We start from the raw sequence: 57,671 nt of genomic DNA on the forward strand, positions 1-57,671 counted from the left end.
CCTGAAAATCATGAAGGCATGGTTTATGTGGTCATGATTCGGTTGATGCTGAGGCGGTTAACAAACAACCGACGAACGAGGAACTTGAAACCTGCTTAACCAGCATTTACAAACACTTTCTTAGCTATCACTAAGTAGGTCACCCTAATTAAACGTAGGATGTGTAAAGCCTGCGGCATGGTTTCGCTAAAGGGCGTAACCGTAACGCATCAAATCCTTGAGCAGCATGGGTGACGCTATTGCTAACCCATCCTACGAAAAGCCCTGTTTACTTATGACCATTTACTTAGTAGAAGCTTAAACTGCCAGTGAGCTGACGATCGGCTCGGCATGGCATCCAACCATGCCAAAATTTCTTCATGCAAAAGCGTAATTGAAGCAATGTACGTACTTATTGGTGGTGCAGGGTTAGTTGGTTTAGGTTTGGCGCAACGATTAGTAGACCTGGGGCACACCGTAGCACTGATTGATATTGATCCGAATGCCTGCCGTTATGCCCGCGAACAGCTTGGCGTGATGGCGTTTGAAGGCAGTGCGGTTAATACAGAAGTGCTGCTCGAAGCCGGTATTCGTAAGGCAGATGCACTGGCAGCCGTACTGCGAAACGATGCTCTAAATCTGGCAATGATTATGCTGGCAAAGCACAACGGCGTGCACCACATCCTTGCCAGAATGCGGCATCGAGACTTCACAGAGCCATACCGCATTGCTGGAGCAACGCACGTTGTTAACGCGATCGACCTGGCGGTTTCAACGATGGCAAATGCGATCGAATATCCCCAGGTGGAATCAATGATGCATTTTGAGCAAGGACAGATTGAGGTGCTGAAGCTAGCCGTGCCAGAAAACTGCAATGTGGTTGATCGCAGCGTGGCCGAAATCGCGCAAGATCGGCGCTTTCCGTCCGGTTCACTGATTATCGGCTATCAACCACATCCACACATGGCACTGGCAATTCCTAACGGCAACACAGTGCTGGAAGCAGGTTCAACCATCCTGGTAGTGACTAAACCCGGCTCCATGCGCGAGATGATTGACTTCATCGAAGGTTAGTGTGGGCGATCGCAGCGCTTCTTAATTGCCGCTGCACATCCAAGTAGGAGGGCTAAATTAAGCACCACTTGGAGACCGGCTTTCGACTGCGCTCAACCCGCTCACACAAAAGGGATTGAGACTTCGGCTTGAGCTCTCGACCAGAGCGCTCAAGCCGAAGGGCGCTTAGTCGAACGTGAAGTCTCAATGCGTCTGACAAATAATTACACCTAGCTACTTATCTACAAAGAATTTATTAGAGACGGGCATGATCAGTTCAATGATGGCTTAAAGATCACCGTTGAGAGCTTACTGCTAGTGATAAAGACGCTCATCAAGCCAAACTTGCACATCCGCTTCAGATTCTAAATAAACTGTACGACCCGTCCGTGGGTCATAAACGTGCCACCAGGATTGACCCATTTTATCCAAGGTGCGCCGGATCTCTGGCTCAGAATGAGTAGAGCGGTAGGATTGGAGCTGGAGGGGTGTGTTAAGGAGGCTCCAGCACTTGCGCCATATGTTAGCGGTGGTCGTCGATCGCCCACATACTAACGTTAACCGTCGCTCTAAATATTCCACCTGATACTCATGATCAAGCTTCCTAGCACGCTGATCGAGCCACGCTCGCCAATGTCGATCGAACGCAGCCATAAGAGGCGAGTGAATCGTCTGCGGTGCTGCCACATTGTCAGGGAGCAACTCTAATTCTTTGTATTGTTGCCATTGCGTTTTCATCATGACGCTCCATGTACTCTCTAAAAGAATGAAGCGCGTTCCTTCGGGTGTTGTCCCTACTTCCGTCCCTCCCTAAACAGCGATAGCAAGTAGCCTTACAACCTTGTGCTGCTTCCACAATGATCTGGGCTGGCTATATGACCTACCTAACAATTGAATTTAAAGGGGGTATAAAGAGAGAGATGAACGATTTCTAGTAATGTTTTCTACAAAATTGTTAGGACGAACAAACAATATTTTGCTTTCCTAACATTTCGCCTTGCCTAACTGCGATCAGTATATTCAGCGACCTTGATAGTTTTCTTCAATCCACAGGCGCATTTCTGCTTCAGAATCGGCGTAAACAACTTGTCCGGTTCTTGGGTCAGAGGCAACCCACCAGCGATCGCTACCATCTACCACTTCACAGACCTGTAGGGACGCTCCACCAAAAAGTCCTTGCGTGATACGCTGCACAGTGGTTAGCCACCAGCTTTGTGGCGATGGTGCTACGTCACACGATCGTACTGGCGCAACCTGCTGTTTCTCTTGCTCCAAGAGTGCAACTAAACGGGCATTATTAGTGGCTCTTGCTACCTGCAAACGATGAGCGAGGGATGCCATGATGCTGTCTTGATGCCGATTTAAGCGACGGTCATGAGTTTGTAATACGTTAGTCATTGAAAGAGCCTCGGCAATATAAAGTTGATACGGTTTTACTCCGCATTTCTAACTATAAGATTTTTTCTGTATTGAGTGCTACAGTTTCAGCGTTTGCTGACATAGTTTGAAAGACAATAGGTCTAAACCGTAGAAAGCTTGAAGCAGAACAAACAGAAGTTTATGACCTAGCTTTTTTGTGAAAGTAATCAGTGTTTTGTCAACAATCTTTTGGGTGATTTGTAACTTTCTGGAAAGATCTCCAAAGAAACTCTGAAACAATGCCTGCTTCGTCAAAATAAAATTAGTGGGCTACTAGGCGAACGAATATAGATCTGGTACGGTTTTGAAGAAAATCTTGGAGAAGGAAACGGAATGGGGGCACTGAAAGGACGTGACTTGCTTAGTCTGGCGGACTTAACAGCAGAAGAACTACAGGACATTCTGCTTCTAGCAACTCAATTGAAAGCGGGAACCCTCAAACCAAAGTGCGAAAAAATCCTGGGGCTGCTGTTTTACAAAGCGTCTACCCGCACTCGCGTTAGCTTTTCAGCTGCCATGTACCAACTGGGCGGTCAAGTGCTGGACTTAAACCCCAATGTGACGCAGGTGGGTCGCGGTGAGCCACTGTCTGATACAGCACGGGTACTTGATCGCTACCTCGATATTCTTGCCGTCCGTACCTTTGACCAGCACGACCTGGAAGCCTTTGCCAGCTACTCCAAAATCCCCATCATTAATGCACTCACTGATCTAGAACACCCTTGTCAGGTGCTTGCCGACTTGCAGACAATGCAGGAGTCTTTCGGCTCTCTCCAAGGTTTAACACTGACTTATCTAGGCGACGGAAACAATATGGCGCATTCGCTTATGCTGGGTTGTGCGCTGACAGGTGTAAATGTGCGGGTTGCGTCACCACCAGAGTATCGTCCTCTTGATGTCGTCGTGCAAAAGGCGCAGGCGATCGCTAACGGCAAAACTGAAGTTATTGTGACAACCGATCCGATCGCGGCAGTCAAAAACGCGCAAGTGATCTACACCGATGTCTGGGCAAGTATGGGGCAAGAAGCTCTGGCAGAAACTCGCGTACCAATCTTTCAGCCCTACCAGGTTAGTGAGCAGCTTTTAAGCGATGCGGATCAGGCGGCGATCGTACTCCACTGTTTGCCTGCCCATCGTGGCGAAGAAATTACGGATGCTGTGCTTGAAGGATCGCAGTCTCGTGTCTGGGATCAAGCAGAAAACCGGATGCACGCGCAGAAAGCACTACTTGCTAGCTTGCTGGGAGTTGCATAAAGCCATGTCATTTAAAAGTAGATAAGGAACGCTTTCATACACCGCAAGAAGCTTTGAGGCATCATGATGTCATAGGCTGTATGCTAACAGTTGGTAAGAAGCGGTTACTGACTATCTGCGCGTCGTTATTTCTTACAAATGTTATCTGTAGCCACCCTGCTGCCAGTTATCCGAATGCAGACAGTTTTGTTTGTTGTCCTAGCGCTTTCAGTATTTCGCTTGAGGCAACTTGCCCTGCAAGTTAGCTCTATAAATGTACGGCAGTCACACGATTGCACAGGCTCGTACCAAAAAACATCTCATTTTGTAAAATGCTTTGCAGTTTGAGGCATTAACCGCTATCTATAGTAGAGAACCTGAGGGAATAATTCTACAGGTAGCGTTTATGGGTCTGTCAGGACGTTCGGTCAACTAGTTTGACGCTTACTTAAGCGTCATCAGTTCCGCCCATAACCTCACTCTTAGAAGCCTTCTCCAGGCGTTAAACCATTAGCCACTAAGAAAATAATGACCTACCAACATCAACTGACCCCCTGGGTCGTTCACAAGCTGCTGCCCAACTTAAAGCATCTCACGATTACGCGGTTTCGTCGTCGCCCGGACGCTGAAGCCTATCTTAAGGTTTTGAACCAGTCTCAACCCTATGCTCAGTTTACGATTACCTTTGATTCTGGAGAGAGCAACTTTGCAGCTCAAGCTGAATCGTAGCGATCGCTTCGTGCCATTTTTGGAGTGTAGTGTTGAAACAATTGAATGACTGTGAATGCTGTCTGCGGGCAACGGCTTATTTATGCTATCGCATGGCTCGCCTGTGTCAAAATAAAGACCGCTCTTGGTGGTGGTTATGGCAGCACAGTTGGATGAACAAGACAGCAACCCTGCTCTCGGCAATTTAATCGCTCGACAAATTGCCGAGAGTTCTCAACAGCGTCTTACCTTTGCCACCTATATGGATTTGGCATTGTACCACCCACAGTATGGGTACTACGCTACCAATGCTGCCGTGATCGGCGCTAAGGGCGACTTTTTCACCTCACCTCACCTCGGTGCAGACTTTGGCGAATTGCTAGCCGAGCAGTTTGTCCAGATGTGGGAAATCATGCAGCGTCCAACGCCTTTTACCTTGGTCGAAATGGGTGCTGGTCAAGGATTATTAGCTGTTGATATCCTCCGCTACTTACAGCATCGCCATCCAACTTTTGTACGATCGCTCGAATACATCATTGTTGAGCGTGCTGCCGCACTTATTGCTGAACAACAGCGGCAGGCAATGTCACTAAAAGATCTTGATGTTCAACTTCGCTGGAGCAGCCTTGAAGCGCTACCGTCCCACTCGATCGTCGGCTGCTTTTTTTCTAACGAGCTGGTCGATGCTCTCCCAGTACATCAAATCTCGTTGGTATCAGGACAGTTACAAGAGATTTACGTCACGGCGACGCAGGGCGAAAACAATACCCCTTACTTTAGCGAAGTGACTGGTGAACTATCGACACCCCGGCTAGCAGCCTACTTTGAACGTATTGGTATTGCTTTAACCGCTAAGCCGTATCCTGATTGCTATCGCAGTGAAGTTAATCTGGCAGCGCTAGACTGGCTGCAAACTGTTGCCGAGCGGCTCCAACGGGGGTACGTCCTTACAATCGATTACGGGTACACGAGCGCTCGTTACTATAGCCCTACGCGATCCCAGGGCACGCTGCAATGTTATTACCAGCACACCCACCATTCCAATCCCTACATCCATATTGGGAAGCAAGACATCACGGCGCACGTTGATTTCACTGCCCTAGAGCAGCAAGGTGCGGTCTGTGGGTTAAAACGAGTTGGCTTCACGCAGCAAAGCCTTTTTTTAATGGCATTGGGGCTAGGCGATCGTATGGCAGCGCTTAGTCAGTCTACCGCTAGCACTATGCAGGACATCCAAGCCGCGCTACGGCAACGGGATGCCTTACATCTCCTTATTAACCCAATGGGCTTAGGAAACTTTGGTGTGCTAGTGCAAGCTAAAGGGCTTACCAGTTCTGAAAGTGTCCATTCGCTTAAAGGACTAACCGTACCAGCAAGCTAAATTGAGTCAAGTAAGTGATACAGACAACGGCTGAACTCAAGCTAAGTAATTGGTGGGGTAGGGCGACAGATATGAAAGCCTAAGATAGCTATACACAAGATGTTACAGCTACTACTTCATACCAACCAAATACAATCAGAATCAACCTAGCGAATCGAGTTGAGTCGCCATATGTAGATTGCTTCTGCTAGTTTGTGGTTCGCCCTACAATTCCTACAACTGATGCGCTGCTCTAGTTGCCTGCTGTAATGGCTCTTGGAGAGTTTTCTAGGACATCAAGGCGTACTGGCGCAACACCAGATTGAATGAGTCCTAACATACGAGCAGCACCAGCCGACAGATCAATGACACGATCGCCAGAAAAAGGACCTCTGTCGTTGATTCTGACTACTACCGATTGACCGTTGTTAATATTGGTCACTACTACTTTTGTCCCAAAAGGCAACGTACGGTGTGCGGCTGTCATTGCATTTTGATTGAAACGTTCGCCACTGGCGCTAGGATTACCGTGGAAGCCTGGACCATACCACGATGCCATACCGCTCAGTTTTTGCCGAATGGCACCTACAGCAACTTGCGACCAGTTGTTTGGCTTCCCAGTCACGCTGTTTAGAGGAGAAGCATTGCCGAGCAACCGTCGGAGGCGATTAGCTGCTTGAAGTGCATCTTTCTCCAGGCTGCGGGTTGTATCTGGTAACACTGTGGTGGCATCAATCACAGCAATCAGAGTTTTGTCTGCTTTGATGACATACCGCTCGTCTGTTGCAGTCGCTTTGCTCGACTGAGCATTCCAGCTAACGGTGATGGTGCTAGCATCCACGCCATCTCGGTTGAGTTGATTGATTTTGGCGGCGATCGCGGCAGCTCTCAGCACTGGATCACTCTGGGCAACGTTGGCATTCGCCTGTATTGCTTCGCTAGATTGAGCGGCAGCTTCTGCTGTTGTGGCTGAAGATTTATCAGCACTGTTGAGAGACTTGGCAGTGGCGATCGCGTTCTCGGTAGCGTCTGTTTGTCGGCTTCCCATCTTCACTAATGGTGCTTTGACCGTTGTTGCCGACGCGCTATTAGAGCCAGTTAAGGTCAGGACGGGTATGTTGCGGACGTAGAGGGTTGCTGCTTTGCGCCCTGCTAGGTCATGTGCCTGGACTTTAGCGATCGTCTCGCGTTCAGCGCTGGCAACCGTTGATGGCTGAAGCTGTTCACCTAGCTTCACAACTGCACGTGTTGGTGTCAAATCTGGAGCCGACGTTTGGTCAGAAGCAGTTGCTTCGTCAGTTTGTTGCTCTGCTTGAGAGGGCTGTGGATCAGCTTTGACAGCAGCGTTAATTGAGGCTGGCTCAGGGGTCACAGTATGAGTGGAGGCTTGGTTAGGGTTTGCCTCAACAACTGGGTCAACCGTGCCGATTGGGTTAGCGCTGCTAGCCAGCGGGGTACCCAGCGTTGCCATAAACAGGGTGGCAGTTAGACCACTAAGAACTTTTTGATTCATACATCCGTGTGTGAAGGGCAAGATCAGACGAGATTAGAGCGAGTTGAAATATCTCTTGATTGACATGTCTTGTAGCTCGTACTCGTTTCGTAGGTACTCCTTAGGTCAGAACTGCAACAGACTATCACGAAGTTTTTGCTTTGGGGATCAGGGATCTAACAGAGACACTTGCAGCATGACGGTTGTTGTCTAGGTAAAAAAACCGTGTAGGCAAGTGTTACAGGATGTTTCGCTGTTTGACATCAATTCGAGCACTTCATCAAAACTTTACGCTAACTTCATAAACTTGTGACTTAAATCACCCGATAGCAGGATGAGGTAGCGGAAAGTGAAAGGTTTTACTCCTAGCATCCAAAGGGTTATCGTGCAAGAGGCTGCAAGAGGCAAAGCTGCTATGGTCTAAGTTACCTGTTGGGACTTGCATGTTCAGGTTGAACTGATGGCACACGCGATTGCGTCTTGGCTTACAACACGTTTCCAACGAGTAAGCCACAGTGCTTATAAAAAGGTGTAGCTTGTCCCCGAATCAGGTAGGGGGAGATGAGCGTGACTAATGCTCGTGGTGATAGTTGTAAATGTTTTTTTGCTGCTTTACTTTGTCACGTTGCATCTAGAGCTTCAGCCAGTGTGGCACTAAGTTTCCTACTGGTATCAATCTATATCGGCTAGTTTGTGTAAGCATTGCAGGCTTGTTTATGCAAGGTCGAGAAGCTATGCATCTGCCGCATCAGATTAACTAGACGATCGCCCGTATTTCTGCTGTATCGGTGATTACGCTAGTTGGCAAAGCGTGTCAGGTGTTAGGCTTTAAATGTGTTTGCAGTGACGGTGAGTTTAAGGGAGAAACCCTAGCTAGAGAAGGGTTTGCACTGCTACTGCTACCACCGTAGTTTTTCTATGACCCACCTCGATCGCACTTAACCAAAACGCCCCTATGACTGCGCTGTCTTCTGAATGGCAACATCATTTTGTTGAAACAAATCGTATTCGCCTGCACTGCGTGACCCAAGGAGAAGGTGATCTAGTAATTCTTCTACATGGGTTTCCAGAGTTTTGGTACTCCTGGCGCTTTCAAATCCCAGCGTTAGCCCGTCACTTTAAGGTTGTTGTGCCTGATCTGCGTGGTTATAACGAATCGGATAAACCAGCTAGTGGCTATGACTTAGATACTCTCAGCGCTGATATTCAAGGTTTGATCGAAGGGTTGGGGTACGCACGCGCTCATATTGTGGGACATGACTGGGGCGGCACGATCGCATGGCATCTAGCACAGAAATTTCCTCAATATCTCAACCGTTTAGCGATTTTAAGTGCTGCGCCACCTCAGCGCTTCCTGCAAGAAATGGTAAGCAATTTAGATCAACTCCGCCGCAGTTGGTACGTACTTGCGTTTCAGGTTCCTGGCGTTCCAGAGTGGCTCATTCAGCAAAATTTGAAGGAATTTTTGAGAAGCCTGCTTCAAGGGCAGGCAATTCGGAAGGGGGCTTTCTCTGACGAAGAAACGAGGCTGTATCAATCAGCCCTGGAGAAACCGGGGGCATTGTCTGCTGCGTTGAGCTACTATCGCCAGATGCTCTCGCCCTGGAATTGGTTGAAGGACGTTGGACGTACACCTGCCCTTGTGACTGCGCCTACCTTAGTTTTATGGGGGGAAGAAGATTCGCTCCTAAGCCAGAATTTAATTAAGGAACTAGACCAACTGGTTCAAGCGCCGTTTCGGCTGACGCTGGTGCCTCATTGCGGACATTGGATTCAGCAGGAAGCGCCACAAACAGTAAACCGCGAGTTGTTGACCTTTTTGCGGCAATAAGAGGCTGGACGATCAAGCCACTGCTGTTCTGTTCCAGTGTTGACAATTGTGTTGGATCGAGCGTTGGTAAGTTTGTCTCTTCGTTCCTGTTATGCCTGGATTAAGCTCTTACAGGGCTTGGGTGGGATATATGCATAACGAGGGCGGAAATTCTATAACGCAACAGCTACTCACTGTGCTGGTACAGGCAACGTCTGAATTAACTCAATCGAATCAACAGCAAAAGCAGGCGATCGAGCAAGGTTTCCATCACCAACATCAAAAAATTCGACCTGTTGACAGATTAGATTGGGCACCTGACGGAAGTGGTGACGACAAGTTTTGCTGAACTGAAGGAGTTGACGCAGCAGCAGTCTGATACAGCGAAACGGCAAGAGCAAAATATCACTCGGCTCGTGGAGATTGTCGAGACGTTGATTCAGCAGCGCGCTTGAGGGTCTCCTGGTTGTTCAATTAGTGCGACATTAAATACTTGAGCAAAGGCGATCGCCACCTGATCTCGCACTGCCTCAAATTGAATTGCTGGTCTAAATTGTGCCAGTGAGCCGACCATTTTGTCAGGAATGCCACAGGGAACAATGCGATCGAAGCCCCTCAGGTCAGGACAAATGTTGAGCGCAAAGCCATGCATAGTAATCCAGCGACTGACTTTGATGCCGATCGCTGCGACTTTGCGCTCGTCTACCCATACACCCGTCAAACCTGGTAGTCGCTCTCCTTTAAGCCCGTAGAAGGCTAAGACGTGGATGATTACCGCTTCTAGCTGACGCAGATACCAGTGCAAATCTTTCTGATAGTAAGTCAGATTGAGAATAGGGTAGCCAACCAGTTGTCCGGGACAGTGGTAGGTTACTTCGCCGCCCCGTTCTACACGATGCACATCCCACGCGGTTTGAGCAGGGTCAAACTTGAGAAAGGCAGGACTAGCACCTTGACCTAAGGTATAGGTGGGCGGATGTTCGAGCAGCAGCAGTGCATCATCAAGCTGAGAGTCGTGCCGACGATCGTCTACCAGCGATCGCTGCCATGCCCATGCCGTCGTATACGGCACAATACTCCTTTTATATAGATGACAATGGCGACGCTTAAAGGACTGCCCCGCAGAAACTATTACTGGCTCAGATTGGATCACTGGTTTAAATTCATGCAAAAAACAAGGGGGTTGTAACGTAATTTTGGCTTAAAGAACACATACCCTAATCAAGAATTATCACAGGTTGCAAAGCATTCTAACGGCTACTGTCGTGCAGAATACAAAGTGGTAGGGTGAATGGATAACCCACTTTTTCAGGGGAGGAAGCTCGTTTATGAAGCTTGTTATCCAGGGCAAAAACATCGAAATTACTGACTCATTACGTGAGTATGTAACGAACAAGATCGAAAAGGCGGTCAGCCATTATCAAAGTTTAACGACTGAAGTTGATGTCCATTTGTCAGTTGCTAAAAATCCACGGATCAACTCTAAGCAAACGGCTGAAGTCACTATCTATGTTAATGGTGCGATCGTCCGTGCTGAAGAAGGCAGCGAGAGCCTCTACGCCAGCGTCGATTTAGTTGCCGATAAGATTAGTCGCCAGCTTCGTAAATATAAGGAGAAACGTCAGGCACAGAGCCACGCCCCTGTGAAAACAGCAGAGGCTTTGAGTGATCAGCCAGTAGCGGCAGATCTGCTGCAGGATCGATCGCCAGAACTGCCGGGTCAGGTTGTGCGAACGAAATATTTTGCAATGCCTCCTATGACTCCACAGGAAGCACTAGAGCAGTTAGAGCTGGTTGATCATGACTTTTATATGTTCATGAACAGTGAAACGGGAGAAATCAACGTCATTTATGAACGAAATCATGGTGGCTACGGCGTGATTCAGCCGCGTAAGGGTAACGGGCACACGCACAATGGCAAGAATGGTAAGACAGCTCACGCTAATGATGCAGACGATGAGCAAGCACATGACTATGTGCCTCAAGCCAGCTTTATTTAGGCGTTTTGCTGCTACCTAAATAAAAACTAAGCCTTCTTTGAACCACTTAACGGTTTCTGACTGCAATTTGATCAGGATGTGATCAGGGTCAGAAGTAAGTCCGCTAAGTGGTTTCTTCATTTAGCAATGTTATATAGCACCAGGTCTACAGGTAGTGTGATCGGTCAGAAGCGACCGCCGCTCTACAGACAATCAGTTAGACTGGCTCTGACAACCAACGCTCGATCGCCATGCCGCGCTTTCTTCATGTTTCGGACATTCATCTAGGGTTTGATCGGTATGACAGCAAAGAGCGCACCAAAGATTTTTATCTAGCGTTTCAGGATGCGTTGTATCAGTATGCGATCGTACCCCAGGTTGATTTTGTCGTGCTGGCTGGCGATCTGTTTGAGCATCGACATATTCAGCCAAACATTCTTAATCAGGCACAGCTTTGCTTGCAAGAGTTGAAAGAAGCAGGCATTCCAGTGCTGGCGATCGAAGGCAACCACGACAACACACCTTATGGCACCAAAACAAGCTGGCTGCGCTACTTATCCGATTGGGGTTTGCTGGTACTGCTAGAGCCAACGACTGCAAATGGCACCGCACTGTATGAACCGTGGGACTGGGAAACGAAGCGCGGTGGCTACATTGATCTGGCTTGCGGTGTGCGAGTCTTAGGGTCTTGCTGGTATGGCGCATCGGCTCCGACGGCGATCGCCTCTCTCGCTACAGCGATCAAAGACCTTCCTCCCGCTCCAGCTCATACAGTAATGCTTTTTCACCACGGACTAGAAGGACAGATTGCTCGCTATCACGGTGCGTTGCGCTATAACGATTTGCTGCCGTTGAAAGAGGCCGGCGTTGAGTATCTTGCGCTGGGGCACATCCACAAAAACTACGTTGTGGAGGATTGGATTTTTAACCCTGGTTCTGTCGAAGCAAATAATGTGGAAGAAAGTCAGTTCGATCGTGGTGTGTATCTGGTGTCGCTAGACGCATCGGGCATTCATGCTGAGTTGAAACAAGACTACACGCAACGAACGATCGTACGGCTGAAGGTAACGGCACGCGGGCAAGAAAGCCTAGAAGAACTGGAAGAGATGGCGATCGCAACAGTGCAGCAAGCCGTGCAGTCGGGTAAAATCCGTGCTGCCGATGCGCCCATTGTCGAGTTACGCCTTGAAGGTCAGGTAGCGTTCGATCGCTTGGAACTGGATACACGCAAACTTCAGCAGCAGTTGCAGCAATTGACAGGCGCACTGATTTTTCTACTGCGGTACAACGTTGATTCGGTTGCCTACGCCTCTCACATCACTGACGAAGCCGATCGCTGCCAGGTTGAGCGTGAGGTCTTTCTCGATCTGTTGGTGGCACACAACACCTATAAAAAGCAGGCAACCGAACTGGCACAAGGCTTAATTGACCTGAAGGAGCAACAGCAGCAGGGGCAATCAGAGGCAGACCTTTATCAATTTGTACAAAGCCTTTTGCAAGAGTCAAAGAGCTAACGAGAGGCGGACGACTACACGCTTAAAATACGATCGCCTCAAGATTCTGTCGCTTCTATGTAGCCCAAATAGCGTCGCAATTCTTCGTGAACCTGATGATAGAGCGTGGGTGCTTCTCCCTTTAACCCAATCAAACTGTAAAGACGACTAGGACTATCTTCTCGTCCACGCAGCAAATGTTCCCCCACAAACACAACTTCAACGTGCTCTTGTACCCGTTGGTAGAGCGCGTCAGTGATCAAAATATCCGTCCAAAAACTTTTGGTCAGTCCTTCAACGCGGCTGGCAACATTGACCGTATCGCCAATAACGGTATATTCCAAGCGGCGGAGTGAGCCAATGTTTCCAGCAATGACTTCTCCATAGCTAATACCAATGCCGTGATAAAGCAAGGTTTTGCCCTCTTGCTGCCACTGCGATCGCAAGGCTGCTAACGCCTGTCGCATTCCCAGCGCTGCCCGAATCGCATTCATGGCATCCGTTTCTTCACCATAGGAAACTGGGGAGCCAAATTCTGCCATTACGGCATCGCCAATAAATTTGTCGATCGTGCCACTGGCAGCGGCAACTGCTTCGACCATCGCATTGAGATAAGTATTTAGCAGAGACACCAATGTCTCGGGCGGTAGCTTGTAGGACAGCGTAGTAAAGCCACGAATGTCGCAAAAAAGTACGGCAGCATTGAGCTTGCGCCCTTGCAGCAACGCCTGGAAGTCTTCCGGTTGGCTGAGAATTTCTTTCACGATCGGCTTGGCAACGTAGCGCTCTAACGTACGGCGCAGGCGTAGTTTTTCAAGCTGGTCATTGGCGGCTCCTGTACTGAGATAGAAAAGCCCACTGAGCGAGATCGCGAGGAATGGTGCCGCCACGGGAAGAATCAAGCCGCCATAGACAAAGCTGGCATAACCCACCAGCCACCAGCCACCCGCGATTACGATCGCCAGCACAAAGCGCGGCGTTGTCCGTTTTGAGACTTGACCGATCGCTAGCCCGATGCCAGCAAGGGCAAGGAACAGATAGAAACCACGCCAAGCTGGATCGGGCATAACCTCAGCGATCGCCCGATCCTCTAGCAAGGTGGCAATCGCGTTAGCATGCACTTCGATACCAGAAAGATCGCCAAAGGGGGTCGGGTGAATATCCTGTAAAAAGGCAGCCGTCGGTCCTATCAAGACAATTTTGTCTTTGAAGATTTGCTCCTGCTTCAGCCGTTCCCAGTTTTGAGGGTAGAGTACGGTCCAAAACGGAACAATTGCAAACGTATTTGAACCACCGTAGAAAAATATATAGTCACCCTTTGGTGCGTTAAACGGGAGTTTTGATGTTTGTAAGCTCGCTTCATCAAACGAGAGCAGGTCGGACTTTGACTGTCGCAAGTCGGCATCAATCTGGTTAAGGTACACACTAGCAAAGCGACGAAGCTGTCCATCTGGCTCCGGCGAGTAATTGATAAGCCCGATCGCTTTAGGGTCAACTTGAAACATGGGATCGGGATAAACCAATTGATCTAAACCACCCCCAATGCTCTCGGACGTAGCATGAATTGCTGCCAGCGTCACGCGCCCAGCATAGCGTTTTAGAGTCTGCTGGAGACGCTGATCATCAGCGGGACGTTCGCTTGGCAAATCCCACAGCACATCAACAGCAACGGATCGAGCGCCTGCTGCCATAATTTTATCGATCGCCTCTGCATAAGCAGTCCGCCTCCAAGGCCAAGAGCGAATTGACGCTAGTTCCTTCAACTCCTTAGCATCTCGCCCCCGTGTTAGTGAATCGTCGTCGATCGCCAAAATCACAAGCTCTGGTGGCGGCGCTACTTCACCCCTCAGCCGAAAAAAGAGCGCCTGAGTCTGCAACTCCAACAGCACCAGCGGTCGAAAGTTAAACCCCGTAGCGATCGCACTTGTGACTGCCCAACTAATGATGAGCACAGGCGCGATCGTGGCAGGGCTCACCCTCCATCGGCGTTTTGTTTGAGTCATTGGTGATGCGGGTAGAGAGGTAGAAAGGTGAAGGGGTGGGAGGAGTAAAGGGGTAAAGAGTGAAGGAGTGGAAGAGTTTTGAGTTGGTTGAGCAATTAGCTATAAGGTTTCAGCTTTTGCCTTCTACCTCCTACCTCCTGTCTTCTGCCTTCTGCCCTCTACCTTCTCTCCCCCCACCTCTAAAACGGTAAACGAAACGGCAAACGAATTGGCAGCCTGAGAGTAGGAAGGCTCGGTAAGCGAACAGGGAACGGCACGCCTGGAAACAACTGCTGAAAGCTTGCCTGGATTTTTGCTATGCCGGGTAGCTGATTAGTAAACCCATTAAAGAGATTGCCCGTCAGAAGGCTAGTGAAATCTCCCTGGGTCAGCTTTTCGACCAGTCCTAAGGCTCCAGTAGCGCTAATGGTAACTTTTTCACCTGCTTTCAGCACAATTTGCTTTGCTTCCGTGGGGAGAATGTCGATCGTCTCCAGAGGTTTAGGCAACGGTTTGGAAGCAGGATTTTTGGGAAAGGACGGCAGTTTTGGCAGCGCCGAAGGCAGAGAGAATTGTTTGTTGCCCGTAGTCGGTTCAGTATCATTTGGTTCTTGCCGCTGTGACACTACCACCTCTCCTTCCAAAACTTTGATGCCTGTGTCGCCACGATTCGCTTCTAGCACGTAAGTTGTGCCACGCACGCCTGCAACAACGGAGGCAGTACACCCATTCATGGCGCCGTTCACTAACAGCGCACCCTGCTGGAGACGAGCACATTGCCCAACAGTTAAGACAGAGTTTTGCGCCAAGCGCCCGATCGCGCCCGTGTTAAATGTAAGCTGTGCCCGTGCTTTGCCAGTACGAACGCGCTGCCCTCTTTTTGCAGAGTCATTAACCTTTGCTTGTCTGTTTTGGATGAACACCTGGGGGCTGTCTAGCACTTGAGTAATTCTGGCTTGATTGATTGTAGAAGCTTGAGCCGCGATCGACGATTGAGTAACTACTACAAACCACAACGTACAGACAAAGACCAGCAGAAGGCGGCTTGGTCTGCCTTCAACACCACGCAATTTAGAAATAGTCAACATAAAAGCGACTCCGGAGCACTACCTTTAACAAGTTGATCCATGAAGGTAGATTCCCCTGATGATTGATCGCTAGCAACACCATTACAGCAACGACATGAGGTGGGACATAATGCCTGCTTTCCACTACTCACCTTTTCTGTCACTTTCCCTTGCAGGAATGTCCTTGCAGAAAAGCAGTCTGGTGCTTGATCGGTTGCTTATTAAAAAGACAGCTCACGGCGAATGCGTAAAGGCACTACCTGACTCTCTCTACTGAGCCATGCAAAGCAATTCCAGAGAGTCTTGAGCTAATTCACCGCCAAAGCCTAACCTATCTTTGTAAAAACTTGTTTCGTTAACGACGGAACTACACTTGCCTATGTAGACGCACCCTATCAGCAGTTGTTCTCAAAAAAGCCCTAAATTTACCGAAAGGCTCACTCCCAAGATCAGGCTGTTAAACTCGATTGCTGGGTCAGTAGAATTGCCAAAGCTGTAGCCAACAAACATATTTAGTTGTGTATTCCGAAACGCTGTATAGGTCAGGCGAGCCGCCAACTGATGATATTCGTCGTCTCGCCTGATGGCTGTAAAGTTCGCTAGCGCAAATTGATAGTCAAGTCCGACCTGGAGGTTGGGCTGCACATTATAGCTAAGTGAAGCAATAAAGGAATTGAGTACCCGCGATCGACTGTCGGGGTCAGCGAAACTTAGCCGCAGTTGGTAAAACGTACTGAGCAAGAGTCGTTTATTGAGCTGATCGCGACGACTCAGCTCCAGCCGAACTGCATGATCGTTTAAAAAGCGTGTTCCGATCGGCAACCCTGGAATCTTGCTGCCTGCAATAAAAAGCTGCTGATTAGTCCAACCAATTTCACCAAACATGGTTGGTGACAGCCGTTGAAAAATGCCAGCCCGGAACTGTAGCTCGTTGTAATCAATTTGGGATTGCGTGTTGTACCGAATCAAATTGCCGTCAATCGCACCAATAAAGTAGGTATTGCGCCCTAATGCTGGTGCTGTAAAAAGAGTCAAACCAGGTCTGAACAAGCCATCATCGACCGGATCGATCGCCGAGAAAACGTTGCTGCTTCTAAAGTAGTCGAGGCGACCAACAAGGTAGACCAGTGGTTGCCGGGATGGGGGTGGGGGTTGCACTGTTTGTATCGGCAGACAACCAAGTTCTGGGTCTAGTGCAACTCCCGATGCACATCGTGCTGCTGTCTGTGCTTGTTGCTCTGAAGTCCCGTCTGCTGAAGTCCCAGATTGCTGAGTTTTGGGCACTTGCAAGCGCAGCACACCCAGCTCAGGATCATTGAAAACGGAAGTGGGCGGGTTGCTGTCACTTTGCGCCAAGGAGGGGCTGTTACTCTGGGCGATCACCCCAGCCAGTGCCTTCTCCATCACTGTTGTTGGCTCAGAAAAAGCGAAGGAGGTAACAGATTCAGCGGTCTCGGCTGCAAGCCTATCTTGCACAGGTTGGAGCGGCAAAAGTGCTGCGGCTCGATTACGTTGTGCGTGTGGTTGCTCCAACTGCGGTAAAGCCACTGGAGATGAAGCAGTGGCTGGCGGAAGTTGGCGAGACGAACGTGACGAGACTACCGCGATCGAGCTTTGACCCGCCCTTGGTGTAGCGTCAGTATCAGGCGTGGAGCGTATAGAAGAGGGTTGGGGCGTAGACCACTCCAACTGCGGTAAAGCCACTGGAGATGAAGCAGTGGCGGTCGGCAACTGGCGTGACGAATGTGGCGAGACGACTGCGATCGAGTCTTGAGGCGCCATTGGTACAGCGTCAGTATCGAGCGTGGGATATGTAGGGGGTTGGGGCGTAGACCAGGCTGGACTACTAAGCAAGACACTGCTCCAGATGATCAGTTGTTGCCAGGTTGCCAAGCGGGGGGGTAAACAAAGCCTCAAAATGGTCGGTGAGTGACGAGTCTGCAAATCAGGAACCGTAGAACTACTGAATCTATTTAAGCCCGGTAATAGTAACTCTTGTGCGTTTAACACTAGAGGTAGACTGAATTTTTAGAAAAAATTTTACTAACCTAAGTTATTAGGCTGTCGAAATCGCCCTTCTGCCATCGCCCGAATTGGGGATTATTCGAGCGTTAAACATATTGTTAATATAAGAAAAGTAAGCTTGTAGTCAGATCGCTTTACACTTGCTTTAATTAAGGCACGCTCGTACACTAAAAAATGTCTACGAGAAAATACGCAAATCTGTTTAAACCCCAAAAATACTCCTTTTGAGTCTGTTGAGCCTGGTGCCAAAAATGTTTTGTAGAGTAGTAACCCTTTAGACTACAGAGTTTTTTAGATCAGCAAGTTTCAGAGCCCTAGCTTTAGATTGGCTGGTTCTAGTCCTACAAATGCAGATGTTGGGTTAAGTGACTGCAAACAAAAACCACTGTATTGACCCTATATCAATGAAGGAACAGCAGCTCGAATGGTTGATTAAGTGGCTAAAGTGCCGCTGCCAGAATGCGATCGCTGAATGCTTGGAGCTATTATGTCTCGCAGATTTTCCCTGATCATCGCATTGAGCTTATTTGGTACTGGCATACTGGCTTTGCCGCCTGTTGCTAGTGCTGAAACCCCTTTGACTAGAGCTACAGTGCAGGCACTTCGCAATCAAGTGCAGATCATCCTAAAAAATCGGGTTACTCGGGCTGCTCAAAAGGCTGACACAATGACCCCCGGTGATTCTCTGGCAACGGCTCGTCGGTCTTTTGCAGAGTTACGCTTTAACGACAATTCTTTAGCACGAATTGGCGAACGGGCACTGTTTCAATTTGTCCCTCGCACCCGCAATTTTTACCTTGGCAACGGCACAGCTCTGCTGCTGATTCCCCCTGGTCAAGGACGGACAAACGTTCGTACACCGAATGCAGCGGCTGGCATACGTGGTTCGGCGCTCTTTGTTCGCTACAACGAGGATACCAACACGACGATCGTTGGAGCGCTTACCAACAGTCGTATTGAAGTGTCAAACAAACAAAACCCGCAGGCTCAAACGCTGAAAGCGGGACAAATGGCAGTCATTGTTCAAGACCAGATTGTCCAGGTTTACAACTTTGATCTGAACACTTTCTACCAGACCAGTGAGTTAGTTAAAGATCTGGATTTACCATTACGCAACGCCACACCAAGCGCTGATCCTGGTATCGCCGCAGTGCAGGCAGAAACGGCTCAAGCTGTTAGAGAACAGGCTCCCCTTATTGGTCAGGTGTCTGAAAATCCTGCTTTTATCAGCCTGAGTCCAGCCCCTAGTCTTCAAACGGCGGTAACACCAAGCCCTGCGAATCAGGTAACGCTTACTCCGTCTGGTCTTGACTTGTCTACAGCTAGACAAGCTCTCGTTGCCAATCCAGCTGCTCAAGCGTTTACATCTCCTAGTGAAGTTATCCAGTCAGGGGTAACTACGCTGCCAGCCCAACTTAGTATCCCTAACAATGCAAGCGTGAACGTAGCGGCACCCCTTTCAGTGCAGCCCGTCATCGCACTACCATTACCTAATTCAAGTGGGACTGTTGGTGGGATAGCGACTTCTGAGCCTACTATCACTCCCCCCGCTTCCCCAACGTTGCCTACACCCCCTATTCCAGCAGTACCTCCCCCAATTACGCCGCTCGAACCAGTACAGCTAGCACCTCGTCCCGACCCAGTAACGCCGCCACCTGATCCAATCGCAGCACCGCCAATTCCAGAGCGACCAGCAGCAGCACCAGTAGTGGTAACGCCACCACCCACTCCTACTCCTGTACCGCAGGCTCCAATACAGCCAACACCTCGTCCTGACCCGGTAACGCCACCACCCAGCCCGACAGCAGCACCGCCAATTCCAGAGCGACCAGCACCAGCAGCACCAGTGGTAGTAACGCCACCACCCACTCCTACTCCTGTACCGCAGGCTCCAATACAGCCAACACCTCGTCCCGACCCGGTAACGCCACCGCCCAGCCCGACAGCAGCACCGCCAATTCCAGAGCGACCAGCACCAGCAGCACCAGTGGTAGTAACGCCACCACCCACTCCTACTCCTGTACCGCAGGCTCCAATACAGCCAGCACCTCGTCCTGACCCGGTAACACCGTCACAAGCAAGTCCGGCTCCAGTTAGCGTTACCCCACCCGGTAACCCAACACCAGCACCGCAGGCTCCAATTGTAGCTCCAGCACCTCGTCCTGACCCGGTGATGCCACCAACGCCTGTAGTGCAGCCAGCCCCAACACCAATTAATCCGGTTACGGAAACACCAGCAGTTCAGACGCCGATCGTTACCCCTCCAACCTTAGTAACACCAGCACCAACAACTCTAGATATTCAGACTGGAACAACTGGAACATCAGTACCGATACAGCCAGGTCTTGGTGGCGTAGGGGCACCATTATCCAACTAAGCGGCTCTAACGAAGCCCTATCTGCGCTTATTAAAGAGAATTAAGTATCCTGGTTCTCTTCAGAGGTTTGTTGCGCGCTCCTACGCTTCAATAATTTGTTGCATTGTCCACCACCAGAGGTTACGGTTGTTTTTCTTCTGCCAGTACCAATATTCGCAACCCCATAGCATAACGGTGCCGTAGCCTAAATCAGTCAGTGAGTTCACCAACTTACTGGTGCGTATAGGTGTGCTGCTGGGGTATTCTGCTTTTGCCATCGCAACTAATTGGTTCAGCTCCCACGGTTCTGCTTGCGCTTCAGCAATCCAGTCTTCTTTTTCGTGATGAGCAAGATTTTTTTGCCATTCCTTAAGTTTTTGCCAGAAGGGTGGCTGCGGTTGCAGATAAGAGAGCGAGCCTCCGGCAGGAACTTTGGTGTAAACGTTGATTCCCACAGCATCGGCTAAGTTGATACTTTCTTGGAAGGCGCGATCGTCCTCTGCCAAGTCAGCAGCCGGCAAACTAATGGCAGTTGTCATCACGAGCTTTTGGTTCGGTGCTGCTAGGGAGCGCACCAAGGCTGTTTCGCGCTGCACAAATTCGTAGCTCAGATAGCGTCCAGCGGTAATTTCTAACCGTGTAAACGGTTCGTTCTCAATTTGCCAATAGTTCAGATTTGGCGCGTTACGGACATGGTTGACGACTGCTTGGGTGAAGTTTAGAGCGCGATCGCCGATCGCAGGATTGAGATCCACTGCTGCCTGGTTCGTTACTGTATCGTGGCGGGCATGAAGCCAATCAGGAAAGTGAAATTCGGGCCAACGTGGCGCTTTCATCCCAACAGTTAAGACAACTTCAATGCCGTGTCGATGGCTTTCGTCTAGCAACCAATCCAGCGCCGTGAAATCGAACTCATTCTCAACTGGCTCGATTTCGTGCCAGTAGCTGCACAGCCGAATGCGATTGAACCCTAGAGAGCAAATTGCACGAAATGTCTCCCGATAGTCCAACCCCATGTAGTGGCATTGAAGTTGACTGAACGTTGTACCTAAGTTTGTGGGTCGTCTGAGGCCAGTTAGCCCAAGCGACAGTTTGGAACCAGAGATTGCTTGTACGTGATCGGCGCTCAAAGACGTGAAAAACCCCAAGGCAGCCATCGTAAGCTGAGTAAACCGTCTGCGCGTCAAGGGGGTCGTCCTTTGTGATGTCATAACAGTCATATCGCTCTGAGTGCTCCCTTAGAGTGCCCGCACACGCTTATAGGGTGGCACATCATTGCGTTAAGCTCTGTTAAAGCAACGTTATCTACCGATTTCCTCTTTACACACTACCCTTTTTACATACTACAAAGTAATACCACCCCCCTCTTTACATACTGCAAATTACGCTCCCCTTGCCTATGGCTTCCCCTTTATGAGGATAGAGTTGATTCTCTAGAGGAAGGAAAGAAGCGTTGGTAGGTCATGCCTGGCTAACCGCCTGGCGATACGTGCGATCGACGGGCACGTTGTCTTCAAGTGAGTCTCATAGCAAAAGGATGAAGGATGAGGGATGAAACGGAGCCCTTGTTTAAAGGACGTTTCAAGATTTATGTTTGTCCTAACGTTCTCTTCGGCTGCTGAATGTCATGAAATATATGTCATGAAACCACGCCTACTGTAGCTAAGTCTGCAAAGGCAGACTTAGTTATACTTGCTTTAAACCGCAGAGATGGGTTTTGTTTCTATGCCAGCAGTTGCAACCACTGGGATGAAAAGACCTGTTAGTTAGATTTAGAGGGCGTTATGACAGTTGATAACGGACTAGTTATTACACTTTTTATGCTGTTTGCAACTAGTTTAGCGATCGGCTACGGCTTTGGTGTTAAAGCTCAGCGTCTCCCCTTTTCAGCCGAAATTGCCTTTAGTGAACAGCAATGGTCATTTCTAAGGTGGTGGGTCAAATTGGCTTTAGTGACCGGGGTTTTATTACCAATCGCCCTATGCTTTCAGGGCTGGAAACAACCTTCCTCATTAACGTTTTGGGGGAGTTACCTATTAGTTGTTGCTGTGCAGCTAGTCTCCGAGCGGATATTCAGTCAGTGGTTAGTCCCTAGTACCGTAGTGCCGATTGGTTTTTGTTACACCGCTTTTCGATTGTGGCAATTACTAGATGGATTCACTCGATTATCATTATCCCCGTTGGCATTAGTAGGCTTTGTTTGTGTTGTACTGTTTTGGATGGCAAACCTGGTGATGTTAATGACGATAGCAATTCCAACCGTTTACAAAGCACAGAGACTTCAAGAATAGACGTTTGCGGTGGAGCGATCATACTCCCTGCTATGCAATGCGATGAGTTATTGAGTGATGGAAAGCGGTAAGTGACCAAAGCAATTTTAGTTCGCAACTAGTTGCCATCACTAAGTAGCTTTAGGAGCAGTATCCGATATGTCTTTCGCTACAGTAAGATGGCATCGTTATTGTTGTTGAGCGGGCTAGTGTCAGCATCAGAGGCAATGCGGTTATATCGTTGCTGCTGTCTGTAACATCCTGCTAGCGGCCACAATCGCCCTTACTGTTTTCTGCTCCCCCCTCCTCCAGCCCCAACCTTTGCTTAATCCGCTTCAACTTGAGCAACAATATTCTTTGACTAAATAGTGCTTACTTAGATCGTTTTGGACGTTAAAGACCGTGAATGTAGTTCAGACTACAGATTAAACCAGGTCTTCATTGTTTAACGAGATTACATTCGTTGCAAGAGAGTTGTAATCGTGAGCGATCGCTGGAGAGGGATATTTCAACGCCGGGGCTTTTTGAGCTGGGTTTCACTAATGTTAGTGACCTGCCTGGTCATAGTATCTTGTGGTAAAGCGCCAGAAGTCAGTAATTCACCGTCTGCGGCGGGGATGTCCAGCGAAATTACCGTGGCAACTGAAGATGACTATCCACCGTTTGACTTTTTAGAGAACGGTCAGCACGTCGGTTATAACCAAGCTTTATTGGATCTGATTGCAAAAGAAAAGTCACTCAAAATCAAGCAAGAAATTTTGCCGTTTCAGGGCATTTTGGCAGGCATTGCTTCAAACAAATATACTGCCAGCAATTCAGCGATCGGGATTACAGCGAAACGGGCTGAAGTTGTTGACTTTACAATGCCAATTACAGAATTAACCAACTTCTTTCTGATCCGTAAAGGTGATACCACCATCAAAAGCACCAAAGACTTCGCTGGTAAGACGATCGCGGTACAGCAGGGGGGCATTACGGCAGCAGTGCTGAAAAGCCATGCCGAACCTGAGTTGGAAAAAATGGGTTTGAAGGTCGGCAATGTCAAAGAGTACAGTGCTTTTGCAGAAGCCTATCAAGATTTGCTCAATAAACGAGTTGATCTTGTTTTCAACAATATTGTGGCGCTTAAGCGGTTGGTAAGCGAAAAGCCCGACTTATACGAAATTGGTGGACAGGTTGGTCCTAAGGTTTATGCATCTTGGGCAGTGAAAAAAGGCAATAAAGCAATGCTGGATGTCTTGAACGATGGTTTGGCAAAGGTGAAAGCAAGTGGTGAAATGAAAGCGTTGCAGGAAAAATGGCTGAAAGTAACCTTTGATTTGCCCGATACACCCGTTATTCCACCTGCTTAAGGTTGTGGATTCAATAGCCTGGAGGCTGATACACGTTGGGTTAGAGGCTTAAACTCGACCTGATTCCCTTCAATCTCTTTAAGAGGTCTTCCACTTCCTCTTAGAAGGGGGAGGCAGGATCAATCATGTGGATGCGAAAGCAAAAGACTTCTGTGTATACGGTAGCCTTACGGTGAGCGTACGAGAAAGGGCAGATGCAAGGTACTTAATACATTGCCCTTGTTACACACTGGGGAACTCTGTAGTCAGCACGTTTTGCATTGGTATTAAACTCTTATTCCTTTGCTGTCGCCACCCTTTCCATCAACCTTCCATCGCACATCAGAGTTCCATCATGGAAAACATTCCTTATTTTTTAGGTGGAGCACTGATCACCTTCAGTTTCTCCTGCTTCGCCTGGGTCTTGGGTATGCCGTTGAGTTTAAGCATTGCGATCGTGCGAGTCAACCGGATTCCGGTTCTCGCACCCATACTTGCAGTTTATGTCAGTTTTCTGCGAAGTTTGCCGCTGCCATTGCTAGTGATGCTGTTTTACTTTGGGTTGCCCGTCACGGGTATTAATCTTGATCCACCTGTGGCTGGGGTCATTGCGCTGGCACTCAATACCTCTACGTTTAATAGCGAGATTTGGCGATCGGCAATGCTTAACTTTCCAATCGAACAGTTGGATGCAGCAAAAGCGGTTGGCATGACATCTATGCAGGCATTTTGGCGGATTACCCTGCCGCAAATTTGGCGTGCCAGCATTCCCGATCTCACTAATGAAGCGACGCTGCTTATCAAAGCGAGTCCTGCGATCGGGATTATTGGCATTGATGACTTAACCCGACGTGCAAGCAAATTAGCTGCCAGCAACTATGAACCGCTTTCCACCATTGCGATCGGTATGGGGATGTACATTCTAGTCCTGGTAGCCGTCTCTCTTCTCAGCCGTTTGCTGACACTGCGGCTGCATCAAAGCTATGAACTGGTGTAACCTGCTGCTATGAACTTACGGTTTGATGTCATTTGGGAGCAGGCTCCTGCCTTTGCAACGGGGTTATGGAATACCGTATGGATCTGCGTTGTCGGCACCGCGATCGCCTTTCTGCTGGGCATTGTGCTTGTGTTGCCGCTGGTATCCCGTGCAAAGTTTGTCCGCTTGCCAGCCAAAGCCCTGGTTGAAGGTGCGCGAGCCATCCCCTTTTTAATGCTGGCGTACCTGGTATACTACGGCTTACCCTCATTAGGGGTCACGCTAGACAGTTGGCAAACAGCCGTACTTGTTACCGCGCTTTACAACGCAGCTTATGTTGCCGAAATTTTGCGGGCAGCCTGGGTAAATCTGCCACGTGGACAGACGGAAGCGGCGCGATCGTGTGGATTTACTGGGTTTAAGCTGCTCCGTCGCATCATTTTGCCGCAGGTGCTTGTCACAGCGGCTCCGGTACTTGGTAATCAACTCATCCAACTCATTCGGGATTCGTCCTTCCTGGCTATTATCACTGTGCCAGAGTTGACCTTCACCGCGAAAGCAGTTCAGTCCGATGCCTTTGTGCCATTTGAGTCTTTCATTACAGCGGCACTATTGTACTGGGCTGTATGCTTAGTGGCTGAATCTGGCGTAAAGCGGCTTGAGTTCGCAAGGAATCTCTATGCTCGGTACTGATGCAATGATCAATACTCCAACGACGGTAGTACCAGCCGTTCAGGTTACAGGGCTAACCAAAACCTTTGGTCAGCAGCGGGTACTCAACGCGATCGACCTCACGGTCATGCCGTCTGAAATCGTTTGCTTATTGGGACCTAGCGGTTCTGGCAAATCGACACTCCTACGCTGTATCAACTGGCTAGAACGACCCGATGTGGGAACAGTGCTGCTGCACGGTACTCGCATGGGCTACCACCACCGTGGAGGACGCGATCGCCCCATGTCGGAAGCCCAATTGGCGACGCTGAGAACACAAGTAAGTATGGTGTTTCAGCACTTTAACCTGTGGTCTCACCTGACAGTGCTGCAGAATATTATCGAAGCGCCTGTGCATGTACAAAAGCGACCGAAAAATGAGGTAATTGCCGAAGCAGAGCAACTTTTGGCAAAAGTGGGGTTACTCAACAAGCGAGATGCGTACCCCTCTCGCTTGTCGGGAGGACAAAAGCAGCGGGTAGCGATCGCGCGTGCACTGGCTATGAAGTCAAACGTGATTCTGTTTGACGAACCTACCAGTTCGCTCGATCCAGAGCTGGTGGGCGAAGTGCTGGCAGTCATGCGATCGCTAGCGCAGGACGGCATGACCATGATTATTGCTACCCATGAAATGAAATTTGCGGCAGAGGTTGCCAGTCGAGTCGTCTTCTTGGATGAGGGCGAAATTGTCGAGAGCAGCGATCCAAAAATCTTCTTCAAACAACCGCAAACGCAACGCGCGCGCCAATTTTTAGATCGTTATATTCGTATTGGAGTGGTTTAACACTGTGCTGGAGTACATTACGTTACCGGATACGCTGCCCCCTGTTGCCCCGTATTCCCATGCAGTGAGGGCTGGGGACTTTTTGTTTGTCACGGGTCAATTGGCAGAAGACCCTAACACGGGCGAAGTCGTTCGAGGCTCGATCGCTGAACAAACGCAGCGGGTGATGGAGAATCTACAACTGGTGCTTCACCATGCAGGCACCGATTTCAATAAGGTTGTCATGGCTCGCATCTTCATCACAGACTTTCGAGACTATGCGGTGGTGAATGAGATTTACGCCTCCTACTGCACACCGGGGCGGCTACCCGGTCGAACAACCGTTGGCGTATTGGGGTTGGCTGGTCTAGGTGATGTGGAAATTGATTTGATTGTTTACTGTGGCGATTAAATTATGCAAGCTGAGAGGCAAGCCAAACCGTTTCGATCACAAATAGTGGGTGATGTATGGCGCACCATAGCCTGAAGGCAACAAAAGAGACCGTTCATTTTGGTGGCTTTTCGTCTGACCTCAAACCGGCTCTTACCGTTCATTCTGGAGATACGATCGCGGTTGAAACCTTTTCAGGGTTGAACATTTACGATCAGGCTCCACCAGCCTTTGTGCCGCCAGAGTTTTTAGATATTTGTCAGCATTTAGCAGCCGAGCGACGGGTTGGTGGTGGTCCTCACTTGTTAACAGGACCCATTTGGGTTGAGGGTGCTGAACCAGGAGATGTCCTCGAAGTGAAGCTTCACTCGGTCACTCCCCGCTTATCGATCGGATTCAATGCCATTCGTCCGGGCTGGGGCGCACTCACTGAGCGCTTTGGTGAGGGGCACTTGCGGTTTATTCCCCTCGATCTGGAGAACAGCACTGCCGAATTTCCAGAGGGCAGCGGCATCAAAATCCCCATTCGTCCCTTTTTTGGCATTCTGGGTGTAGCGACGGCAGGTACACGCAATTCCATTCCACCTGGTGCGTATGGGGGCAATATTGATAACCCAGAGCTGCAAGCCGGTTCACGCCTCTTCTTGCCTGTTTTTTTGCCAGGAGCCTTGTTTTCCATTGGTGATGGTCACGCCGCTCAGGGTGACGGGGAAGTTTGTGGTACCGCGATCGAGACCTCAATGAATGGCACGATCGAGTTAACCTTACGCAAAAATATGCCGCTGTCTAGCCCGATCGCCGAAACGCCTTCAGACATTCTCACTACTGGCTTTGCGGAAACGTTAGACGATGCGTTTCAAGCCGCACTGCACAGCATGGTAGACGTGCTATCAAAACTGACTGGCATTACTGAAACTGAAGCCTATTGTCTCTGTAGCCTTGCTGCTAATTTCCGTATCACTCAAGTTGTTAACAGCCCTCAAAAGGGTGTACATGGCTTATTCCCCAGAGCGCTCTTGCCACCGCAGATAAGGCTTTTAGAAATGTAGAGCTGACCCTGTTATAACGCCTGGTTCCACAAATGCAGTTCCACAAACTACAATGATTGCGGTTTTCACTGCCAGACACGTTCTAAGTTTTCCTGAAGCCATTGAACTCATTTAAGGAGCAACTCATGTCAAATACTGAAATTCCCACCATTACCGAGAAACTTTTGACAGCCAAAAAGGCTAAAGGAGTGACCTTTACTGATTTAGAACAAGCACTTGGTCGTGATGAAGTTTGGATTGCGGCTCTAATCTATCGACAGGCAAGCGCCTCTGAAGACGAGGCCAGCAAGCTACTTCAGGCGCTAGGACTGAGTAACGATTTGGTGCCTGAGTTAACTGCTTCGTCTGTGAAAGGGCTGGGTCCGATCGTTCCCACCGATCCGCTGGTCTACCGCTTCTATGAAATCATGCAGGTATATGGAATGCCCATCAAAGAAGTCATTCACGAAAAATTTGGCGATGGCATTATGAGCGCGATCGACTTCACTATGAATATTGAAAAAGAAGCTGACCCTAAGGGCGATCGGGTTGTCATCACCATGAACGGCAAGTTCTTACCCTACAAGAAATGGTAGCTTGAAGGCACACCTACGAAACGTTCCCACACGATCAAGAAGGACGAGATTGCCTCCTATCTCGTTGCACCCATACTGAGGCACGGTGGCGCAGTAATGAGAGGAGGGGCGATCGAGCGGAGATCGAACTCAGTACGTCCTCTTTAAGCTGGTTTCAACAAAGGCATGAAGCCAGCTAGTTCAAATGTTGGTTGATTGTGAGTGCTGTCTGTATTCCTATCGGTTGCATCACAATGAACGAAGAGCGACCGCCCCTCGCAACAATCCTTGTACTGCTCTCTCTTGAGACATTCCATACGAGCGTTTACAGCCTCGGAGCGAAGTTGTGAGTTTCAATTCAAACGATGACATGGCACAATCCCACTTTGTACCAATTTAACTGAAGGCGTTTATAAGCTTTTCACTGATTCTGCAAGCCTACTTAAGCCAAAAACTTTTCGCTACAATGAGGCATCGCTTCAACAAATTTTGATGACTTCAACTGCCACCAATGCATCAGAGAAGATTGTTTTAGGCTTTCATGCCCTCTCTGAACCGTTAAGAGTTAAGACGATCGAGCTGCTGCGTGAAAAAGAGTTGTGCGTCTGCGATTTGTGCGACCTTCTAGGCGTTACCCAATCAAAGCTGTCGTTTCACCTCAAGAACCTGAAAGAAGCTGGGTTGATTCGCGGACGGCAAGAAGGGCGTTGGGTTTATTACAGCCTTGATTTATCTCAATTTGTGGTGCTAGAGCAATATTTGGCAGAGTTCCGCCGCTTCAGCCCCATTTTGCCTGCGCGCGCTTGCAAGGACGATCGCTAAGCAATTCAACGGCTTCACTTTTCTTGATCGGTTGTCTTAGCAGCGATTCAACTTACCAATTCCATTTGAAGTAGTTGATCTGTAAGTGCGATCGTAACCAATGGTATTACAGGGGTAAGAAGCCCACTCGCTGCACAACCTGCTGCCCACGAGGAGAGCGTACCATGTCGATAAACTGCTTCACAGCAGGACTTGTCTGCTTCGGCACGGCTAAATACACCACTCGACCGATCGGATAAGTGCCATTTTTAATAGCAGTTTGGTCAGTGGGCAAAAGACCGTCTATCGGTACGATTCGCACCGTTCGCTGTTTCTCTACTTGCTGCACCGTGCTGTACGTAATTCCATTCTGACCCAACTGCTTTAACAAGGGTGTGGTTTCATCTTGTTTCGCAGTGGTGAAATTTGGTCCATCGGATGCAAACGCTTGCTCTAGCAAAACAACATCCTTGAAGAACGTGTAGGTGCCACTGTCAGGTGAACGATTGATCACCTTGATCGGCAACGCTGGTCCACCCACTTGTGACCAGTTGGTGATTTGTCCTTGAAAAATCTGCTTAAGCTGTTGGCTGGTTAATTCACCTTTGTAAGGGTTATCTATCCCTACAACAACGGCGAGAGCATCCTTCGCAATGGGAATGCCTTGCAACCCTGCTTGATATTCGTCTGGCTTGAGGGGACGAGAGCTAGCTGCAATCAAAGCCCTGCCCTCAATAAGATTCCGAATTCCAGTATTAGTACCGTTGGGTTTACCATCCGGCAACCCGTAGGTCGTTTGCAAAGACGGATTGACCTGCGTATAGGCAATCTGAAGTTGCTTCATCAGGGCTACCATCGTGACGCTGCCATCCATCGTTAGCACAGCCGGGTTCGGCAACGATGTATCTAGATCGGGTGCGGTCGTTGCGTCAGCAGCATTCTGCGGCGTTGCAGACGATCGCGTCGCTGGGTCTAGCGTTTCACTAGGCTTTCCACCAATTTGAGGGGAATTGCGGCTAAAGAACCAGAATCCCCCGCCTAGCAGTCCCGCAGTGACTAAAAAAGCAATGATCAGGGCGGCTGTATCGTTATTTCCTTTCGCCATGGGTCGAGCCTATCCTGGTTGGTGATTCTAGTTTAACTAACGGGTGCGCCGTCGCCTATATTTCTGTTTCTAAACGCCACCCTGACACATCAATATATTTAAATCTAATTTTCTGAAAATGCTTGACAAATCAATTTTATTTGAAATGATGGAGGCATGATTTAAATCGTCAGTGCCCAAACCGTTGTGAAGTGCAACGTGACGCATGCTCTTTTTGCATGTGTCTACAGAGTTGGCGCTTAGTACGTTCAATGTCTCTTTTAGCAACCGTTTTTACGCAGAAAACGCGATCGATCCCTGCCATAAACCTCTGTTAAAGAATGCTGGGGTTAATGGCTCATCACTTTATTCAAACTATTTTTGCTTAGAATGCATCAATATTTATGATTGCTATCACGACATTAGCAAAAGCAAAATCAAGGGTTTTCTTTGTTTTTTATCTGGAAACAATCTTTCAACTTAGCGCGAATGAAACTGAGAAAAACTAAGAGAGAGAAAAATGACAGTGCGTGTTGCAATTAACGGGTTTGGCAGAATTGGGCGACTGGCATTGCGTGCTGCCTGGGGTTGGTCGGAGTTGGAGTTTGTCCACATCAACGAACTGAAAGGGGGCGCTGAGACAGCGGCTCACCTGCTGAAATTTGATTCTGTGCATGGGCGTTGGGCACCAGAGGTTACAGCAAAGGACGATCGCGTTCACATTGACGATCGCTCTCTCAGCTTCAGTGCGTTTGCCCAACCTGGAGATGTGCCGTGGGATGAGTTAGGCGTTGACTTGGTGTTAGAATGCTCCGGCAAATTTCGCACGCCCGAAACTCTTGAGCCGTACTTCAAACGGGGCGTGCAGAAAGTTATTGTGGCAGCGCCTGTGAAGCAAGAGGCGTTGAACATTGTGATGGGTGTCAACGACCATCTTTACGAACCGGACAAGCACCATCTGCTAACTGCTGCCTCCTGCACCACCAACTGTCTCGCTCCAGTGGTGAAAGTGATTCATGAAGGGCTAGGCATCAGGCATGGTGTGATTACCACCATTCACGACAACACCAATACACAGACGATCGTTGATGCACCCCATAAAGATCTGCGTCGTGCACGGGCAACCAGCCTCTCGCTCATTCCCACCACCACAGGTTCAGCGACCGCGATCGCGCTGATCTATCCCGAACTCAAAGGCAAGCTCAATGGTTTGGCAGTGCGAGTACCGCTACTCAATGCCTCCCTCACCGATTGCGTGTTTGAAGTCGATCGACCCACCACGGTTGAAGAAGTCAATCAACTGTTGAAAACGGCAGCAGATGGTTCGCTAAACGGCATTTTGGGCTACGAAGAGCGTCCACTCGTGTCGATCGACTACAAAAATGATCCGCGTTCTTCCATCATTGATGCTCTTTCCACCATGGTTGTGGATGAAACACAGGTCAAAATCCTTGCCTGGTATGACAACGAATGGGGTTACTCCAACCGCATGGTGGAACTGGCAAGAAAAGTTGCTCTCAGCCTGTGATGAGTTTCGAGTTATTTAGCTTTCAGCTTTCAGCCTTCAGCTTTTAGCTTTTATCCCATCACCTCATTACCCTTTCACTCCATTACTTCTTCGCTCTCCACTCCCCCACTCCCTTCCCTCATGACCGCCACTGCGTCTAACACCAATTTTAAGAACTACATTCTGGTCACGCTTGCCTATTGGGGGTTCACCGTTACAGATGGAGCGTTGCGAATGTTGGTGCTGTTGTACTTCAACAACATCGGCTATACCCCCATTCAAATCGCCTCTCTGTTTCTGTTTTACGAAATCTTTGGGGTGGTTACAAACTTTCTCGGTGGCTGGATTGGTTCTCAGCTAGGGCTAAAAGTAACACTCTACAGCGGTATTGGGTTACAAGTTTTTGCACTGGTCATGTTGTCCTTCCTCAATCCTAGTTGGGCGCAGTGGGCAGCCGTGGGTTACGTGATGGTGGCTCAAGCGTTTTCAGGTGTTGCCAAAGACCTGACCAAAATGAGTTCTAAGAGCGCCATTCGGCTAGTAGTGCCGCAAGAGGCTCAGTCGTCTCTGTTCAAATGGGTAGCAGTGCTAACGGGTTCCAAAAACGCGCTGAAAGGGGTCGGCTTCTTCGTAGGTGCTGCACTTTTAGCATCGGTGGGGTTTGTTGGTGCTCTATGGATCATGGCAGCAGGCTTGTTTCTGCTTATGTTTACGGGCTTGTCGTTGCCGAAAGGGATGGGCAAAATCAAGGCGAAGGTCAAGTTTACGCAACTCTTCTCTAAAAGCCAGGAGATCAACATTCTCTCTGCTGCCCGTTTCTTTCTCTTCGGTTCCAGGGATGTTTGGTTTGTCGTCGGCTTGCCCGTCTTTCTAAGAAGTGTTTTAGGCTGGTCGTTCTACCAGGTGGGTGGGTTTCTCGCGTGCTGGGTCATCGGTTATGGCATTGTGCAATTTTCTGCGCCAGCAATCCTACAACGGTTCGGCTCTGGGCAGCCTCCTCAAGCTAAGACCATTCAGTTTTGGACATTCACTCTGACCATAGTGCCAGCGGCGATCGCGATCGCGCTTCAAAGTGGCGCCCCCCCAAACATTGTGATCGTGGTTGGTTTGACGGTGTTTGGTTTGGTTTTTGCGTTTAACTCAGCCGTGCATTCCTATCTGGTGCTAGCCTTTACCGCTGATGATGATGTGGCGCTAAATGTTGGCTTTTATTACATGGCAAACTCTGGCGGTCGCTTGGCTGGCACGGTGCTTTCGGGGCTCGTCTATCAATTCTTTGGGTTGGTGGGTTGCCTATGGGTCTCCACGGCACTAGTGTTAGCTGCTGGTGCCATTTCCATCAAACTGCCCGATCCACAGCCTAGCAAAACCATCGCTTGGAAAGCAGGAGATGGAGACTAGCGATCGTGGCTTCTAAGCTTTTACAAATCTCTATGCGTAAACGGTTTAGCATTTGTGCCCGCGTACGTTGCCACAATTTGCCCATTGCCAACTAACTGATATTTATAAGTGACTAAACCATCTAGCCCAACAGGGCCACGTGGTGGCATTTTTTGGGTGCTGATGCCTACTTCGGCACCAAACCCATAGCGAAAACCATCGGCAAAGCGAGTCGAGCAATTGTGGAAGACTCCTGCTGCATCGACTTGCGCCATAAAGGTTGCGGCTGTTTCGGCATTTTCAGTGGCGATCGCTTCTGTATGACGCGAACCGTAGGTATTGATATGGGCGATCGCCTCGTCTAGCGTATTCACAATTTTGATTGCCAAAATCAGATCGCTGTATTCGGTAGACCAATCAGCTTCGGTAGCAGTAGTAATGTTGAGAATATCGAGGGTGCGATCGTCACCGCGCAGTTCCACATTGCGGAGCTGAAGGGCAACCACCGCTTCAAGCAAAAATTCAGAGGCGATCGCTTGATGCACCAAAAGAGTCTCAATCGCATTACAGGCAGCAGGATATTGGGTTTTGGCATCGACCGCGATCGCAATGGCTTTTTGCACGTCAGCAGCTTTATCCACGTAGAGATGACAGATGCCCTCGGCGTGTCCTAATACGGGAATGCGGGTGTTGTCTTGGACAAAGCGCACAAAGGAGTTGGAACCTCTAGGGATAATGAGATCCACGTATTGATCCAGCTTCAGCAGTGCTAGCGTTTCTTCCCGCGTCGTCAGCAGTTGCACAACGGTTGGTGCAATATCGGTTTGAGCCAGTCCGCGATGGATCGCAGCTACTAACGCCTCGCATGATCGCACCGCTTCCTGCCCACCTTTAAGGATGACTCCATTCCCCGACTTGATCGCCAGACTGGCAATCTGCATGACTGCATCGGGACGAGCCTCAAAAATTACGCCCACGACACCTAGAGGGCAGGCAAGGCGCGTTAGCACTAGCCCCTGATCAAGCTCACGATGAAGCTGCACCGCTCCGATCGGATCAGGCAGTCTTGCAACATCCCGAATGCCCGCGATCGCTCCTTTCAGCTTTGTCTCATCTAGCTTCAACCGAGCAAAGAGCGCTGCTGACAGTCCGGCTGCGGTTGCAGCTTCACAGTCTGCCTGGTTCGCTGCCAAAATGTCGGCGCTAGCTGCTTCTAACGCCTGGGCGATCGATTCTAGCGCCTGGTCCCTTACTGCGGTAGGCTGCGTTGCCAGGTTTCGGGCGCTGTCGCGAGTTTGCTGGGCGATCGCTGGGAGGGAAGAAGCCGCCGTCGCGGGAGAGGAAGTAGGCATGACAACAATCGGTCGAAGGTGAACTGCACTGAGTCAATGCTTCCTTAGTGTAATTCTTTCGGTCTCTAAAGTGGATGCCTCACCAGAGGCTATAGCAGTCGAAGAGAACGTTAGGACAGACATAAACCTTGAAACTTCTTTTGAGCAAGGGCTTCGATTCATCCCTCACCCTTCATCCTTTTGCTATGGAACAAGTGTCAATGCGTGTGTGCGATCGGGGAACGCTAACAAAAGGCAGATTAAGTAAAGTCAGCTTGCTTATGTAGGGTGCAGCTTGCCTTAACGTAGCCAGGCAGGAAGCTATTACCCTTACAGATTGTGAGGCTGGCAGGTTATTTAAGGCTCGATCTCAAAGTATGAGCGCTACGTTTTGATTGTGAAAAGGGCACGTTGAATCCATGAGTCGGACAACTCAGACTGAACTTGTTGATGCTGACGATTTTGTTGATGCTGAAGGCATCCTTCAGCGCGGTTTGACCTTGAGCCAGCAGGGTGATTACGATGCGGCGATCGTGCATTTTGATCATGTGATTCGCTTTCAGCCTGATCACAGCAACGCCTGGTATGAAAAGGGTAGTGCTTTGCTCAGCCTTGTTCGCTATGCAGAGGCAATAACAAGTTTTGAGCAGGCGCTTGTTTATGAGCCTGCGTCGCCACACACACACTACAGCCTGGGCTGGGCAGCTTCGATGCTGGGGCAGCATGAGCGTGCGATCGCCAGTTTTGAGCAGGTGCTGGCACTTCAGGCAGACTTCCCCAACGCCCACTACAGTCTGGGACTAGCGCTTTATATGACCGGGCAATACCAGGCGGCGATCACAAACCTGCATCATGTGCTGAAGCAGCAGCCAGACTTTACCGATGCCTGGTACAGCCAGGGACTGGCGCTATATGCTGCCAAGCACTATGAAAGCGCCATCAAACATTTTAACCAAGCCTTGCACCTTCAGCCCGACTATCAAGCCGCGTTGAGCAGCCGGGGTGCGGCATTAATGGGGTTGGGTGATTATGCAGCGGCGATCGCCAGCTATGACAAAGCGTTGGGACTTAACCCTGAAGATGCCGAAGCCTGGTATCAGTGGGCAATGTGCCTCAAGCATTTGGGTCGACACAAGGATGCGGTTTTAGGGTATAGCAAAGCAATCGCGCTACAACCCCATCATGGCGCAGTCTATGGTTATGGTTGTTGTCTATTGAAATTGGGTGATTATAACGGCGCAATCGCTAGCTACGATCGTGCCCTGGAGTATCAACCCGACCACTACGAAAGCTGGTTCAACCGTGGCGTAGCGCTCAAACAGTTAGAGCGTTTTGAAGAGTCGGTTGACAGCTATGAGCACGCCCTCGCCCTCCGTCCTGATGATGCTAGAGCACGCAACAACTTAGGGGGTGTCTTGCTCAGCCTGGGACGTTTTGAAGCGGCGATCGGCTGCTACGACAAAGTGCTAGCACTTCATCCTGATGATGCTCTGGCGCAGCAGAATCGTCGCGTGGCAATGCGGCGATTGCAGTCCAGTAAGGGATAATAAGACTTTGTCCTCAGGAGTAAAGATTGGATGGGACAATACGAACGCTTGATCCTCATGGCAGAGGATGAACTGACGCAATACAGCACCGATGCTCGCAAGCTAGAAAAACTGCGACAAAAGATTGGTTTATCAGTGCCACCTGGTGAACAGCGACAGGTGAAAGAAACACTCTTGGCAGAGATGCCCACTGATCTCATTAGTCAACTAGTAGAGAATCAACGCCAAGCTGTAGCGCTACCGTTTTGGGGGATTGCTGGGTTGGGGCTGTTGTTTGGGATTTCGTTTATGCAGCCTGTAGATTTGATTGCAACGTTTGTGGGTAGCGCGATCGCCTTTAACATTCAGAAGTGGGGCTGGAAGTTACAGGCAAAACGCCTGGTTTTGCAAACGTTAGAAGATATTGAAGCTAAAACCCGCAAACCTGTTGAAAAAGCAACCGAGTAAAGGACACGCGCTGTGGTACGTCTACCAGGCTTGCTCGATCGTTGAAAACCTCACGGCTGTTGCTTTTTCAAGGGACGATTCGGTGTCAAAGCTGTTTATTTCAGCCTCGAAGCGAGGAATCGGTAAAACGGCTGCAACTGCACCAATGAGAGTGAAAACGGCAGCTAGCTTAAGCAACATGGCACGATCGAAAAGTGGTGTGTTCATAGTGAATGCAAGTCCTTACCGTTTGTTCTTCACCTAAACTTCAAGCCATCCGGGTGATTACATGTGCCTTTAAGACTGTTGATTCACCGTTAAGGGTTCAACTTTTGCAATTTTTGAGCAACTGCACCCGTACTGCATCGGCACCAACTAACGCCACTAAAACCACAACCACTTAAGAAGAAAAAGTTGATCTCATGGGCGCTTCAATTTCGGTCAATCAGGAAACATTCGCCACTGAAGTAATTGAGAAATCTCATCAGAAACCTGTACTGGTAGACTTCTTCGCGCAATGGTGTGGTCCTTGCCAGATGCTCAAGCCCCTGCTTGAAAAGCTAGCGCAGGAGTATGACTTTGTGCTGGCAAAAGTGGACATTGACCAAAGTCCCGACTTGGCACAGACCTATGGCGTTGGGGGTGTTCCTGATGTCAAAGTGGCGATCGATGGCACGTTAACGGATGGATTTATTGGTATGTTGCCAGAGCCAAAACTCCGCGAGTTTTTGGCACAACTACAGATCACCTCCCTGCTTGATACAGCGCTAGAGTCAATCTATGCCGATGCTGCGATCGGTAATGTCGAGCAAGCCGAAGCCCGACTCAGTAGGCTTCTAGAGCAACACCCTGACAATCGTGGGTTAACGCTGGAAGCCGCTAACTTTTACATCGAAGCCGATCGTCTTGATAAAGCTGAAAATCTGCTGGCAACGATTCAGGAGTATGACAAAGAGCATTTTCCTCACACCAAAACATTGAGGGCGATCGTCCAGTTCAAACAAATTGCTTTACAGCCAAAAGAAGGCACTAACCTCGATCATGCCTTTCGACAAGCGGCAAACTTGGTACTAGACGAAAACTATGCTGCTGCACTGGAGCAATTTTTGACTATTGTCACCAGTGATCGACGGTTTCGAGATGACGGTGCTCGCAAAGCTATGCTGGCAATCTTTGATCTGCTTGGCGACGACCATCCCTTAACGAAAGACTATCGCAAACAGCTTGTGATGGCACTGTATTAAGCTGTTCAACTACTGAAGTCCTGAACAATGTCGCTTTTGAGGGTTTCATTGTTTAGAAAGTGCCATATTACTTTATTGCTAATCTTCAGGTTCAGCTAATAGGTCGTCACGCAACTCTTCTACTTGATCGAGCGTTTGAGGTGCAACCGCTGGATTCCCAACAATATCTCTTGGATTGCCTGTGTAACCACCTTTAGAAACAAGATCTTGAGGATTAAACATCCCCTCTTCCTTAAGCCTTTCAGCTTTTAATTTTTCGTTAGCTGGAAGTTTTTCTGTGGAGTCGTTCATTTGGGATACCTGAGAACAGTACTCCCAACTTAGAATGAGGGTCCTTAGCTAGTGACTACCTCAAGGACGAACTTAGCATTCTTAAAGACTCTACTTTGGAAGCAGGTGGTTTCTCTACTTTCTTCTACTTCAGGTTGCTGGCTACAGTAGTGACAAGTTTATTATGATCCTTAACAGAATAGATGTTTTGCCTCAGTAAACTTAGTCATTAAGGCAAGTTTTTTAACTCAACTGGTTTTGATTATTTTATGCAAATGCAACAACTGCTTTTGGAAGTAATCGATAGGCATAATAGAAGGGCGACACTTTTATCAGTTGCTCAGAAATTAGCGTATCTAATTTATTAAAGCTTAATGATAAGCCTTTAGATTTGTAGAGACTACTTTTGAGTGATGAAAAGCCCTGTGAGTTGGGTACTCTGCGCTGAATCGTGCGTGATTTTGGACGTTTTATCTAAAGTAAGACATTAAGGTTAAAGCAATGTATGTCATTCAAGTAAATGAACAAGATTGGCTAGTTGGTTTGTGGAGAGGCTGGTTGACACTATCGCTTCATCCGTCTGGTGCGCTGGTTTATCGATCGCTCTCTGCTGCCGAAAAAGCGGTAAGTTACTACAACGAAGTTGCTCCAGGACGGGACTATGCTGTGAAGCCAGCACCAGTGGCAGCTGTGCTTACAACCTAAGGAGCGAGTCGGAATCAAGGGTCAGGAAAAGAAAGTCGATCGTGATTTGTCCATAGACAACCAGCGTGATAGGGGACTAAACGCCTCAACAGTCACACTTGTCGCCAGATTTTCACAGTGGCATCCCAACTGCCGCTGACTATCAAGCCCTTGTGAGTGTCGCTTACTGCTGACCGAGGCAGTGCACTAATGGCAACGGACCAAACCCAGTTGCTATGACCTGTCAGAGAATGAAGAAGCATTCCGGTTTCTAACGACCAGAGCTTAATCGTAGTATCCTGGCTACCACTAACAAGGGTAGTACCATCAGCACTAATTGCCAGCGTATTAACCGCGCCCTCATGTTGTGTCAGTACTTGCTTGAGTTTGCCGGTAGCCAACGACCATAGGCGAATGGTGTGATCGTCACTAGCACTGGCAAGGATGCGTCCATTGGGGCTAATGGCGATCGCGTTCACGGCATCTTGGTGTCCTTCTAGCACCCGGATTAGCGCTCCTGTTTTGGTATGCCACAGCCGGAGCGTTTTGTCTCGGCTACTACTCACGATCGTTTGACCATCGGGGCTAAAGGCAACGGCAATAACCCAATGGGTATGTCCAGCCAGCACATGCGTCGTTTTGCCCGTCGAAAGATGCCATAGCCGGATTGTTTTGTCCTGACTGCCGCTCGCAAGATACTGCCCATAGGGGCTAAAGCAGACAGCACGTGCCCAATCAGAATGTCCATCCAGCGTTTGCAGGCGATCGCCCGTCTCCCAGTGCCACAGCACTACTTGTCGATCGTTATTACAACTGGCAAGCGTTTGACCATCTGGGCTAACGGCGATTGCACGTACCCAACCTGCTTTGGCTGCCAGTGTTTGTAACACGGTGCCCGTCGTCAGATCCCAGATCTTAATTGTGCGATCGCCGCTGCCACTAGCAACTGTCTTGCCGTCAGGATGGATGGCGACTGACCGCACCCAACTGGTGTGCCCAGCTAGTGTTTGAGTACAGACCCAGTTCGGACTCGGTGTAGAGTTGGATGAAAGTTGAGTAACGGGTTTCTCTGTTTCCAGTTTCGTTGGCTGTTGCCATGAGGGGGGAGGTAATCGCTCTTTAAGGGGCGCTCGTCCGGCTATGTTTAATGGTTGAGCTGTTGACGCAGATAAGGGATCACCCTCAGCCGAGCGGTAAAGTGACTCCACAACCGCTTGCGAGTTGAGGTCATGCAAAACAGCGTCTGCCGATTGGTAGCGCCGTTTCACCGCACCTTGCAGCAGCTTGTCTATAATACTGCCCAAAGCTGGACTCACCGGACGCTTGAGGTGTTGCTGCCATTGCCAAGTGCCCTCTTCAGTATCAAATAAGTCTGCTGGACGTACTTGAGTAAGCAAGTAAATACAGGTGACACCCAGGCTAAAAAGGTCGCTAGCAAACGTTGCTTTGCCAAGTGCTTGCTCTGGTGCGGCAAAGACAGGGCTACCGATACTTGTGCCAGTCTGCAACACATCAGTACTGCTCATGGTCTTTGCTGCACCAAAATCAACCAGCACTAATTGCTGGGTTGCGGCACGACGAATAATGTTCTGCGGTTTAATATCGCGGTGAATGACATGATGGCTATGAACAAAGGCGATCACAGGTAGCAGGTCGTTTAGCAAATGCCAGACCTGCTCTTCGCTAAACGCACCCCTCTTAGAGCTTTCTTGCAAAAGGTTAGAACCATCAATAAACTCTTGCACCAGATACTGATAGTCTGCCTGCTCAAAATGCGCCAGCAGCTCTGGAATTTGCGGGTGTTCTCCTAATAACTCTAGCTGTACCGCTTCACGCCGAAATAATTCTCGAGCGTGTTCTGGGTCATGCACGCTGTAGATTTGCGGAAAAAATTGCTTAATCACGCAGCTTGGTTGCGACGGCTTGTACTCGTCTACTGCCAGAAACGTTCTGCCAAAGCCACCACGAGCGAGCGGCTGTAGCGCTCGATAGCGATCGCCCAGCAGCAGCTTAAACCCACATGTTGAGCAGAACTTAGCCACATCAGGGTTTTGCGGTGAGCGGCAGTAAGGGTTCAGGCAATAGCTCATACAAGGAGCAAAAAAGCTTTATTGTTTATCGTAGATGCTCTACAGCCATCCCTACTTACTTGAATGCTTGAGATGGTTGCCGCAACTATCTCACTAAAAGAGTAATGAATGCCAGTGGCGATCGACTATCGTTTTGGTCGATCGCTATCCGACTGACGCTCTAATTACAAAGCCAAAAAAAGGCAGACTGTGTGTCTGCCTTTACAAAAACGTCTTCATCTCGTGCCTGACAGAACGCTGTAGCTATCTAAAACCAACGGCTGCCTGCCAAACAAACGCTAGCAGCAGAAAAAAGACTGGAATCACTGGTAGAACGTTCACCAGGGGATCAAAAATTGCATATGCCTCAGGCAATTTTGCTAAAAGCAGCGCTGCTTCCATATAACGAATGACCTCTCCAGCAAGAATTTTGGGATTAGCTCCAATTTTACCACGGGACGGATCGTGCTGAAGTTTGAATGTAGGACAGGGATCAAAAGACGTGTGAAGGAGTAAGAGGGTAAAGAATTTAAGCAATAGGAGCGTGAAGGCGTTAGGCATGTAATGCCTTTGCGTTTCTTCGCCCTATCAAGCACGTTACCCATCTAAAGCTAATCATGTCTGTAGCGTGTTAGTCGCCCTACACACTGCTAAGTTTCACTGTCTGTTAGCCAGTGTCCAAATTCTGCTTTAAACGTGCCATTAAGGATAGCGCGGCGAATCGTTTGGGTGAACTGCACTAGCTCAGTAATGTTGTGAATCGAAAGCAGCGTGTAGGCAAGCAACTCTTGCGATCGCAACAAGTGGCTAAGATACGCACGGCTAAAGGTCTTGCACGTGTAGCAGGGACAGGAGGCATCCAGGGCTGTAAAATCTTCACGAAATCTAGCGTTGCGTAAGTTCCATCGATCGCCCTGCACCAGTGCATTGCCATGCCGTGCTAACCGCGTTGGAATCACACAGTCAAAGAGATCAACGCCAGTCGCGATCGCCTGCACCATTTCTCGGTACGTACCAACTCCCATCAAGTAACGTGGCTTGTCAGGAGGTAGTAAAGGAGTTGTCGCCTGCACAATTGCTTGGATCAGGTTCGCTGGTTCCCCAACACTTACGCCACCGATCGCGTATCCCGGTAAATCAAGCTGCGCCAGTTGCTCTGCTGCCAGCCGACGCAAATCAGGATATACTCCCCCTTGCACAATGCCAAACAGCGCTTGATCAGTACGTTCGTGCGCTGCAATACACCGTTTGAGCCAGCGGTAGGTACGATCTGTTGAGTCCATCACAGCATCGTAGCTAGCTGGGTAAGGCGGACATTCGTCAAACGCCATGATGACATCTGCCCCAAGCGCATTTTGAATGGCGATCGAACGCTCTGGTGTCAGGTAAATCATTTGTCCATCGCGTGGCGATCGAAACGTTACGCCAGCTTCAGCGATCGTTCGCATTTCGCTCAAGCTAAACACCTGAAAGCCGCCAGAGTCTGTCAGAATGGGACCATCCCATGCCATAAAGCGATGCAACCCACCCGCCTGAGCTACAATGCTTTCTCCTGGCTGGAGGTGCAGATGGTAGGTGTTTGCCAGCACAAGCTGCGCTCCAGTTGCCCGAAGCTGGTCAGGCGTTACTGTTTTGACATTTGCCAGCGTACCAACCGGCATAAAGCGTGGCGTTTCTACCAATCCGTGTGGCGTGGCAAAGATTCCGGCGCGTGCCTTCGTATCGCAGCACAGTGCTTGGCACGTAAATGTAAAACCAGTAGTCAAGAGTTAGCGATGTAAAAGGATTGCAAGCAGAGTAAAGAAAGTCGGCGTGTGAAGAACGTAAGGTCGGTACAAGTTAGCGGCTAGCTAGCTGGGTTAACAGCAGAGTATCGGTAATGATGCCATTGGGTAATGACTCAACTCTATGCTTTCTAACCTTGTTCTAGGTATCCACTATACGTTCCCAGCATCAAAAAGAAAAATGCTCTTCATCATCAATCTGAACATCCCAATTTGCAGACAGCACCTCTGCAACTACGGCTTCTAGTGCCGCAACGTTAAGGCGATGATGGTTCTGCTCTACCATTGGGTTAGAAAGGGGGATGAGACGGAGTTGACGACCCTCTTGGATAAGGTCAAACCAGGGTTCTTGCTCAGGTGATTTCCCCAGTTCTAAATAGTCAAAACTATGCACGTTCAGGTAAAGTGCATGATTGGCGATGAGGGTTGATCGCTGCGGGTGGGAAAAAACTTCCAACACATGCCCCTCTCCTTCGCCAGTCAGCACGCCATCTTGCCGATGGATGTAGCGAACGCGGCTCAGATCTGCCAGCAGTCGCTGCATATCCTGTTTGTTAACCACTGTGCCTGCGTCGATAATACAAGGTGCTGGTAACGGTTCACTACGAGAAAATTGATCGTGACTCATAAAGAGAACGCCTCTGGTCTAGGTAAGCCGATGGCTCAGGTCGCGAATGTGCAACAACGGAACGACAAATGTCTGAGAAGGTGCAAGACTAAGTTGACTAAATTAAGGGGCTAAGAATTTAGAGTACAGTCAGGAACGCAACTCAGTTAAAGAAAAATGCAACCTGGAGTGGGTGCTAGATAGCCTTAGCGGGTTGTAAAAGAGACAGATTGGCATCAGCTAGTCGCTTCAGTACAGGTGCTTAACGGGCACTAGGCGTTGTCGAGAAATAGTCAGGATGTTTAGTAGTGTACGAAACAATTCTATCCTAAGTTTTTCAACACGCTCCCGCCGGAATTTACTGAATTGACGCGGGACATCTGTTGTTAAAGCACGTTAAAGCGAACAAGCTCCTTAATTATGTCCATAAATGACGAGCGATCGCGTCCGTCCGACCACAGAAAACATCAAGATTTCATCACACGAGTGCTTGGTAAGCAGTGCTTCAATAATTACTGACTTAATCTGGAAGCCAAGTCGTTACGGCTTAGAACGCTCGTTTTGACCAGGGTTGATGCAACTTTCTGTTAACCAACAATCGACTGACAATGCCATCAACCTAGCAGTGCCGCTAGTGTCAACCAGACGACTGAGAATGCTCAAGCAACTTTCGACCTTTCTAGGCGCGATCGCTTTTTATACCTGTCTCCCCGTTCCTCAACAGTGGCTACTTACGTTCAACGGCATTGCACGATGGGCACCGCTCGTTGGGTTGGCGATCGGCAGCCTTATGGGACTGCTTGACTATGGGCTGTCTTATCTGGGAATGCCGCTTCTAACTCGCAGCGCGATCGTTGTAGCAGGCTGGGTTGCGATCACAGGCGGGCTGCATCTAGATGGTGCAATGGATACTGCTGATGGATTAGCAGTCCTAGATCCTCAGCGTCGCCTTCAGGTGATGGCAGACAGCCACACAGGTGCCTTTGGCGCAATGGCAGCAGTGATTATTCTCTTGCTTAAGGTGGCAGCGCTAGCTGATATAGCAACTCATCGCTGGCTTGTGCTGGCGTTAGTGGCGGGTTGGGGACGCTGGGGACAAGTGGTGGCGATCGTCCGTTACCCCTACCTTAAACTCGAAGGTAAGGGTGCTTTTCATAAAGCAGCGTTGCGATCGCACTGGGAAACCGTTCCAACTCTAGTGCTGCTGCTGGCTTTGAGTGCTGTGAAAGGGGCTTTTAGTTCGGTTCCGTGGTTGGCAGTGGGGGTAACAAGTTTGGGTGGAAGTGCGATCGCAATTATGACTGGAATGTGGTTTAACCGCCAGCTTGGTGGGCATACGGGTGATACCTACGGCGCTGTTGTGGAGTGGACAGAGGCACTGTTGTTGTGTTTGCTGACGATCGCTTGAGACACGGTAGAGGATGCAGAAGGAGTGAGAGAGTGAAGGGGTGAAGGAGTGAGAGAGTGAAGGGGTGATAGCTAAATCAACTCAAAGCTCAAAACTCTCCCTATCTTTTCATCCTTGCCAAATCTTTTCGTCCTGACCAACGGTTTCTCTTCTGACTGCCATCCGGTTTAGAATACCTACAGTCACCTTATATAGGCAGTTCAAGCAATGACAGGGCAGCTTCCGATCCCAGTTTTAGTAAATGGTGCAGCGGGCAAAATGGGTCGTGAAGTTGTCAAGGCGATCGCCCAAACGACAGACCTAACCTTGATTGGCGCGGTTGATCGCAGTCCTGAATACCAGGGATTAGATATCGGAGAACTGGCAGGCTGTGGGGAGCTTGAGGTGCCTGTAACCGATCAGTTTGAGCCAATGCTGGCAATGCTGGCTCAAGAAAAGGAACTCGGTGTGATGGTGGATTTTACCCATCCCGACTCGGTATACAGCAATATCCGTTCAGCGATTGCCTATGGTATTCGTCCAGTAGTCGGCACGACAGGCTTGAGCGCCAAGCAACTGCAAGAGCTAGCCGAGTTTGCCGATAAAGCGAGCACGGGTTGTCTAGTCATTCCTAACTTCTCGATCGGCATGGTGTTGCTGCAACAGGCTGCAATTCAGGCATCCCAGCATTTTGAGCATGTCGAAATCATTGAACTGCATCATAATCAGAAGGCGGATGCGCCTAGCGGCACTGCACTACAAACGGCGCAAATGTTAGCGGAATTTGGTAAGACGTTTAACCCGCCTACCGTGCAAGAAACTGAAAAACTTCCGGGCGCACGCGGCAGTGTTGCGGATGCTGAAATTCGGATTCACAGTATTCGTTTACCAGGCTTGATTGCCCATCAGGAAGTGATCTTTGGTGCACCAGGACAGGTGTACACGCTGCGTCATGATACGAGCGATCGAGCGTGCTATATGCCCGGAGTACTGCTGGCGATCCGTAAGGTCATTCAGCTTAAGACACTGGTTTATGGCTTAGAAAAGCTCCTGTAAGACAAGCATTGGTCTTACGCACGGTAATCTTCGTCTGCTTCTTCAGCCTCAGCCTTGGCTTCGCTCACACCTTCTTTGAAGCCACGTAGCGTTTTACCAAGTGCGCTGCCCAGTTCTGGAATCTTCTTAGGGCCAAAGACCAGCACTGCTGCGATGAGAATAATGACAACTTCGGGCCACCCAAGACCAAACATACCTGTCTCCTCTAAGCTAATTGTGAGATGGGGAAATAATGCAATAGGTTCGGCACTATAACCGTGACGTTGCTGTATCCCCTTCATCACTATAGATGGGTAGAGAACACAGAGGGCTAGACAATCTAAAAGGGCAAGGAGTGGCTACGATCGCTGCCTCACCAAAACCCAACCCCTTCTCCCCAATGTTTTCATACAGAGAAGGGGATAAAAGCGAACAACTAGCAGCGATTTAGCTTTCCTTCACCACTTTTAGCTTCTTCCGTTCTGGTGGCAGTGTTACAGAAAACTGACCGGCAAGTTTGACATCCCGCTGCCCTGTCTGAGTTGATGTCATGGGTGCGTTACGGGCAGGCGACTGTGCCTGAATAGCTTGACTAATAGGGTGGTGCAACAGGGTAAGCAAACACGAACAACCTGTGAGCAGCAGCAAGTCCAATTCTTTGCTTAATAGCCGCCGCTGGGCTTTGCGAAAGGGCTGTCCGGGAATGGTTTGCTTCAGTCGTGTGCGCGTCATAGGGTTGCAACTGTCGATAACGGATGGAAGGCTCAGACTCCTCAGTATACCCAAGTCGATCGCAAGCCTGACTAGCTTAGACAGTTTAGGCTGCTAATCGGTTCCTGAGAGACAACCCTATTAGCCTTTAGCTTTTACCTGAAAGCTATGCTGGTCGCTGACCGTTCAAGGACGAGCCATATCACGCATTGCCCCTCGCGCCATTGCGGCGATCGCCTGATCGTTCGCTTTCGGCAGATGGTAATATTTGCCGCCTGCCTGCTGTGCTAGCTCCTTCGCAAACCCAGTGCTAATGAATTTATTCTCAGTGTCGATGACAAGTAGCTGAATACCGAGGGCGCGAATTTTGGCGGCAATGTCGAGCAGTTCAGCTTTGATGTCGGGCTTTTCGTCAGGGGGGATGGTTTCGCCCAGCGATCGCGCCAGCGGTACGTTGCCGCGACCATCTGTGATTGCAACGACGACGACTTGTCCAACATCACCGGACTGTCTAGCGTTCATACCCACTCGTACCGCCTGCGTTAATCCGTGTGCCAGAGGGGAACCACCGCCACAGGGCATGCGATCGAGTCGTCGTTTAGCGGCTTCAATCGATCGAGTTGGTGGCAGTAAGATTTCTGCTTGCTCTCCCCGAAAGGGAATCAGGGAAACCTGATCACGATTCTGGTATGCCTCTGTCAGCAGTCGCAGCACTGCACCTTTTGCCGATTGCATGCGATTTAACGCCATGGAGCCAGACGCATCAACGACGAAGACAACCAGCGCTCCTGCTTTACGTGCTAACCGCTTGGCTCGAATATCTGCTTGCTCAACGAAGACGCGTTTTTTGGGGGGAGTGGGGAGTGGGGAGTGGGGAGTGGGGATCGGGGAAGCCTGACTTCTGATTTCTGACTCCTCTCTTCTTGCCCGTCGCCCTTTCTGATAGGGTGCGGCTGCTCGTAGAGTAGCATCGACCGCAATACGGCGGGCTTTCCCTTTCGGCAACATGGGTTTGACGTAGCGACCGCGATCGTCCGAGAAAATAATTGCACGGCTACCGGATTTGCCCTGACGGGTTGCCGACTGAGCAAAGTAGAGAACGGATGGATCAAGAATTACGCCTTCAGGGTCAAAAATGAACTCTTCGGGAATGGCAGGTGGTTCTTGCTCCTGATCATCACTTTCGTCATCGTCGCGATCGTCCTGCTCTTGCTCATTTTCCTCTTCTGGTTCTTGCTGGTTCTGAGGCGGTGGCGGCGGCGGTGGCGGTGGCTCTTCAGGTGGGGTTTGTACGATAGTCGATCGCGGTACGATGACTAGCTCGACAGCACGGCGCAAGTCATCTGCTGTTACATCCGTGCGACCATCCAACGCGGCATGTGCTTTGGCAACACGCACGGCAAACAGTTCTGCTCGATGCCCCATGACACCGCCTCGAATTGCCTCATTCACCAGATAACCCACCTGCTCAGAGGTAATCTGCACGTCTTTGAGCCATTCTCGCGCTAGCACAATCTGGGTTTTGAGCGAGTCAATGTCGTCGGTGTACTGGGTCAGAAAGGTTTGGGGTGAGTCGGCGTAGCGAGTGGCTTGCTCGACTGCCAATACACGATCGTCCAAGCCCAGCACCATGTCGGCGGAAAGGGCGATCGCAATGCGGTCTAGCAAATGTTCGCGCAAGTCTCCTTCTTCGGGGTTATAGGTAGCAACTAGCAGCGGTTTGCAGGGATGCTGAAAGCTAATGCCCTCGCGCTCAATCTGGTTGCGTCCATCCGTCAAAACGGAGAGTAAGAGGTTAGCTGCTTGATCATCCAGCAGATTGATTTCATCAATGTAAAGCACACCTCGATGCGCTTCTGCCAGTAATCCTGGCTGAAAAACCGTCTCACCCCGCCGAATCGACTGACTAACATCGACTGAACCTAACAGTCGATCTTCGGTAATGCCCAGCGGAATTTGAACGAAAGGCGCGGGGATGATGGTCGTGGGAAAATCTAAAGGCTCAGAGCTAAAGTCTGAAAGATTTGCCTTTATCCTTAAGCCTTTATCCTTAAGCCTTTCCGTCGTCTCATCGTCCCACTCTTCGGGATATAGGGGGTCGCTGTTGAGGGAACCTTCGACAATTTCGATCGGTGGCAACAGGGCATGAAGCGCTCGTGCCATCACTGATTTTGCGGTGCCGCGTCGTCCCGCAATCACCACACCCCCTAAGCCCGGATCGACGGCTGCTAATAAGAGTGCGAGTTTGATGGCTTCCTGCCCTACAACCGCAGCGAGGGGAAAGGCGAGAGAGGCGATCGGAGTGCTAAGTGCAGGCATGAATTTGGTTGACAACGGCAGGCTGGAGTCTAGATTCCAGCATATCAACATACTTCACGCGATGTGCAGCTACGCTCAAATCCCTTACGCTTAATTAATCAGCAGGCATACCGCAGCGATTGCAACAAGACAGCAAAGCTTTTAGCTTTCAAGCGGTAGCGATTTTTAAGTGGCAGCGATCGTGCTCAAGGTTGAGCGCTTGACCTGTGACTCCAGGATGACCGCGTAGAGTTGGCTCGTTTGCAGCAATTCGGTATGGGTGCCTTGTGCCACCAGACGACCTTTATCCATTAGAAAAATTCGATCGGCATTTTGAACCGTGCTGATGCGCTGTGCGACGACAAACGAAGTGCAGGTGCGTTGACGCATAAGGTCATCCAGTGCAGCTTGAATTTGGGCTGCGGTTTGGGCATCGACAGCCGAGGTGCTGTCATCCAAAATTAAGATGCTGTAGTTAGTCAAAAGGGTACGAGCGATCGCTAGCCGCTGTTTTTGCCCACCGGATAAGCCTACGCCACGTTCACCCACGATGGTTTCATACCCTTCAGGTAAGCCCAGGATAAAGTCATGCATTTGAGCGGCTTTGGCAACCTCAATTACCTGCTCTAGCGAGGCATCGGGCTTGGCATAGGCGATGTTCTCGCGGAGCGTACCAGAGAAAAGGGTTGTTTCCTGAAAAACAATGCCAATGCGCGATCGCAGACTTTTGAGGGTGAAATCGCGCACATCGTGTCCATCAATGCGGATAGCACCAGCCGTTGCATCGTAAAAACGTGGAATTAGGTTCATAATCGTACTTTTGCCAGAAGCCGTCATGCCCAGTACGGCAATCAGTTCATTCGGTCTGGTTTCAAAAGAAACGCCTTTAAGCGCTTCGGTGGTAGCGCCAGGATAGCGGAAGGACACGTTCTCGAAGGTGATTCTACCACCGCAGGTTTCAAACGGCACCGCATTGGGTCGATCGCGAATCTCCACTTTTGCATCGACCACTTCATACACGCGCTCGGCGGAGGCTGCTGCTTGGGCGATCGCGGGTGCCGCAAAACCAATCAGCAAAATTGGCTGCAAAATCAACAGCAGGTAAGAATTAAACGCGACCAGTTCCCCAATCGAAAATCTGCCACCAATGACCTCTGCACCGCCATAGCCGAAGACCGCCAACGTCACCAGATTGCTTAACAGGAAGATGAACGGAAATGTATTGCGAATGGCACGAATTGTTTTCATGTTTGCCCGCACTAACGCATCATTCATCTCGGTGTAGCGGGTTGTTTCAGTAGACTCGCGCACAAAGGCTTTAACCACGCGAATACCCAGCAGATTTTCTTGCAGGATAGCGTTGAGGTCGCCCAACTGCTCTTGCACTTGACTAAAGAGTGCGCTGTTACGGGTCAGAAAGTTTGCCAGCAGCCAGCCAGCCAGCGGTACAACGGTCAGCGTAATCAGCGCCAGTCTCCAGTTCATGACCAGCAAAATCACGGCGATCGCCACCAGAGTAACGACTGAGCTGATCACCTGCATCAAACTGGTACTAAGGAAGGCGCGAATTTGCTCAATGTCGCTAGTGACGCGAGTTAGCAGTTGTGACGTTTGCGATTGATCGTGATAGCTAAAGCTGAGATTTTGGATTTTACTGAAAATCTTGTTGCGTAAATCGTAGACAACGCCCTGGGATGCGGCTTCTGCCCAATAACTTTGCCCAAAGTTGAACACGCCACGGGCGATCGCCGCGACCACCATCCACCCAGCACTGTAGAGCACGATCGACAAATTCTGTTTCGCGATGCCCTGATCGATGCCCCACCGAAACAGCTGGGGAGTCGCTGCACTCGCTACCGTCAGCAGTAAGAGACTAACCAACGCACCCACTGCCGTCCAACGGTAAACGCGCAAACTCCCCAGCACGCGCCAAATGGGCTGCATGGATGATGCTTCCTGACGTTCTGTTTGCTGCACCAAAGTTTATACCGCCTTTGTCGCTGTCGATGGCTCAAGCTCTACTACTTACCCGTCAAGATTGTAAGCTGTCCGCAGATCCTTGATTTCTCTAAAAAGTTGAGGATCTGTGGTGGTAAATAATTGCTTGTCTTACGCTAAACGACTGAAAAATATCGCTCTTTTGCGTATATTGCAAAGTTTTTGGGATTACTTGAGTAGTTAAAGAGGTGGCATACCAAATCCTTAATTAGCTCTAGGTTAGCCCCAGCAATGAAGACGCCTAGAAGCTCTTCTGCTCCCTTGTGATAGATGCCTTACTTAAGGAGATTGTAGAGAGGCTTTGGTCTAATTTTGGCTCCCTACTAATCGCTGTAGGTAAACAACTCTTTGTGTAAAGTTATATAAAGAACATTGAAGCCGTTGTTGATGTTGGACGCTCTCAAAACCTTTTTTAGTAGCGGATCGTTTATTCCGCATGGACACTGCTATCTTTGGCAGCCCAGCTTGGTGAGCTTACACGTTATTGCCGACGCGGTGATTGCGATCGCCTACTATTCCATTCCAGTGACGTTGCTCTATCTTGTCCGCAAGCGGCGCGACTTGCCTTTCGACTGGGTGTTTTTGTTGTTTAGCGCCTTTATCATCGCGTGCGGCACCACCCACATTCTGGAAATCTGGACGCTCTGGTATCCCATGTACTGGCTGTCGGGCACCGTGAAAGTGGCTACGGCAGTGATTTCTTTAATTACAGCGTTGGAATTGATACCGCTGCTGCCAAAAGTTCTGTCGCTACCCAGCCCTGCACAGCTAGAGGCGACAAATCGAGAGTTGGAGCGCGAAATTGTGGAACGGAAGCAGGTCGAATTGGCACTCCGTGAGAGTGAAGCTCGGTACCGCGCGATCGTTGAAGATCAAACAGAACTGATCGTCCGCTTTCAGCCAGATGGCACGCTGACCTTTGTCAATGGTGCGTACTGCCGTTACTTTGGGGTGACAAAAGAGGCAGTGATTGGGTCTTGTTACAAGCCGCTAACGTTTGAGGAAGACCATGAACACATCGATCGTCTGGTGCGATCAATGAACCAGGAGAACCCGACTGTAAGTATTGAAAACCGCGTTGTCGCCAATGGCCACATTCGCTGGACGCAGTGGAACAACCGGATGCTGTTTGATGAAGAGGGACGCTTTATCGAGTTTCAGGCGGTTGGGCGTGATATTACTGACCTCAAGGACATAGAAAATGCGCTGCAAGAAAGCCAGCGCTTTGCTCAAAAAATTGCTGACACTAGCCCAGCCGCTATTTATGTCTTTGACTTGATTAAGCAAGACAAAATCTACGTGAATCGCGAAATTGGAGAACACCTCGGTTACACCCTGGATGACATTCAGGCGCTGCAACCCGCTTTTTTGCAGACTGTCATGCACCCAGATGATTTTCTGCCGTGGCAAGCCAACTTCAAACGCTGGGATACTGCAAACGATGGCGAGATCCTCAGCACTGAGTTTCGGATGCAGCATCGTAATGGCGAGTGGCGTTACTTTCAATGCCAGGAAACGCTGTTTGCCCGCACTCCAGACAGATTACCGCAGCAAATTCTGGGTGTTGCCGTTGATATTACAGCTGCAAAACAGTTAGAAGTACTGCGTCAAGCCGAAGAGCAATTACAGGCTTCGTTGACCGAAAAAGATGTCTTGCTGAAGGAAATTCATCATCGAGTCAAAAACAATTTGCAGATTGTCTACAGCTTGCTTCGTTTGCAACAGCGGCGCATTAAAGATCAGCGAGCCGCCAATATTTTACTAGAAAGCCAGAACCGTATTAAATCGATTGCGCTCATTCACGAAAAACTCTATCGATCTGAAACATTAGCCAGCATCAACTTAAGGCAGTACATTCCTACGCTGGCAGCAAGTTTGTTTAGCGCCTACAACATTCACACCAACATCATCACGCTAAAAACGACGATCGATGATGTAGCACTCGATATTGACACTGTGATTCCCTGCGGTTTGATCATCAATGAATTGGTTTCCAATGCGCTTAAGTACGCTTTTCCTAACGATCGCCCTGGTGAAATCGCTATTGCTCTTCATGCGTCAGGCGATCGGGCTGTCAATCTAGTCGTCCGCGACGATGGCGTTGGTATGCCAGCCGAGTTTGAACTAGCCCATACTGATTCGCTAGGGCTAAAGCTGGTCAGAGATCTTGTGCAGCAGCTAGAGGGCAGGCTGCTGCTCAATCGTCATGCTGGTACTGAGTTTAGGATTACGTTTGCAGGAAGTGAAGCATGAGCAGACTAGCCGCTACCGATCGCAAAGGGCAGAGCATTCAAATTCTGATTGTGGAAGATGAAAGTGTCATCGCTGCTGACATCAAAGACTGTCTCGAAAACCTAGGCTATACAGTGCCTGCGATCGCTGTCTCTGGTGAAGGGGCAATTACCACTGCTACAGCACTGCATCCTGATATCGTGCTGATGGATATTCGGCTGAAGGGAGAAATGGATGGCATTCAGGCAGCCGAGCAGATCTGGAGCCGCCTCCGTATTCCGATCATTTATTCTACTGGCTACTCCGATCGCTACACAATGGAACGAGCTAAGGCAACCGGACCCTTTGGTTACGTCCTCAAGCCAATCGAAGAACGCGAACTGTATGTTGCGATCGAAACAGCGCTGCAACGTTACCGTCTGGACAAAGAGTTGCAAGAGCGCGAACAGTGGCTGGCTAGTATTCTGAGAGCGATCGGCGATGGTGTAATTGTGGTCGATGCAGCCAGCCGCATCAAGTTTCTCAATGGCGCTGCCGAGGCTTTAACAGGCTGGCGACAAGAAGAGGCGATCGGTCTCAAGGCGGCAGAAATCTTTCATATCATTCACGAACAAACCCAGGCACCGTTGCCCAACCCAATCGACATAGCTCTGCAAACAGGCAGCTTGGTTTACCTTGCAGACCATACCTTGCTGCGTTCCAAGCTTGGTCATACTTTCCCCATTGCCGATAGCGCGGCTCCGTTTTACAACGATGAAGGCACTATTGCAGGCGTAGTTCTGGTTTTTCGCGATATTACCGAGCGGCGACAAGCAGAAGAACGTAATTTAGCGATCGCGCGGGCATTACAACTTGAAGATCAAATGGTGGAACTCCAGCAAATCAACCAGATCAAAGATGACTTCTTAAATACCGTATCGCACGAATTACGAACGCCCTTGACTAACATCAAAATGGCAGCTCGGATGTTAGAAATTACCTTAGGTCAACGCGGTTGTTTAGCGATGGAAACAGATAGCATTGCTGACTCCACCATCCGTTACTTGAAAGTTCTGAATGACCAGTGCAGCCGTCAATTAAGCCTTGTGAATGATCTTTTAGACTTGCAGCGCTTGAATGCTGATGCGTACAGCATCGAATTAACTACGATTCTCTTTCAACGCTGGCTCCCAGAACTGGTAGAAAACTTTCGAGAGCGTGCCCAAAGCCAGCAGCAACAGCTACACATCAATCTGCCGATCGACCTGCCGCCGATCGTGTCGGATGTCTCCAGCTTAAGTCGGGTACTTACAGAGTTACTTAACAACGCCATCAAATATACGCCACGTGATGAGCACATTACCATTACGATCAGTCTAACCGTAGTGGCTCAACCAACCCCAGCACACAGCTTACAAATGCAAGTTTGCAACTCTGGAGTCGAGATTCCAGCTAGCGAAGTGCCCCACATTTTTGAGCAGTTCCATCGGATTCCTGGCATGGATCTTTGGCGGCAAGGCGGCACTGGCTTGGGGCTAACGCTGGTGAAGAAACTTGTAACTTACTTGGGTGGCTCGATCCAGGTTTCCAGCCAAGACGGACAAACCTGCTTTACAGCCGAACTTCCGGTTCGTCTGGCTGATGCGCCTGTCCCGTCTTCTTAAGCATCCTTAGGGTGTAGGGACGCTGTAGGACAACTTTAATCAACTGTTTCCATGAAAAAAGCTAACTTGTGCCTGGAGCAGCTTTGTATAGATGCATGGGTCAAAGTTGTAAATCTGTTTCCAACATAAAAGCCACCCAACATTGATGTTGAACGGCTTTTATGCTATCGGAGCGGCGAGATTCGAACTCACGACCCCTACTACCCCAAAGTAGTGCGCTACCAAGCTGCGCTACGCCCCGATGTGCTTGCTCAGTATAGCATAACCTGTTAGCTAGTCTCTACCGCACTAAACGACTTCTTTCACGGCTGCTTGTGCCTCTCGACGTAGCCCGGCAGCAATGCGAAAGAGCTCTTGCCCAGTATGCAGGTAAGAGTCATCATAGTTGAGTGTAAAGAACTCAAGCTGCTCAATGCCGTCGTCTACCTGATTAAGGCAGTAATAGAGATGCGCTGCTACACCTGCCAACGTTTTGGGATTGGGGAGAGACTTGAAGATGGTTTCAGCCCGACGGTGGCGATCGCGGCAGTCCTCTAGATAAGTCTGAAACTCTGCCATGAGCGCATCATCAAACGGATCGGCAGCCAGATCGTCAATCTGCTCTTTCAACGGTTTAAGAATTTCCAGTACCAAGCGGTTCACAGGCGTATAGACCTGTTTGAGCCACTGTTGCAGGTGATCGTCTGCCGTTTGGGCTGTTTGTTGCTGTTTGCGATGACGCGCCTGTGCCGCAGCCGTTCGTTGCTGCCGATTGCCCCGTCCGGCTGAAAAACCAGCGTCTTCTAGCTGCGTCAGGTATTGTAGCTGCTGGTCGTAGGATTTGCGATTGTCAGGGTCACCCAGCACTTCGTAGGCAGCATTCACCCGTGCAATCTTTTCGTGGTTTGTAGTTTCCCGATTACTGTCAGGGTGAAACTGCTTTGCTAAGCGACGGTACGCTTGTTTGATCTCTGCCTGCGTTGCGGCTGGGGTAACGTTTAAAGTGCGGTAGTGGTCAGACCTCATGCGCTTGCGTCAGCTTTACCCTCCTAGCATAGCTGGCATGTTTGCATCAGAGTCTTGAAAGAGGGGTGTACTTAAATAGCGTTCGCCAAAACTAGGCTGAATCATGACAATGATTTTTCCTGCATACTCAGGGCGACGACCAACCTGGATGGCTGCATAAAGCGCAGCACCGCTCGAAATACCAGAGAGCAAGCCTTCTTCGCGCGCCAACCGCCGTCCGTAGGCGATCGCATCATCATCCGAAACAGTGATCACTTCATCAATCAGGTTCACATTCAGCACGGGCGGCACAAAGCCAGCACCAATCCCTTGAATTTTGTGGGCACCGGGACGACCGCCCGAAAGAACAGGACTGTTGGCTGGTTCAACTGCGATCGCCTTAAACTCAGGCTTGCGCGACTTAAGCACTTCCGCCACACCCGTAATGGTGCCCCCAGTACCCACGCCCGAAATCATCGCATCAATCTGACCGTCTGTATCCTCCCAAAGTTCTTCTGCCGTTGTTTCGCGATGAATCTGAGGGTTTGCCGGATTACGAAACTGTTGCAGCATATAGGCATTGGGCAGCATATCGACAATCTGCTGTGCCCGCTGAATGCAGCCGCTCATGCCTTCAATTCCTGGTGTTAGCTCTAGCTGTGCGCCATAAGCACGGAGCATTGCCCGCCGCTCTGAACTCATCGTTTCTGGCATGGTCAAGACGAGGCGATAACCTTTTGCTGCTGCTGCCATTGCTAGAGCAATACCCGTATTGCCAGAGGTTGGTTCTACCAACACAGTTTTGCCAGGGGTAATTAGACCTTCTTTCTCTGCCGCATTGATCATGCTGATGCCAATGCGGTCTTTTACCGAAGCAGAGGGGTTCATCCCTTCAAGCTTCACTAAAATTTGCGCCACACAGCCATCTGCCTGAGGCACGCGGTTTAACTGCACGAGAGGCGTGCGACCAATAAGTTCGGTAATGTTCTGAGCTATACGCATGGGCTTAAATGTAATACATGATGTCGAGTTGTCGTCTGGCGCTGCATTTTTCACAGAGGTCTTGCAAGGTGCATTGCTGCAAGACAGCATTTGCAGCTTGGTGCGCTTCCTGCCAAACGTCCAAAATGACGGCGCTTTCTAGGGTTTTTGGCACTACATGAGAGTCAGCTGATTGGGCATCGTTACCTTCCAGGCAGTGCATCACTTCGAGAAGATTAATTTTCCAGGGTTCGCGCGCCAGGATATAGCCGCCTTTTGCGCCTCGCTGCGATCGCACTAAACCACACCGTCTGAGTGTAGCTAATAATTGCTCCAGGTAACGATCAGGAATTTGTTGCTGGGCAGAAATCTGACGGATTTGCAGTGGCTCACCACTGGCATAATGTGATGCCAGTTCAATAAGCGCTAGGATTGCATACTCATTCTTACTAGAAATTTCCACAGGCAAAATTAAATAAAGAGTAGATTGATCTGTTTAAGTCATCACTATCATACTACGGTTCTGTGCTGGGGTTTGTGTGAATTTAAGAAAGTGCATGAAAAAGCCCTGCGATCGCAGGGCTTTTTCATGCACTTACATTTCCGTTACCACTTCTTACTAGCAGTGTGACTAAGTAACTGTTCTAGTGCAGATCATCAGGTCAGATACATAAGTTAGAGGAACAGTGACTACAGCTAGCTAGAACGTAAAGGTTGTGCGTAAAACTCCAATAAAGACATCTGCGTTGGAGTTGTCTCCAGGAATGCCTGCATTTTGGTTAACACTGGGGAGATAAATCACACCGGGAGTAATCGAAATGTTGTCTGTGAGTTGGTACTTGTAGAAAACTTCGATGTGGTAAGCAAAATCCTGACTTCTGCTAGCGAAGGCTGGACTCAAGTTAACAGGGTCAAAATCAGTCCCCCTCAATGTTGGTTCTGCCCCAGCAACAATACCCAGGAAATTACCTTTCTTACCCAGGTTAGGGAAGCCAACTGCAACCGCAAAGTTCCAGATATCTGCGTCACCTAGACCAATAATATTCGCGTCACTATAGCCTAGCCAACCGTTGACAACGATACTAGAGGTTGGCTGAAAAGATGCTTCCACACCAAACGAGTTGCTTTCAACTGGAAACGATCGTCCCCTCAAAAGGGAATTATTGTTTAGGTTGGCAAACGTTGTACCCGTACCACCCAGGTTGAAGTTGTTACCAGCCGTCAGCCCAGGAGTATTGCGCTCGTAACCCCGTACATAAGTTAAACCAAGCTTGAAGCCGCCCGTGTTAAAGACCAACTGCGCCAACGCTGAGTAGTTACCATTAAAGAGACCGGCATCAGGTCCAGGGTTGCTGGCAGTGTTAGAAATGTAGCCAAGGTCGAGCTTGAGGTTATTGCTGAACTTAACGTTAAACCCAACCCCTGCGCCCAAGGGTCCAATGCGGTAGATTGGGTTCCGTTCAGCAAAACGCGAGAGTGCATTCTGCCCGCCGCCATTACCTTCAAAGAAGGGGTTAACTGTATCGGCATAGTAGTGATGCAACGCACCATTCGCAAAAACGTTTGCAAAGATGTTGTTGCCAATGGGGAAGCGGTAATCGAGTGCTTCCAAAGCAACTGCATTGCCGCTATTGTTTGGATCGGTAACTGTGCCATCAGCAGCAGGA

General features: G+C 49.5%; 53 protein-coding genes, 1 tRNA gene and 1 riboswitch (1 of these 55 running past the window's edge). Of the genes, 28 read left to right on the forward strand and 26 right to left on the reverse strand.

Translation table 11 applies throughout. The annotated features are described in order from the left end of the window. Positions 1-381: 381 nt before the first annotated feature. Entirely contained in the window at positions 382-1,053 is a 672-nt protein-coding gene (locus H6F86_RS00565; protein ID WP_190446190.1) for a TrkA family potassium uptake protein, read from the forward strand. Positions 1,054-1,347: 294 nt separating this feature from the next. On the opposite strand, the gene H6F86_RS00570 is transcribed toward H6F86_RS00565, so the two are convergent. Both H6F86_RS00570 and H6F86_RS00575 read right to left on the reverse strand, forming a co-directional pair. Continuing rightward, positions 1,348-1,773 carry a hypothetical protein gene (locus H6F86_RS00570; RefSeq protein ID WP_190446191.1) on the reverse strand — a complete coding sequence of 142 codons (426 nt, stop codon included), beginning with the start codon at positions 1,771-1,773 and terminating at the stop codon, positions 1,348-1,350. Between the two features lie 29 nt (positions 1,774-1,802). Continuing rightward, a riboswitch (Glutamine riboswitch) is annotated at positions 1,803-1,961 on the reverse strand. A 91-nt stretch (positions 1,962-2,052) separates the two neighbouring features. Continuing rightward, on the reverse strand, positions 2,053-2,430 hold the full coding sequence (locus H6F86_RS00575; RefSeq protein WP_190446192.1) for a hypothetical protein: 378 nt from the start codon (positions 2,428-2,430) through the stop codon (positions 2,053-2,055). Between the two features lie 354 nt (positions 2,431-2,784). Here H6F86_RS00575 and argF point away from each other — a divergent pair, with 354 nt between their 5' ends. The 3 genes from argF to H6F86_RS00590 all read left to right on the forward strand — a co-directional run bounded on the left by argF (position 2,785) and on the right by H6F86_RS00590 (position 5,773). Continuing rightward, entirely contained in the window at positions 2,785-3,705 is a 921-nt protein-coding gene (argF, locus tag H6F86_RS00580) for an ornithine carbamoyltransferase (RefSeq protein ID WP_190446193.1), read from the forward strand. Between the two features lie 507 nt (positions 3,706-4,212). After that, positions 4,213-4,413, forward strand: coding sequence for a hypothetical protein (locus H6F86_RS00585; protein WP_190446194.1), 201 nt, complete (start codon positions 4,213-4,215; stop codon positions 4,411-4,413). 136 nt (positions 4,414-4,549) lie between these two features. Next, positions 4,550-5,773: a class I SAM-dependent methyltransferase gene (locus H6F86_RS00590; protein WP_190446195.1), complete on the forward strand. Its 1,224-nt coding sequence runs from the start codon at positions 4,550-4,552 to the stop codon at positions 5,771-5,773. 232 nt (positions 5,774-6,005) lie between these two features. On the opposite strand, the gene H6F86_RS00595 is transcribed toward H6F86_RS00590, so the two are convergent. Continuing rightward, a complete protein-coding gene (locus tag H6F86_RS00595) occupies positions 6,006-7,265 on the reverse strand; it encodes a septal ring lytic transglycosylase RlpA family protein (protein WP_190446196.1) in 1,260 nt (419 codons plus the stop codon). Between the two features lie 934 nt (positions 7,266-8,199). On the opposite strand from H6F86_RS00595, the gene H6F86_RS00600 reads away from it, so the two are divergent. Continuing rightward, the gene (locus H6F86_RS00600) at positions 8,200-9,075 is read left to right on the forward strand and encodes an alpha/beta hydrolase (RefSeq protein ID WP_190446197.1); all 876 of its coding nucleotides are present in this window, start codon (positions 8,200-8,202) and stop codon (positions 9,073-9,075) included. A 170-nt stretch (positions 9,076-9,245) separates the two neighbouring features. Here the strand turns inward: H6F86_RS00600 and H6F86_RS32670 are convergent, their stop codons facing one another. Further along, positions 9,246-9,371 (reverse strand): hypothetical protein, encoded by a 126-nt coding sequence (locus H6F86_RS32670; protein WP_277881175.1) that lies wholly within the window; start codon positions 9,369-9,371, stop codon positions 9,246-9,248. 9 nt (positions 9,372-9,380) lie between these two features. Here H6F86_RS32670 and H6F86_RS32675 point away from each other — a divergent pair, with 9 nt between their 5' ends. Continuing rightward, positions 9,381-9,509: a hypothetical protein gene (locus H6F86_RS32675; protein ID WP_277881176.1), complete on the forward strand. Its 129-nt coding sequence runs from the start codon at positions 9,381-9,383 to the stop codon at positions 9,507-9,509. Here H6F86_RS32675 and lipB read toward each other — a convergent pair. Next, entirely contained in the window at positions 9,494-10,186 is a 693-nt protein-coding gene (lipB, locus tag H6F86_RS00605; protein ID WP_190446287.1) for a lipoyl(octanoyl) transferase LipB, read from the reverse strand. The genes H6F86_RS32675 and lipB overlap by 16 nt on opposite strands. A 196-nt stretch (positions 10,187-10,382) precedes the next feature. Between lipB and raiA the strand changes: the two genes are divergently transcribed. Both raiA and H6F86_RS00615 read left to right on the forward strand, forming a co-directional pair. Next, positions 10,383-11,054, forward strand: coding sequence for a ribosome-associated translation inhibitor RaiA (gene raiA / locus H6F86_RS00610; RefSeq protein WP_190446198.1), 672 nt, complete (start codon positions 10,383-10,385; stop codon positions 11,052-11,054). Positions 11,055-11,284: 230 nt separating this feature from the next. Next, positions 11,285-12,547, forward strand: coding sequence for a DNA repair exonuclease (locus H6F86_RS00615; protein ID WP_190446199.1), 1,263 nt, complete (start codon positions 11,285-11,287; stop codon positions 12,545-12,547). A gap of 38 nt (positions 12,548-12,585) precedes the next feature. On the opposite strand, the gene H6F86_RS00620 is transcribed toward H6F86_RS00615, so the two are convergent. The 3 genes from H6F86_RS00620 to H6F86_RS00630 form a co-directional block, all read right to left on the reverse strand. Further along, a complete protein-coding gene (locus tag H6F86_RS00620; protein ID WP_190446200.1) occupies positions 12,586-14,529 on the reverse strand; it encodes an adenylate/guanylate cyclase domain-containing protein in 1,944 nt (647 codons plus the stop codon). 179 nt (positions 14,530-14,708) lie between these two features. Further along, the gene (locus H6F86_RS00625; protein WP_190446201.1) at positions 14,709-15,596 is read right to left on the reverse strand and encodes a FecR family protein; all 888 of its coding nucleotides are present in this window, start codon (positions 15,594-15,596) and stop codon (positions 14,709-14,711) included. A gap of 387 nt (positions 15,597-15,983) precedes the next feature. Beyond that, a complete protein-coding gene (locus tag H6F86_RS00630; protein WP_190446202.1) occupies positions 15,984-17,468 on the reverse strand; it encodes an outer membrane beta-barrel protein in 1,485 nt (494 codons plus the stop codon). 619 nt (positions 17,469-18,087) lie between these two features. On the opposite strand from H6F86_RS00630, the gene H6F86_RS00635 reads away from it, so the two are divergent. Continuing rightward, positions 18,088-19,977 (forward strand): FecR family protein, encoded by a 1,890-nt coding sequence (locus H6F86_RS00635; RefSeq protein ID WP_190446203.1) that lies wholly within the window; start codon positions 18,088-18,090, stop codon positions 19,975-19,977. Positions 19,978-20,057: 80 nt separating this feature from the next. Here the strand turns inward: H6F86_RS00635 and H6F86_RS00640 are convergent, their stop codons facing one another. Then, entirely contained in the window at positions 20,058-21,143 is a 1,086-nt protein-coding gene (locus H6F86_RS00640) for a beta-galactosidase (protein WP_190446204.1), read from the reverse strand. Between the two features lie 597 nt (positions 21,144-21,740). On the opposite strand from H6F86_RS00640, the gene H6F86_RS00645 reads away from it, so the two are divergent. From H6F86_RS00645 to H6F86_RS00685, 9 genes are all read left to right on the forward strand, one after another. Further along, a complete protein-coding gene (locus H6F86_RS00645; protein WP_190446205.1) occupies positions 21,741-22,247 on the forward strand; it encodes a hypothetical protein in 507 nt (168 codons plus the stop codon). 596 nt (positions 22,248-22,843) lie between these two features. Then, positions 22,844-23,578 carry a transporter substrate-binding domain-containing protein gene (locus H6F86_RS00650; protein WP_190446206.1) on the forward strand — a complete coding sequence of 245 codons (735 nt, stop codon included), beginning with the start codon at positions 22,844-22,846 and terminating at the stop codon, positions 23,576-23,578. 334 nt (positions 23,579-23,912) lie between these two features. Beyond that, positions 23,913-24,554 carry an amino acid ABC transporter permease gene (locus H6F86_RS00655; protein ID WP_190446207.1) on the forward strand — a complete coding sequence of 214 codons (642 nt, stop codon included), beginning with the start codon at positions 23,913-23,915 and terminating at the stop codon, positions 24,552-24,554. A 9-nt stretch (positions 24,555-24,563) separates the two neighbouring features. Next, positions 24,564-25,226, forward strand: a complete 663-nt coding sequence (locus H6F86_RS00660; RefSeq protein ID WP_190446208.1) for an amino acid ABC transporter permease — start codon at positions 24,564-24,566, stop codon at positions 25,224-25,226. A gap of 4 nt (positions 25,227-25,230) precedes the next feature. Further along, positions 25,231-26,028: an amino acid ABC transporter ATP-binding protein gene (locus tag H6F86_RS00665; RefSeq protein WP_190446288.1), complete on the forward strand. Its 798-nt coding sequence runs from the start codon at positions 25,231-25,233 to the stop codon at positions 26,026-26,028. Positions 26,029-26,032: 4 nt separating this feature from the next. Beyond that, complete coding sequence (locus tag H6F86_RS00670; RefSeq protein WP_190446209.1) at positions 26,033-26,419, forward strand: Rid family detoxifying hydrolase; 387 nt, start codon at positions 26,033-26,035, stop codon at positions 26,417-26,419. A gap of 56 nt (positions 26,420-26,475) precedes the next feature. Beyond that, a complete protein-coding gene (locus H6F86_RS00675) occupies positions 26,476-27,447 on the forward strand; it encodes an acetamidase/formamidase family protein (RefSeq protein ID WP_190446210.1) in 972 nt (323 codons plus the stop codon). 125 nt (positions 27,448-27,572) lie between these two features. Beyond that, positions 27,573-28,022, forward strand: a complete 450-nt coding sequence (gene cynS, locus H6F86_RS00680; RefSeq protein ID WP_190446211.1) for a cyanase — start codon at positions 27,573-27,575, stop codon at positions 28,020-28,022. 471 nt (positions 28,023-28,493) lie between these two features. Further along, positions 28,494-28,823: a metalloregulator ArsR/SmtB family transcription factor gene (locus H6F86_RS00685; RefSeq protein ID WP_190446212.1), complete on the forward strand. Its 330-nt coding sequence runs from the start codon at positions 28,494-28,496 to the stop codon at positions 28,821-28,823. 106 nt (positions 28,824-28,929) lie between these two features. On the opposite strand, the gene H6F86_RS00690 is transcribed toward H6F86_RS00685, so the two are convergent. Continuing rightward, positions 28,930-29,907: a phosphate ABC transporter substrate-binding protein gene (locus H6F86_RS00690; protein WP_190446213.1), complete on the reverse strand. Its 978-nt coding sequence runs from the start codon at positions 29,905-29,907 to the stop codon at positions 28,930-28,932. Positions 29,908-30,406: 499 nt separating this feature from the next. Between H6F86_RS00690 and H6F86_RS00695 the strand changes: the two genes are divergently transcribed. After that, positions 30,407-31,414: an ArsJ-associated glyceraldehyde-3-phosphate dehydrogenase gene (locus H6F86_RS00695; protein ID WP_190446214.1), complete on the forward strand. Its 1,008-nt coding sequence runs from the start codon at positions 30,407-30,409 to the stop codon at positions 31,412-31,414. 120 nt (positions 31,415-31,534) lie between these two features. Continuing rightward, positions 31,535-32,794: an organoarsenical effux MFS transporter ArsJ gene (gene arsJ / locus H6F86_RS00700; RefSeq protein ID WP_190446215.1), complete on the forward strand. Its 1,260-nt coding sequence runs from the start codon at positions 31,535-31,537 to the stop codon at positions 32,792-32,794. Positions 32,795-32,814: 20 nt separating this feature from the next. On the opposite strand, the gene H6F86_RS00705 is transcribed toward arsJ, so the two are convergent. Next, positions 32,815-34,125, reverse strand: coding sequence for a glutamate-5-semialdehyde dehydrogenase (locus tag H6F86_RS00705; protein ID WP_190446216.1), 1,311 nt, complete (start codon positions 34,123-34,125; stop codon positions 32,815-32,817). 398 nt (positions 34,126-34,523) lie between these two features. Between H6F86_RS00705 and H6F86_RS00710 the strand changes: the two genes are divergently transcribed. Together H6F86_RS00710 and H6F86_RS00715 are read left to right on the forward strand one after the other, a co-directional pair. Continuing rightward, positions 34,524-35,651 (forward strand): tetratricopeptide repeat protein, encoded by a 1,128-nt coding sequence (locus H6F86_RS00710; RefSeq protein ID WP_190446217.1) that lies wholly within the window; start codon positions 34,524-34,526, stop codon positions 35,649-35,651. A gap of 30 nt (positions 35,652-35,681) precedes the next feature. Next, positions 35,682-36,098 (forward strand): hypothetical protein, encoded by a 417-nt coding sequence (locus tag H6F86_RS00715; protein WP_190446218.1) that lies wholly within the window; start codon positions 35,682-35,684, stop codon positions 36,096-36,098. Positions 36,099-36,119: 21 nt separating this feature from the next. On the opposite strand, the gene H6F86_RS00720 is transcribed toward H6F86_RS00715, so the two are convergent. After that, positions 36,120-36,305, reverse strand: a complete 186-nt coding sequence (locus H6F86_RS00720) for a hypothetical protein (RefSeq protein WP_190446219.1) — start codon at positions 36,303-36,305, stop codon at positions 36,120-36,122. A 194-nt stretch (positions 36,306-36,499) separates the two neighbouring features. On the opposite strand from H6F86_RS00720, the gene H6F86_RS00725 reads away from it, so the two are divergent. After that, entirely contained in the window at positions 36,500-37,321 is an 822-nt protein-coding gene (locus tag H6F86_RS00725) for a tetratricopeptide repeat protein (protein WP_190446220.1), read from the forward strand. 78 nt (positions 37,322-37,399) lie between these two features. On the opposite strand, the gene H6F86_RS00730 is transcribed toward H6F86_RS00725, so the two are convergent. Then, positions 37,400-37,612 (reverse strand): hypothetical protein, encoded by a 213-nt coding sequence (locus H6F86_RS00730; protein ID WP_190446221.1) that lies wholly within the window; start codon positions 37,610-37,612, stop codon positions 37,400-37,402. 480 nt (positions 37,613-38,092) lie between these two features. On the opposite strand from H6F86_RS00730, the gene H6F86_RS00735 reads away from it, so the two are divergent. Next, positions 38,093-38,296 (forward strand): hypothetical protein, encoded by a 204-nt coding sequence (locus H6F86_RS00735; RefSeq protein WP_190446222.1) that lies wholly within the window; start codon positions 38,093-38,095, stop codon positions 38,294-38,296. A 92-nt stretch (positions 38,297-38,388) separates the two neighbouring features. On the opposite strand, the gene H6F86_RS00740 is transcribed toward H6F86_RS00735, so the two are convergent. From H6F86_RS00740 to H6F86_RS00755, 4 genes are all read right to left on the reverse strand, one after another. Next, the gene (locus tag H6F86_RS00740) at positions 38,389-40,365 is read right to left on the reverse strand and encodes a serine/threonine-protein kinase (protein WP_190446223.1); all 1,977 of its coding nucleotides are present in this window, start codon (positions 40,363-40,365) and stop codon (positions 38,389-38,391) included. A gap of 243 nt (positions 40,366-40,608) precedes the next feature. Continuing rightward, positions 40,609-40,746, reverse strand: coding sequence for a photosystem II reaction center protein K (locus H6F86_RS00745; RefSeq protein ID WP_068815178.1), 138 nt, complete (start codon positions 40,744-40,746; stop codon positions 40,609-40,611). A gap of 248 nt (positions 40,747-40,994) precedes the next feature. After that, positions 40,995-42,110, reverse strand: a complete 1,116-nt coding sequence (gene tgt / locus H6F86_RS00750; RefSeq protein WP_190446224.1) for a tRNA guanosine(34) transglycosylase Tgt — start codon at positions 42,108-42,110, stop codon at positions 40,995-40,997. 187 nt (positions 42,111-42,297) lie between these two features. Beyond that, a complete protein-coding gene (locus H6F86_RS00755) occupies positions 42,298-42,756 on the reverse strand; it encodes a hypothetical protein (protein WP_190446225.1) in 459 nt (152 codons plus the stop codon). A gap of 634 nt (positions 42,757-43,390) precedes the next feature. On the opposite strand from H6F86_RS00755, the gene cobS reads away from it, so the two are divergent. Both cobS and dapB read left to right on the forward strand, forming a co-directional pair. Then, entirely contained in the window at positions 43,391-44,143 is a 753-nt protein-coding gene (gene cobS / locus H6F86_RS00760; RefSeq protein WP_190446289.1) for an adenosylcobinamide-GDP ribazoletransferase, read from the forward strand. Positions 44,144-44,350: 207 nt separating this feature from the next. Then, positions 44,351-45,178 (forward strand): 4-hydroxy-tetrahydrodipicolinate reductase, encoded by an 828-nt coding sequence (gene dapB / locus H6F86_RS00765; RefSeq protein WP_190446226.1) that lies wholly within the window; start codon positions 44,351-44,353, stop codon positions 45,176-45,178. Between the two features lie 14 nt (positions 45,179-45,192). Here the strand turns inward: dapB and tatA are convergent, their stop codons facing one another. The 4 genes from tatA to H6F86_RS00785 form a co-directional block, all read right to left on the reverse strand. Continuing rightward, positions 45,193-45,459 carry a twin-arginine translocase TatA/TatE family subunit gene (tatA, locus tag H6F86_RS00770; RefSeq protein ID WP_347240058.1) on the reverse strand — a complete coding sequence of 89 codons (267 nt, stop codon included), beginning with the start codon at positions 45,457-45,459 and terminating at the stop codon, positions 45,193-45,195. A gap of 145 nt (positions 45,460-45,604) precedes the next feature. Then, positions 45,605-45,889, reverse strand: a complete 285-nt coding sequence (locus H6F86_RS00775; RefSeq protein WP_190446228.1) for a hypothetical protein — start codon at positions 45,887-45,889, stop codon at positions 45,605-45,607. A gap of 165 nt (positions 45,890-46,054) precedes the next feature. Further along, positions 46,055-48,187, reverse strand: coding sequence for a magnesium chelatase ATPase subunit D (gene bchD / locus H6F86_RS00780; protein WP_190446229.1), 2,133 nt, complete (start codon positions 48,185-48,187; stop codon positions 46,055-46,057). A 165-nt stretch (positions 48,188-48,352) separates the two neighbouring features. Next, complete coding sequence (locus H6F86_RS00785) at positions 48,353-50,143, reverse strand: ABC transporter ATP-binding protein (protein WP_347240061.1); 1,791 nt, start codon at positions 50,141-50,143, stop codon at positions 48,353-48,355. A 408-nt stretch (positions 50,144-50,551) separates the two neighbouring features. Between H6F86_RS00785 and H6F86_RS00790 the strand changes: the two genes are divergently transcribed. Continuing rightward, the gene (locus tag H6F86_RS00790; RefSeq protein ID WP_190446230.1) at positions 50,552-52,417 is read left to right on the forward strand and encodes a PAS domain S-box protein; all 1,866 of its coding nucleotides are present in this window, start codon (positions 50,552-50,554) and stop codon (positions 52,415-52,417) included. Beyond that, a complete protein-coding gene (locus tag H6F86_RS00795) occupies positions 52,414-54,039 on the forward strand; it encodes an ATP-binding protein (RefSeq protein WP_190446231.1) in 1,626 nt (541 codons plus the stop codon). The genes H6F86_RS00790 and H6F86_RS00795 overlap by 4 nt, the downstream gene beginning before the upstream one ends. Before the next feature lie 167 nt (positions 54,040-54,206). On the opposite strand, the gene H6F86_RS00800 is transcribed toward H6F86_RS00795, so the two are convergent. The 5 genes from H6F86_RS00800 to H6F86_RS00820 all read right to left on the reverse strand — a co-directional run. Further along, positions 54,207-54,280, reverse strand: a tRNA-Pro gene (locus H6F86_RS00800). A gap of 47 nt (positions 54,281-54,327) precedes the next feature. Further along, positions 54,328-55,044: a J domain-containing protein gene (locus tag H6F86_RS00805; RefSeq protein ID WP_190446232.1), complete on the reverse strand. Its 717-nt coding sequence runs from the start codon at positions 55,042-55,044 to the stop codon at positions 54,328-54,330. A gap of 15 nt (positions 55,045-55,059) precedes the next feature. Continuing rightward, positions 55,060-56,025 (reverse strand): cysteine synthase A, encoded by a 966-nt coding sequence (cysK, locus tag H6F86_RS00810; RefSeq protein WP_190446233.1) that lies wholly within the window; start codon positions 56,023-56,025, stop codon positions 55,060-55,062. A 4-nt stretch (positions 56,026-56,029) separates the two neighbouring features. Beyond that, the gene (locus tag H6F86_RS00815; RefSeq protein ID WP_190446234.1) at positions 56,030-56,467 is read right to left on the reverse strand and encodes an Rrf2 family transcriptional regulator; all 438 of its coding nucleotides are present in this window, start codon (positions 56,465-56,467) and stop codon (positions 56,030-56,032) included. Between the two features lie 237 nt (positions 56,468-56,704). Then, positions 56,705-57,671, reverse strand: partial view of an iron uptake porin gene (locus H6F86_RS00820; protein WP_242033300.1) — the 3' portion only. 896 nt of this gene lie beyond the right edge of the window; only the last 967 of its 1,863 coding nucleotides appear in the window; its start codon lies beyond the right edge, outside the window — the gene reads right to left on this strand; it ends in the stop codon at positions 56,705-56,707.

It is taken from the genome of Phormidium sp. FACHB-592 (assembly GCF_014695795.1).
Classification (GTDB): domain Bacteria; phylum Cyanobacteriota; class Cyanobacteriia; order Leptolyngbyales; family Leptolyngbyaceae; genus Stenomitos.

Excerpts from the sequence above, each read along its gene's own strand:
- H6F86_RS00565 (WP_190446190.1), top strand. The coding sequence starts at position 382 with ATGTACGTACTTATTGGTGGTGCAGGGTTAGTTGGTTTAGGTTTGGCG.
- H6F86_RS00570 (WP_190446191.1), bottom strand. The coding sequence starts at position 1,773 with ATGATGAAAACGCAATGGCAACAATACAAAGAATTAGAGTTGCTCCCT.
- H6F86_RS00575 (WP_190446192.1), bottom strand. The coding sequence starts at position 2,430 with ATGACTAACGTATTACAAACTCATGACCGTCGCTTAAATCGGCATCAA.
- argF (WP_190446193.1), top strand. The coding sequence starts at position 2,785 with ATGGGGGCACTGAAAGGACGTGACTTGCTTAGTCTGGCGGACTTAACA.
- H6F86_RS00585 (WP_190446194.1), top strand. The coding sequence starts at position 4,213 with ATGACCTACCAACATCAACTGACCCCCTGGGTCGTTCACAAGCTGCTG.
- H6F86_RS00590 (WP_190446195.1), top strand. The coding sequence starts at position 4,550 with ATGGCAGCACAGTTGGATGAACAAGACAGCAACCCTGCTCTCGGCAAT.
- H6F86_RS00595 (WP_190446196.1), bottom strand. The coding sequence starts at position 7,265 with ATGAATCAAAAAGTTCTTAGTGGTCTAACTGCCACCCTGTTTATGGCA.
- H6F86_RS00600 (WP_190446197.1), top strand. The coding sequence starts at position 8,200 with ATGACTGCGCTGTCTTCTGAATGGCAACATCATTTTGTTGAAACAAAT.
- raiA (WP_190446198.1), top strand. The coding sequence starts at position 10,383 with ATGAAGCTTGTTATCCAGGGCAAAAACATCGAAATTACTGACTCATTA.
- H6F86_RS00615 (WP_190446199.1), top strand. The coding sequence starts at position 11,285 with ATGCCGCGCTTTCTTCATGTTTCGGACATTCATCTAGGGTTTGATCGG.
- H6F86_RS00620 (WP_190446200.1), bottom strand. The coding sequence starts at position 14,529 with ATGACTCAAACAAAACGCCGATGGAGGGTGAGCCCTGCCACGATCGCG.
- H6F86_RS00625 (WP_190446201.1), bottom strand. The coding sequence starts at position 15,596 with ATGTTGACTATTTCTAAATTGCGTGGTGTTGAAGGCAGACCAAGCCGC.
- H6F86_RS00635 (WP_190446203.1), top strand. The coding sequence starts at position 18,088 with ATGTCTCGCAGATTTTCCCTGATCATCGCATTGAGCTTATTTGGTACT.
- H6F86_RS00645 (WP_190446205.1), top strand. The coding sequence starts at position 21,741 with ATGACAGTTGATAACGGACTAGTTATTACACTTTTTATGCTGTTTGCA.
- H6F86_RS00650 (WP_190446206.1), top strand. The coding sequence starts at position 22,844 with ATGTCCAGCGAAATTACCGTGGCAACTGAAGATGACTATCCACCGTTT.
- H6F86_RS00655 (WP_190446207.1), top strand. The coding sequence starts at position 23,913 with ATGGAAAACATTCCTTATTTTTTAGGTGGAGCACTGATCACCTTCAGT.
- H6F86_RS00660 (WP_190446208.1), top strand. The coding sequence starts at position 24,564 with ATGAACTTACGGTTTGATGTCATTTGGGAGCAGGCTCCTGCCTTTGCA.
- H6F86_RS00665 (WP_190446288.1), top strand. The coding sequence starts at position 25,231 with ATGATCAATACTCCAACGACGGTAGTACCAGCCGTTCAGGTTACAGGG.
- H6F86_RS00675 (WP_190446210.1), top strand. The coding sequence starts at position 26,476 with ATGGCGCACCATAGCCTGAAGGCAACAAAAGAGACCGTTCATTTTGGT.
- cynS (WP_190446211.1), top strand. The coding sequence starts at position 27,573 with ATGTCAAATACTGAAATTCCCACCATTACCGAGAAACTTTTGACAGCC.
- H6F86_RS00685 (WP_190446212.1), top strand. The coding sequence starts at position 28,494 with ATGACTTCAACTGCCACCAATGCATCAGAGAAGATTGTTTTAGGCTTT.
- H6F86_RS00690 (WP_190446213.1), bottom strand. The coding sequence starts at position 29,907 with ATGGCGAAAGGAAATAACGATACAGCCGCCCTGATCATTGCTTTTTTA.
- H6F86_RS00695 (WP_190446214.1), top strand. The coding sequence starts at position 30,407 with ATGACAGTGCGTGTTGCAATTAACGGGTTTGGCAGAATTGGGCGACTG.
- arsJ (WP_190446215.1), top strand. The coding sequence starts at position 31,535 with ATGACCGCCACTGCGTCTAACACCAATTTTAAGAACTACATTCTGGTC.
- H6F86_RS00705 (WP_190446216.1), bottom strand. The coding sequence starts at position 34,125 with ATGCCTACTTCCTCTCCCGCGACGGCGGCTTCTTCCCTCCCAGCGATC.
- H6F86_RS00710 (WP_190446217.1), top strand. The coding sequence starts at position 34,524 with ATGAGTCGGACAACTCAGACTGAACTTGTTGATGCTGACGATTTTGTT.
- H6F86_RS00715 (WP_190446218.1), top strand. The coding sequence starts at position 35,682 with ATGGGACAATACGAACGCTTGATCCTCATGGCAGAGGATGAACTGACG.
- H6F86_RS00720 (WP_190446219.1), bottom strand. The coding sequence starts at position 36,305 with ATGAACACACCACTTTTCGATCGTGCCATGTTGCTTAAGCTAGCTGCC.
- H6F86_RS00725 (WP_190446220.1), top strand. The coding sequence starts at position 36,500 with ATGGGCGCTTCAATTTCGGTCAATCAGGAAACATTCGCCACTGAAGTA.
- H6F86_RS00730 (WP_190446221.1), bottom strand. The coding sequence starts at position 37,612 with ATGAACGACTCCACAGAAAAACTTCCAGCTAACGAAAAATTAAAAGCT.
- H6F86_RS00735 (WP_190446222.1), top strand. The coding sequence starts at position 38,093 with ATGTATGTCATTCAAGTAAATGAACAAGATTGGCTAGTTGGTTTGTGG.
- H6F86_RS00740 (WP_190446223.1), bottom strand. The coding sequence starts at position 40,365 with ATGAGCTATTGCCTGAACCCTTACTGCCGCTCACCGCAAAACCCTGAT.
- H6F86_RS00745 (WP_068815178.1), bottom strand. The coding sequence starts at position 40,746 with ATGGAAGCAGCGCTGCTTTTAGCAAAATTGCCTGAGGCATATGCAATT.
- H6F86_RS00755 (WP_190446225.1), bottom strand. The coding sequence starts at position 42,756 with ATGAGTCACGATCAATTTTCTCGTAGTGAACCGTTACCAGCACCTTGT.
- cobS (WP_190446289.1), top strand. The coding sequence starts at position 43,391 with ATGCTCAAGCAACTTTCGACCTTTCTAGGCGCGATCGCTTTTTATACC.
- dapB (WP_190446226.1), top strand. The coding sequence starts at position 44,351 with ATGACAGGGCAGCTTCCGATCCCAGTTTTAGTAAATGGTGCAGCGGGC.
- tatA (WP_347240058.1), bottom strand. The coding sequence starts at position 45,459 with ATGAAGGGGATACAGCAACGTCACGGTTATAGTGCCGAACCTATTGCA.
- H6F86_RS00775 (WP_190446228.1), bottom strand. The coding sequence starts at position 45,889 with ATGACGCGCACACGACTGAAGCAAACCATTCCCGGACAGCCCTTTCGC.
- bchD (WP_190446229.1), bottom strand. The coding sequence starts at position 48,187 with ATGCCTGCACTTAGCACTCCGATCGCCTCTCTCGCCTTTCCCCTCGCT.
- H6F86_RS00790 (WP_190446230.1), top strand. The coding sequence starts at position 50,552 with ATGTTGGACGCTCTCAAAACCTTTTTTAGTAGCGGATCGTTTATTCCG.
- H6F86_RS00795 (WP_190446231.1), top strand. The coding sequence starts at position 52,414 with ATGAGCAGACTAGCCGCTACCGATCGCAAAGGGCAGAGCATTCAAATT.
- H6F86_RS00805 (WP_190446232.1), bottom strand. The coding sequence starts at position 55,044 with ATGAGGTCTGACCACTACCGCACTTTAAACGTTACCCCAGCCGCAACG.
- cysK (WP_190446233.1), bottom strand. The coding sequence starts at position 56,025 with ATGCGTATAGCTCAGAACATTACCGAACTTATTGGTCGCACGCCTCTC.